The sequence below is a fragment of the Streptomyces sp. NPDC051219 genome, assembly GCF_040682335.1.
In the GTDB taxonomy this organism is placed as follows: Bacteria; Actinomycetota; Actinomycetes; order Streptomycetales; family Streptomycetaceae; genus Streptomyces.
In genome coordinates this window covers 1-57,671 of record NZ_JBFBAS010000030.1, presented here as the reverse complement: position 1 = coordinate 57,671, position 57,671 = coordinate 1, and the positions used below count along the sequence as shown (strand labels likewise).

The following is a 57,671-nucleotide window of genomic DNA, read 5'->3' as shown; positions in this document are numbered from 1 at the left end:
ACGGTGATCAGGTCGCGACGGCCGCCCACGGCGCGGGAGATCGCGGCAACCTCGTGGAGTGCGCTGCCCAGTTCGGCGTCACTGACTGAGCCGGACGTGTCGATGATGACGCAGACCCGAGGCGGCCTGCGCCTCAGGCTCGGCAGAATGGCGCCGGGCACCCCGGCCGAGCGCCGAGACGGGCGGCCGTAGGTGTAGTCCTCGCCCGCGCCGGGGCCGGAGGTTGCCGAACGGACCGCCGCTCCCAGCAACTCCCGCCACGGCTGCGGCGGGTGGAACGCCTCCTCCGCCCACCGCTGCCACCCTTTCGGGGCGCTGCCCGGGCGGCCGGTGATGCCCTGCGCCACCCGGAAGCGAACCGCGTCCCGTTCCTGCGCGCTGAGGCCGTGCGCGCCGTCCGGTCCCAGGTCCCAGTCCCTTTCCAATCCGTCGGCGCCGCTGCCGCAGTCCAGCCAGGCCAGGTTCTGGGTACGCGGCCCGAGCCGGAACTGACGCAGGTAGTCCTCCATGAGCTCCCCCTCGGAGAGCCCCAAAGTCCCCGGTTCGACCGCTCCTTCGGGCCGGACCAATCCGTCACCGAACGCGTCGTCGTTGATCTCGCAATCCGCGGCGATGTTCATCCGCAGCCGTTCCCCGGGGCCGGTCAGCCCGCGCTCCCGCGCGACCCGGTCACTGCGCCCGTGATGGTCGCGCAGCAGGTGCGACACCTCGTGCACCCATACCCCGGCCAGTTCCTCCACCGGAGTCCGGTCCACGAACGCCGGCGAGACGTAGCACCGCCAGTGGCGGTCGACGGCCATCGTCGGTACCCGCCGCGACTCAACGACGTGCAGGGCGAACAGCGCCGTCGCCAAGTAGGGCCGGACCCGGGCGGCGTGCAGCCGGGCGGCGAAGAGCTTGTCGAGGTCCAGTGTCCCCGGTGCGTCCGGGATCATCGGCCGGCCTTCGTGGCGAGCGCGGACCGGGCCGCCGCCCGGTCCGCTCGCCGGGACAGGGACACCGCTCCGGCGAGCCGCTCGATCGACGCCGGAACGTCCCAGTCCTCCTGACGCAACGTGGCGAGCGTGGTCGCGGGGACGACCACCAGGTCCGGGGCTCCGGTCTCAAGCGCCCGGACCAGGAGCGCCCACGCCGCGTCCCAGCGGGACTTCTCCGGACGCTGACGGACCGCGTCCACCACGCCGTCCAGCACGGCCTGGCGCAGGTCCCCCCGCTCGGGCAGGGCGGCACCCGCCGGGTCGGCGAGGAGCACCTCGGGGTCCGGGAGGTCCATCCGGTCCAGGCCGGCCAGCAGCTCCAGGCCCGGACCGTCCCCCACTGTGCCCCTGACCAGCAAGGAAAGAACTTCCCGGGAGGATCTTGCGGCAGTCGTGAAGGCGATCAGGCGCAGGGTCATCTCCCAGCTTCGAGGTGACGGCCAGGGGCCGCCCCGGCGCGTTTCATTGCTGGGCAGCCGGTGCACGAGCCCAGGGCGGGCGGAGAGGAGCCCGCACACCGCGCGGCGGGCGAAGTCCACGGCCTCAGGCAACTTCTCCGGGTCGAGCTGGGGCAGTGTTGCCCGGGGCCACGTCCCGCCGAGGCCGCGTACCACGACCTCGTGGTCGTGGGTCCACTGAAGATGAACGAACCGGTTGGCCAGAGGCGGGCTGAGCTCCCAGCCGTCGGCCGCCGAGGATCGCGGATTGGCGGCAGCCACGATCCTGACCTCCGGCGGGAGTCGCAGGGCGCCGATCCGCCGCTCGAGCACGAGGCGGAGCAGGGCGGCCTGAACGGCCGGTGGCGCGGTGGACAGTTCGTCCAGGAACAGCAGTCCTCGGCCGGCCCGTACCAGTCGCACTGCCCAGTCCGGCGGGGCCATGGGTACACCCTGTTCCGCGGGATCGTCTCCGACGATGGGCAGGCCGGAGAAATCGGACGGCTCGTGCACGCTGGCGATCACTGTGGTCAGCGGAAGGTCGAGGGCCGCGCCAAGCTGGGTCAGGGCCGCCGTCTTGCCGATCCCCGGCTCGCCCCACAGGAGTACGGGCAGGTCGGCGGCGACGGCCAGGGTCAGGGCCTCCAGTTGTATGTCGGGGCGCGGTTCAGTGGTGGTGTCGCACAGCAGGGCCAGCAACTCGCCGGCGACATCGAGTTGGCAGGCCGGGGCTGGTCCGGAGGGGGTGTCGGTTGCGGAGAACGTGGTGTATGTGGGCATGTTTGATCACCTATGGGTTCGTGGTGAGGCGAGTGGGTGAACCGGGCGCGGGTGCAGGGGACGGAGGTCCCCCGGTCAGCGGGAGGTCGCGTGGCGCGGGTGCGAGCGGCGGTCACGGGGACGGCGATGATCCGGGTGGATGCGGCCAGGTCCGGTTCCGACCAGGCCTGCCCTGAACAATCCGTAGGTGATCCGCCGCTGCGCGGCCGCCTCGAGTTCGTCCCGCAGAGCGCCGCTGCGCAGCAGTGCGTCAGGGCCCAGCAGGGCCTCGACGACGGCCAGCGCACCGGCGATGTCGCCGTGGTGCAGGCGTTCGCGGACGCCTGCGAGGCAGTCCGGATGACGGTGCGCCTCGTCGATTGCCTGCAGGCAGGGAAGCGGAGTCCCGGTCAGTTCGGCCAGGAGTTCCTCCCGGCGGATCTCGGCGGGGTCGTGGTCCAGCGGGGCCAGTACCCCGTTGACGAGGCCGATCCGGTGCTGAGCTCCCCGGCACTCCACGAGGCGCGGTTGCCCTGCCCTGTCCGGAATCGGGGGTGAACCGGTCGGCGAACTTTCCGGTACCAGTGCCGAGGCGACCAGTGGGTGCAGTCGATCGGCCCCCATCCAACCGGTGCGGATCAGTGCCAGGTCGGGCAGCACCCAGGTCGCCGCGTCGGGCAGGACCGGCAGCGCGGAGGCGCGGCCGTCCGTGGACGCCGCCGCGATCGACAATACGGGCGGCCCGAGGCCGTCCTTGTCAGCGACCAGGTCCAGGAGCAGCCGATGTCGGGCGCCGAACCGCACGGTGACGGTGCCGGTGGGCCGCCCCTCGGCGTGGAGCAGTATCCCTGCCTCGGCCGCCCACCGGTCAACGGCACAGCGACGACCCTGTGGCACCATCCCCAGCACATCCGGGTTCACAGGACGGCCATCGGCGGGCTGCCGAGCGGCCCCGGACCGGATCCGCAGCTCATCGGTCCTGCGCGCGTCCCACAGGTGGCGGTGCAGGTCGAGGCGGAACCGCCGGTTCGGAGGGGGGTGCGGATGACGGCGGGCGGCGGCATCGCAGTGGGATCCGTCCCACAGCGCGAGGCTGATCCGCTGACCGGCATCCGCCCAGGCCGGCGCAGTCCGGGCCACCAGGTGCACCGGGTATGAGCCGTCACGCCCCGCAACGTCGTATCGGGCCAGAGTGATCGTCAGACCTGGGCGCAGCATCCCGTGCGGAGCGATCCTCGGCATGTGCCAGCGCAACAGGTCAGGAGCCAGATGACGGAGATCGGCCCGGACTTGGGCTGCGAGTTCCTGACCACGGGTACGCGCCACGGACCGCAGATTGAGATCGACATCGACGCCTGCGGCGGCGCACGCCCCTGCCCAGTCCCCGGCACAACGGCGGGCGGTCGCAGTCTCGATCATGGACGGCGGCACGGCGAACTCTCGCACGCGCAGCCAGAAGGAAAGGCGGGAATCCTCATTCGCGGTCTGAGTGAGCATCAGCACTCACCTTGCGCGGACGGGGCCCCCAATCTGTCAACAGAATGAGTGATCATCGCGGGGAGCATATCGCTCCTCACTCCGAGCTGCCAGGTGTTTCCGGTCGGAGCGCCACCCGGGCCCTGACCGCGGACGCGGCGGTGTGACCGGCGCGAGCCGGTCCTGGTGTGCGGTGGCTTCCGGTGCGGGGGTGAGCACCGGAAGCCACCCGGCTGGCGGAACGTCAGGATTCCGCCGCTGCTCCCAGGGCGGTGAGCAGCGCGAGGGGGGTCGCGGCTGCCCAGGCCTGGGGGGAGCAGGAATGGGGGTAGGGAACGGGTCCCTCGCTGTGGAGTCGTGGGTAGCCGGCGATGACTTCGGGGAGTCGGTGGTGGTGCCGGGCGGCGGCATCGGCCAGTGCCCGGGCGAGCGCGGCGGTTTCGCGGTGGAGGCCGTAGCGGGCGAGGCCGAGTGCGATGACGGCGTTGTCGTGGGGCCAGATGCTGCCGCGGTGGTAGGAGAGCGGGTGGTAGGGGCGCTGCCCTGAGGCGAGTGTCCTGATGCCCCAGCCGGAGAAGAAGTCCCGTTCCAGGAGGCGTCGGCCGGTGGCCCGGCCCTGCTCGGCGTCGAGGATGCCGGACCACAGCAGGTGTCCCGCGTCGGAGGCGAGGGCGTCGACCTGCCGCTTGTCGCCGTCCAGGGCGAGGGCGGGAAACTCCCGTCCGGGCATCCAGAACTGTGCGGTGAAGCGCTCGCGCAGTTTCTGCGCCGATGCCTCGAGGTCGACGGCCCATGCGGGGTCGTTCCATGCGTCGCGGGCCAGGGCCGCGGTGCGGCGCAGGGCGTCGTAGGCATAGCCCTGGGCTTCGGCGACGGCGATGTCGCCCGTTGCCTGGGTGCCGTCGGCGAAGCAGACGGCCCCTTCGGAGTCCTTCCAGTTCTGGTTGAGCAGTCCGTGTTCGTCGGCCCGGTAGGTGAGGTATCCGTGCTCGTCCAGACCGCCGTGCTGGAACATCCAGGCGACGGCTGCCCGCGCCTGGGGTTGGAGGTGCTGGGCGAGGGAGTGGTCGGCCGTCTGCTCGGCGTGGGCGTGCAGGAGGACGAGGAAGAGGGGCGTGCTGTCGACGGAGCCGTAGTAGCGGCCGTAGGGCACTTGCCGGAAGTGGGAGAGTTCGCCGTGCCGGATCTCGTGGACGATCTTGCCGGGCTCGGCGACGCGCGCGGGTTCATGTGTGGCGGCCTGGGTGGCGGCGAGGGCCCGCAGGGTGGCCTCGGCCAGTTCGGGGCGGTACGGCAGGGCGAAGTACGAGGTGAGCAGGGAGTCCCGGCCGAAGAGGGTGAGGAACCAGGGGACCCCGGCTGCCGGGACGGCTACCGTCTCGCCGTCCGGGCCGGACGCGGGGATGCGCAGTCCGGCGAGGTCGGCGAGTCCCTGGCGGCAGGCGCGGCCGAGTGCCTCGTGGCCGGCGGGTACCGGCAGGGGGACGTCGGCGAACGCGCTGTACTGGCCTTGAGTGTGTTCCGCGATCGCTGCGGGGCCGCCCGGTGGTGGCGGCGCGGCGGGGGCGCCGTGCGGCTCGGCCGAGACGCGCAGGGTGAGGTCGGCGCTGCCGTGAGCGGGCAGTTCCACGTTCCAGGTCAGGGTGGTGCGGGTGAGGTCCGGGGCGGAGGTGACGCGCGGGGCCGGGTCCGCCGTGACGGTGGTGCGCGCGTGCCAGTCGTCGCGGTGATAGTGGAACGCGACGCCGTCGGGCAGCGCTTCGACGGTGCGGTGTGCGCCTGCTTTCTCGTAACGCCGGTGGTCGCTGCGCAGTTCGAACTGGTCGGCGAAGTCGGCGTCGGCGTCCAGCCGGACGGTCAGGACGGCGTCGTGGCCGGTGTTGGCTGTGATACGGATGTGTTCGACGAGCCGGCCGTGGAAGAGGGCCTGGCGGCGGAACATGGTCCAGGCGGACGGCTCGTCGCGGGTGCCGGCGGCGGTGAGTACCGCGGCGCTGTCTCCCTCCTCCCGCGCGGGGACCAGCACGGTGGGCGCCTGTCCGTCCACCGTGAGGGTCCAGGCGCTGAGATGGCGGGTGTCCCTGGTGAACAGGCCGTCCGGGGAGGTTCCGCGGGTGCCGGTGATGTCGCCGCCGGTGCTGGTGGCGGCGAAGGTTCCTGCGTGCAGCAGGAGTTGACGCCCGCTCATCGGCTCTCCTCCCGTTCCCCGGACCGGGCGAGGAGGTCGATCGTGACGGCCGCGGTCCAGCTGAAACTTGTCGCGCCCCGGCCCTCGCCGGTGTACGGGTCGACGTACTCGGCGAAGTGTGAGGCTCCGGCCGCCTCGAGCACGGCTCGCCTCAGCGCGTCGGCCTGGGAGTCGGCGCCGTGGAGGCGCAGTCCGCGTTCGAGGATCCAGTTGATGTTGAACCAGGCGGGGCCGCGCCAGTAGCGGGCGGGGTCGAACGCGCTGCCCAGCAGGTCGTAGCTGGGCGTGAGCACGGTGGTCGACCCGAGTCCGAAGTGGTCGCCGGATGCCGTGCGCAGCAGAGTATCGGCGATGTGCTGGGGCAGCGACGGGACGACGAGCGGCAGCAGCCCCGTGACGCTCTTGTCCTCGATGACGGCGTCGGCACGCACGTCGCGGCAGAGGAACATGCCGGCGTGCGGCTGCCAGAGGTGGCGCACCAGCGAGTCGGTCAGCGCCTCGGCCCGGTCGTGGTGCGGCCGCGGATCGTGGCCCAGTGCCTGGGCGATGCGGGCCAGGGCGTGTTCGGAGGCGATGAGGAGGGCGTTGAAACCGGGGTCCTCGACGGCGAAGGCGTGCGGGGAGCGCGCGTCGCGGTAGCCGTGGTCACGGTAGTCGGCGGCGAGGCGTACGTAGCGTCCGTAGTCCAGGTCGGTGGGCCGGTCGGCGGCGTCTCCGTGGGTGAGGTCCACGCGGCGGAAGGACGCGGCCGGAGCGGGGGTGATCCTCTGCAGGGGGCCGTCCCAGCATGGGCTGTTGTCCATGCCCGGCTCCCAGGGGTGGACGACGGAGGCCAGCCCGTGGCCGGTGAAGTCGCGGTCGCGCAGGAGGTAGTCGTGCCAGGCGACCAGGCGCGGATAGATCCGGCTCAGGAAGCCGCGGCGCCGGGAGGTCTCGGGGTCACGCTCGTGGACGAGGGCGGCGGCCAGCGCGTGGACGGGCGGCTGGACGATCCCGGACGTCTCGGTGCTCGAGGGCGCGCCTGCCGCACGGCCGGCGGTGCTGGACCGCCAGAAGTCAGGGCTGGGGAAGTACGCGTCGAGCGGCACGCCGGGGTTGAAGACGATGTGCGGGATGCGCCCGTCGGCCCACTGGGCGCCGAGGAGCGATTCCAGTTCGCGCTGCGCGCGGCGTGGGGAGAGATGGCGCAGGCCGATCGCGATGAACGCGGAGTCCCAGCTCCACTGGTGCGGGTAGAGCGTGTGGGAGGGAACGGTCGCGGTGCCGGTCCAGTTGGTCAGCAGGACCCGGGCGGCGTCCTGCCGCAGCCGGTCCTGGGTGTGGGCCGGGCGGTCGGTGAGGGTCCTGGTCATGCTCCCGACCTGCGCAGGAAGCCGGGGATGGAGCGGACGGCGGCGACGGGGTCTGCGGTGAGGCGGCATTCGGCGGCGAGGTAGCCGTCGTAGCCGATGGTGTGCAGGGCGGCGAGCCAGGCCGGCCAGTCGAGGTGGCCGGCGCCGGGCTGGAAGCGGTTGGAGTCGCTGACCTGGGCGTGTCCGATGTACGGGGCGGCATCGAGGATGGCGGCCGCGGGGTCGGCTTCCTCGATGTTCATGTGGTAGCTGTCGATGCCGATCTTCACCGAGTCGAGGCCGACGGTGCGGATGAGGTCCACGGCCTGCTCGAGCCGGTTGACCATGTGGTCCTCGTACCGGTTGAGGGGCTCGAGGTAGAGGTGGACCCCTTCCTTGCGTGCGTGTTCGCCCAGGTCGGTCAGCCCTTCGAGCAGGACGGCGCGCTCCTCCTCCTCGCCGCGCGGGGGCTCGAACGGAGGGAGGCGGCGGGAGAACATCCCGTAGGAGGCGGGGGTCTGGGCGCCGCGGCCGCCGAGTTCGGCGATCACGGACAGCTGGGACTTCATCTGGGCGATGGCGTCGCGGCGCTGGTCGGCGTCGAAGGCGCCGAAGAAGTGGAGCATGTCGACGCAGACCGTCGGCATGATCACGCCGTCCTTGAGGGCGGCGCGCAGTTCGGGGAGCCGTTGCTGGAAGTGGTGGTCTCCCTTGGCGCGCAGTTCGATGGCGTCGTAGCCGGCGTGCTGGGCGAAGTCCCACTTCTCCTGGAGGGTGTCCCCGGGCAGGAGTTGCTCCTGGCAGGCGGTCTTGAGCATCATGGGGCCTTTCAGAATTCCAGGACGACCTGGAGGGCGTCGGCGGGGCGTTCGTCCAGGAGCGTGTAGGCGTCGGCCGCCTCTTCGGCGCGGACGGTATGACTGACGAGGGACTTCACGTCGACGAATCCGTCGGCGATCAGAGCGAGGAAGGTCTGCTGGAGCCGCTCGACGCTCCAGCGTCCCGCGAGCTGCGGCGGTACGCCCCCGATCTGCGAGCAGATCAGCTGCACCCGGTTGTGGTGGAACTCGTCGCCGAGCCGCAGTCCCGCCCCGTCGCCCTGGTAGAAGCCGGAGGCGACGACGCGGCCGCCGACGGTGACGGAGCGCAGGGCCTCGTGCAAAGCGGGGTAGACGCCGCTGATTTCGATGGCGACGTCGGCTCCACGGCCGTCGGTGGCTTCCCTGATGCGTTCGGCCACGGCGTCGGTACGGGCATTGAGGGTGGTGGCGGCTCCGTATGCGCGGGCGGTCGTCAGCCGGCTGTCGAGGGCATCGACGGCGGTCACCCGGGCGCCGTTGAGCTGGGCGAGGCGCGTGGTGAGCAGGCCGATGACGCCCTGGCCGAAGACGGCGACGTCCTCTCCGACGTGGATGTCGGAGGCGAGGACGGCGTTGTAGGCGATGGCGCCGACCCTGGCAAAGGCGCCGGCGAGGGGTTCGAGGCCGGCGGGCAGGACGTGGCCGATCATGCGCTCGGCCGGGACGATGCCCTCGCTGCGGTGGCCCCAGATCCCCCAGACCATGTCGCCGGGCGCGGGCAGGCCCGCAGTGCCGGCGAGTTCGGGTGAGACCTCGGTGACCTCTCCGACCTCGGAGTAGCCCCAGCCGGCCACGGGGTACTCGATGCCGGCGGCGCCCTCGCGGAAGAGCCGGGCCTCGGGGTCCCAGGTACGGGTCAGGTAGGGGTTGGTGCCGCGGTAGGCGGTGAGTTCCGTGCCGGCGGAGATGCCGGAGTAGCGGGTGCGTACGCGCAGATGCCCGGGCGGCAGAGGCGCTCTTTCATGCTCGGCGACTTCTACCTGCCGAGGACCGGTGAACTGGACGACGCGTTCCACGTGGGGCTCCGAGGGTTGTTCTCACGACTTAGGTCGAAGATATCCGAGACTTATGTCTTGTCAAGAAGCAAAAGTAATGCTGAGATGCCTCACAACCCAACGTAAGCACTGTGAGGACAAGCGATGCGCAAGTGGATCCGGCGGTCGAAGTCGCCCGCTGCGGCCCTGGTGGCACTGGCGGGCACACTCGTGCTCACCGGCTGCTCCACCAGCGAGGGCCCTGCCGCACCGGACAACAAGATCACGGTCTGGTCACAGGAGAACCTTCCACCGCGGATGGCGGCGACCAACAAGATCATCGACCGTTTCGAGAAGGACACGGGCATCGAGGTCGAGCTCGTCGGCGTCGACGAGGGCCAGCTCCCCCAGCTGATCATGTCCGCGGCCGCGGCGGGCAGGCTGCCCGACGTCATCGGCGCCGTCCCCATGGGCCAGGTGTGGCAGATGTACGGCAACGGCCTGCTCAACACCCGCATCAGCAAGGAGATCGTCGACAGTCTGGGCGGGGCGACCTTCGACGCCAACGCCCTGCGGCTGACCGCCGACGCGGGAACCCAGCTCGCCGTCCCCTCCGACGCATGGCTCCAGCTGCTGGTGTACCGCAAGGACCAGCTCCAGCAGGCGGGCCTGCCCGTCCCCGACACCTACGACAAGCTCCTCACAGCCGCGGCCGCCCTCGACCGCAAGGGCCGCGACGGCATCTCCGTGGCCACCGACCCCGGCGACGTCTTCACCCAGCAGAGCTTCGAGAACCTCGCGCTCGCCAACGGCTGCCGTCTCGTCGACGACAGCGGGGACGTCCAGCTCGACTCGCCCGCGTGCCGCACGGCCTTCACGACGTACGACAAGCTCGGCCGCACCTACGGCGCTGCGGGCACCCAGTCCGTCGACTCCACCCGCGCCACCTACTTCTCCGGCACGTCGTCGATGATCGTGTGGTCCTCCTTCCTCCTCGACGAACTCGCCGGGCTCCGCAACGACGCGCTTCCCAGCTGCGCAGAGTGCAAGGCCGATAAGGAGTTCCTCGCCCGCAACAGCGGCATCGTCACCGCGCTGTCCGGACCGGAGGGTCCGGGGCCGGCCCAGTTCGGCGAGGTGACCTCGTGGGCGGTGACCAAGACCGCCGAAACCGCAGCCTCCAGGAAGTTCATCGAGTACATGATGGAAGGCGGCTACGAGGACTGGTTCGGCATGGCCCCCGAGGGCAAGATCCCCGTCCGTACCGGAACCGCCGACGACCCGCAGCGCTACCAGCGCGCCTGGCGCGCCAGCGAAGCCGGCGTGGACACCCGCAAGCCCATGAACAAGGTCTACCCCAACGCCCTGCTGGACCAGCTCGCCGACGGCGTCAGCAACATGAAGCGCTGGGGCATCACCGAAGGCCAGGGCGCACTGGTCGGTGCCACCAACGGCGAACTCCCGGTACCGAAGGCGATCGGCGCCATGACCAGCGGCCAGATCTCACCCGGCCAGGCCGCACGTGAGGCGGACGAAGAAGTCACCGCCCTGCAGAAGTCCCTCCAGTAGCGCCCGCCCCGTCGAGGAAGTCACATGAGCACTGCATCCGGCGGCGCGAAGAAGCGCCGCACTCTCACCACCGGCCAACGCGAGAACCGCGCCGGACTGGCCTTCGTTTCCCCCACCTTCCTGGTGGTGCTGATCGTCGTCATCATTCCGATCCTGTGGACCGTCCTGCTGGCGTTCCAGCACGCCCGGCTGGTCGACATCCAGGGCATGGGCCTGTTCGGCAACTGGTCGACGGACAACTTCGTCAAGGTCTTCGCCTCCACCGGCTTCTGGTCCAGCCTGGGCACCACGCTCGTCTACACCGTCGGATCCACCGCCGGATCGGTGGCCCTCGGCCTGATAGCGGCCCTCGCCCTGCGCAGGCCCTTCCGCGGACGCGGTCTGCTGCGCGGCTCGATGCTCCTGCCGTACGTGGCGCCCGTCGTCTCCGTCGCCTTCGCGTGGGAAGTGGCCCTCAGTCCGCAGTACGGCATCATCAACGAATGGGGCGCCAAGGCCCTGGGCTGGGACGACCCCATCGCGTTCCTCTCCACCCGCTCCTACGAAGTCGACCTGCTGGGCGTGCACTTCGGCGTACCGCTGGCCCTGCTGACCGTCATCGTCTTCGAGATATGGCGGTACTTCCCCTTCGCCTTCCTCTTCCTGCTCGCACGGCTGCAGGCGGTGCCGGACGGACTGGAGGAAGCCGCCCGGGTCGACGGAGCCACCCTCACCCAGCGCTTCCGCCACATCCTGCTTCCCCAGCTCATGCCTGTCATCGCGCTGTTGTGCGTGCTGCGCTTCATCATGACGTTCAACAAGTTCGACGACGTCTATCTGCTCACCGGCGGCGGCTCCGGCACCGAGGTCGTGGCCGTCCGGGTGTACGACTTCCTCACCGCCCGGTACGACATCGGCGCGGCCGCCGCCCAGGCTCTGGTGCTGGCCGCGGTCCTGACCGTGCTGCTCGGCATCTACTTCAAGTTCTTCGCCAAGAAGGTTCAGGAGGAGGCGTGATGATGACCCGCACCCAGTTCGAGGACCGCCTCTTCGCAGTGCTGCGATGGATCACGATCGCCTTCCTGGCCGTCATCACCATCGCGCCCTTCTACTACATGCTGCTGCTGTCGGTGAAGCCGATCGACGCCCTGCTGCTCGATCCGGGATCGCTGTGGGTGTCCGCCAAGGACTTCACCCTCGACACCTACCGCAGCGTCCTCAAACCGGCCTCCGAAGGCGGCCAGGGCTTCCTCGGGATGCTCCTGAACTCCGCGGCCGTCGCCCTCGGCACGGTCGTGCTGACACTGCTCGCCGCGGTCCCCGGCGCCTACGCCATCAGCCGGCTGAAGTTCTTCGGCGGGCGTCAGGTCGGCGCCCTGTTTCTGGCGGTGTACCTCTTCCCCGCGACCCTGCTCGCCGTCCCGCTGTTCGTCATGTTCGCCAAGATCGGCCTGTCGGGAAACCTCGTCGGCCTGGCCATCGTCTACATCGCACAGACCGTGCCCGTGTCCATCTACATGATGAAGAACTACTTCGTCACCATCCCCTACAGCATCGAGGAAGCAGCCGCCCTCGACGGCTGCACCCGGCTCCAGGCGATGCGCAAAGTCATCCTGCCCCTCGCACTTCCCTCCCTCATGGCCACCGGGCTGTACGTCTTCATGATCGCGTGGAACGAGTTCCTCTTCGCGCTCCTCTTCCTCGCCGCAGACCCCGACGCCTGGACCGTCTCTCTCGGTCTGCAGCAGCTCGCCAACGGCATCGAGGTGCCCAAGACTGTCCTCATGGCAGGCTCGGTGGTCCTGACCATCCCCGTGGTACTGCTGTTCTTCGCCGCAGAACGCCTGCTGACCGAGGGCCTCACCAGCGGCGCCGACAAGAGCTAGGAGCACCAACACGCCATGCCGACGAACCAGGCGAGCGCAGGCCATCTGCTGAAACTGATCCGCAGCGGGCAGGCCACCACCCGCAGTGAGCTCCAGGCCGCCACCGGGCTCTCGCGCTCCACCGTCGGCCACCGTCTCGACCAGCTGTTCCACGCCGGATGGCTGAGCAACACCGTCGGCACCTCCACCGGCGGACGTCCCTCCGTGCGGCTGGAGTTCGACGCCCGCCACGCGGTGGTGCTGGCGGTCGACCTGGAGACCACCCACGCACGGGCCGCCGTCACCGACCTCTCCGGTACGGTCCTGGCCGAGCACGCCCAGCCGCTGCTCATCGCCGACGGCCCCGACAAGGTGCTCGACGCGGTCGCCTCGTGGTTCCCCGCTCTCCTGGACGCCGCGGGAGCGGACCCCTCGAAGGTGTGCGGCATAGGACTGTCGGTGCCGGGGCCGGTGGACTGGGAGACCGGCCAGATCGTTCAGCCGCCCATCATGCCCGGCTGGGACGGCTGTCCGGTCCAGTCCGCGATGCAGTCGGCCTGGACCCGGCACGTGGGTCCCGACCCGGCGCCGCCGCACGTCCTCCTCGACAACGACGCCAACCTGATGGCCTATGGCGAACAGCGCCACCACTACCCCCACTGTTCGGCGTTCGTCCTCGTGAAGGTGTCCACCGGCATCGGCGCCGGCGTCGTCGTGGACGGCGAGCCGTACCGGGGCATCGACGGCGGCGCCGGCGACATCGGCCACATCCGCCTGCACGACCGGACCGACGCCCTGTGCATGTGCGGCTCCTACGGCTGTCTCGCCGCGGTCGCCAGCGGCCGCGCGATCGCGCAGCAGCTGTCGGCCGCCGGGATCCCCACCGCCTCGGCCACCGAGGTCCGCGAGCACCTCGCCGCCGGCCTGCCCGACGCGGTCAGGCTCACCCGCGAGGCGGGGCAGCGCGTCGGCGAAGTCCTGGTCACCGTGGTGACGTTGCTCAACCCGGGGGTCCTCGTGATCGCCGGCGACCTGGCCTGCACCCCGTTCGTCACCGGTGTCCGTGAGCTGCTCTACCAGCGCGCCATGCCCCGCACCACCGCCCACCTCACGGTGGCGACCTCCCAACTCGGCGACCGGGCGGCCCTGGCCGGCGCGGCCGCCATGGTCGTGGAGTACCTCTACGCGCCGGAGATCGCCGACGCCAGACTGGCCGCCGCCGGCGCCGCCTGACCTGTCCCTCCCACCTGTCCCGCCCCGCCCTCTTCTGTCCCGGAGCACGCAGTGACGCATGATGCCCCCATCCACCCCCCGCACGCGGTCCATGACCCCGACTCCCGGCCGGTGCGTGTCGGGCTGGTGGGCGCCGGGCCCTGGGCGAGAGCGATGCACGCCCGCATGCTGGCCACCGGTCCCGAGACCGAACTCACCGCGGTATGGGCGCGCCGGACCGAAGCGGCCATGGAGGTGGCGGCCCCCTACCGGGCCCGGGTGGCAAGGTCGTTCGAAGAACTGCTCGACCTCTGCGAGGCCGTCGCCTTCGCCGTGCCGCCCGCGGTTCAGGCCGAGCTGGCCGTACACGCGGCGAAAGCAGGAAAGCCGATGCTGCTGGAGAAGCCACTCGGCCCGGACCTGACCTCGGCCCGCAGAGTCGCCGACGCGGTCGCCGAGCACAACGTCCTCACCCAGCTCGTCCTGACCAAGCGCTACCACCCGGCGACACGAGAGTTCCTCCGCCGCGCGCAGCAGGCCACCGTGGTCGGCGCACGCTCCTGCTACCTTCACGGCGCCTTCCTCGGCGGCGACTTCGCCACACCCTGGCGACTGGAGCAAGGAGCACTCCTCGACCTCGGCCCCCACCTGATCGACCTGCTGGACACGGCGGTCGGACCCATCGCCACCCTGCGCGCCGCGGGAGATCCCCGCCGCTGGATCGAGTTGACCTGCGAGCACACCAACGGCGCAATCAGCCAGGCCTCACTGTCCGGTGCGGTGGATCTCGCCCGTGCCCGTACTCGCATCGAGCTGTTCGGACCGGGCGAGGAACTCGTCTACGACACCGCGGAACTGGACCACGAAGAGTGCTGGCCCGTACTGCGGCGGGAATTCGCCGAAGCCGTCCGCTCGGGGCAGAGCAACGGCATCGACGCACAGCGCGGCCTGCGTCTCCAGGAACTGCTGACCATGGCCACCGGCTGAACCCCGCCCGCGCCGCCGCGGCATGCGCCGGAGCAGGACCGGCCGGCGACGCCGAAGGGATGCGAGGGCAGCCGGGACGGCACGATCGCTCCAGCCGGCCGCACCGCACCGGACCCGCCACCTTCAGACCGCCGAGAACGAAATACCGCGCGAGGAAGCCCGGATGACCCACATCGCCGGCACCAGCACGCAACGGGACCGCACGGGCCGAGGCACCATCAGCGACGCCGGCCGTGGGTCACCGTCGCCGTTGCCCGGCAGGCAGCGCGCTGGGGGGCTGATCGGAGCGCTGGTGTGCTCCTGGGCCGGCGCGCGAATGCTGCTGCATTCTTCGGTACCACCGCGACTTCCGCGCCCTTGAATCTCATGCCCTGCTTCTCCTGTGAGTACGTGAACGTGTGGGTATCGATTCCGGCTCGAAGCCCCGCGGGGGTCCGCCGGATGCCACCACCGTGGAAGTGGCCGGCACGGTGCGGCGCCGGCGTCGTCGTCGGGTGAGGATCCGCGCAGCGACGAGGACGGCCACGGCCGCGGAGGCGAGCGCGGCAGCGCCGATCAGGCCGGCCGAGTGCAACAGGTCGGTGGCGGCCGCGCCGGCGAAGTATTCGGGTGTGAGTAGTTGAGGTACAGAAAGTGCCGCTGAGATTGATCTTGGTCGGCTAGCACACCGTCCGGTGGCACTGCTGGGGATCGGAGATACCCGCCGGGCGGGCATCTCAGGTGACTACGGTCCTGGCCGTGCCGGTGGAGTTTCTGACTGATGAGCAGGCCGAGGCGTACGGGACGTTCACCGCGGTGCCCACGCGTCCGGAGCTGGAGCGGTTCTTCTTCCTCGACGATGACGACCGCGATCTGATCGCGCTGAGGCGTACGGACACGCATCGGCTCGGGATGGCGGTGCAGATCTGCACGGTCCGCTACATCGGTCGGTTCCTGGCTGATGATCCGCTGGCGGTGCCGTGGGAGGTCGTGGAGTACCTGGCCGGGCAGCTCGGCATCGAGGACGTCTCGTGCGTGAAGCGGTATCCGGAGCGCCGCAGAACGCCGTACGAGCACGCGGAGGAGATCCAGGATCGGTTCAGGTACCGCGACTTCACCGATCCGAGATGGGGTCGGGAGTTCCGCGGCTTTCTGTACGGGCGGGCGTGGACGCACGCCGAGGGGCCGGTGGCCCTCTTCAACCACGCGGTGACGTGGCTGCGGAAGAACCGGGTACTGCTGCCGGGCGTCTCGGTGCTGGCCCGACAGGTTTCGGAGGCGCGTACGGCGGCCGAGCGGCGCCTGTACGAGGCGGTGACGCGGGCGACGCACCGGGCTGATCGCGCGCTCGCGCCGGCGCTGGCGGAGTTGCTGGTGGTGCCGGAGGGCAAGCGGGTCTCGGAGTTGGAGCGGCTGCGTACGCCGCCGGTGAAGACGACGGGCACGGCGATGGTGCGGGCCATGGAGCGGGTGGAGGAGATCTCCGCGTTCGCGTTGGGGCGGGTGAATCTGTCGAGGGTGCCGGTGAATCGGCTGTCCGCGCTGGCCCGGTACGGGCAGCTGAGCAAGGCGCAGACGATCGAGCGGGCGCCGGAGCCGCGGCGTACCGCGCTGTTGACGGCGGTGGTGCGCCAGTTGGAGGCGCAGGCGGTCGACGATGCCCTGGACTTGTTCGCGTTGCTGATGGCGAACCGGCTGATCAGCCCGGCCCGGTGGGCATCGGAGCGGGATCGCCTCGCGATGCTGCCGCAGCTGGAGAAGGCGGCCCGCATTTTGGCGAAGGCGTCGAAGATTCTCACCGAGGAACTGGACCTGGTCGCCGAGCACGAGGCGGACCTGGACGTCGCGGCGCTGTGGGCGGCGGTCGAGGAAGCAGTGCCGCGTACGGCGGTGGCCGGGGCGGTCGCGACCGTCGAGGCCCTGGTGCCGGAGGACGACGGGTCGGCCGAGGCGGCGATGCGCGAGAAGCTGGCCCTGCGCTACAACACCGTGCGCCCGTTCCTTTCGCTGCTGGGCGAGTCGGACGCGCTGGGCGCCGCCCCGGCCGGTCGGCGCATCCTGAAGGCGGTGCGCCGCCTGCCCGCGCTCTCGCGCCGGAGGGTCAAGGACCGGCCTCTGCTGCCCCGCGAGGTCGACGCCGAGCTGGTACCGGCGATGTGGAAGCGGGCGGTGTTCTCCAACGCCAAGCTGCCGCAGGGCGCGGTCGACCGGGATGCGTACGTGGTGTGCGTGCTGGAGCAGCTGCATCGCGCATTGAACCGGCGCGACGTGTTCGCCTCCCCGTCGAACCGGTGGGCGGACCCGCGCGCGAGGCTGCTGGACGGTCCGCGGTGGGAGGCGATGCGCGAGGACGTGCTCGCGGGCCTGTCCCTGACCGAGGACGCCGAGGAGCACCTGGCCCAGCTCACCCGGGGGCTGGACGCGGCGTGGCGGCAGATGGCCGACCGCCTGGAGGAGGCCGGCGCCGACGCGAAGGTGGAGATCGTCGTCCCCGAGGGCGGCGGACGCACCCGCCTGTCGGTGGACAAGCTCGGCGCGGTGGGCGAGCCGGAGTCGCTGACCTGGCTGAAGGCCACCACGGAGGCGATGCTCCCCCGGATCGACCTGCCGGACCTGCTGTTCGAGGTCCACTCCTGGACTTCGTTCCTCGACGCCTTCGGCCACGTCTCCGAGCGGCGCACCCGCATGGAGGGCCTGCTCGTCTCCCTGGTCGCGCTGCTGGTGGCGGAGAGCTGCAACATCGGCCTGACCCCGGTCATCGCCCCGGAGAACAAGGCGCTGACCCGCTCGCGGCTGTCCCACGTCGACCAGAACTACCTGCGTGCCGACACCATCGCCGCGGCGAACGCCGCCCTCATCACCGCCCAGTCCCGGATCGAGCTTGCTCAGATGTGGGGCGGCGGGCTGCTCGCCTCCGTCGACGGCCTGCGGTTCGTCGTCCCCGTCAAGAGCATCAACACCAGCCCCTCACCAAAATATTTTGGCTACAAAAGGGGTCTAACTTGGCTAAATGCAGTCAATGATCAGGTCGCGGGGATCGGCGCGATGGTCGTACGGGGCACCCCGCGCGACAGCCTCTACACGCTGGACACGCTGCTGAACCTGGACGGCGGGGTGAAGCCGGAGATGGTCGCGACCGACAACGCCTCGTACTCGGACATGGCCTTCGGCCTGTACAAGATGCTCGGCTTCCGCTTCGCCCCGCGCTTCCGTGACCTGGCCGACCAGCGGTTCTGGCGGGCCGACCTGCCCGACGGTGAGGGCCCGGCTGCCGGGTACGGGCCGCTGGAGGCCGTGGCCTGCAACAAGGTGAACCTGGGGCGGATCGAAACGCACTGGCCGGACATGCTCCGCGTCGCGGGGTCGCTCATCACGAACCAGGTCCGGGCCTACGACCTGTTGCGGATGTTCGGCCGCGAGGGCCACCCCACCCCGCTGGGCGCCGCGTTCGCCGAGTACGGACGGATCGACAAGACCATGCACCTGCTCGCGGTGGTCGACCCGGTCGACGACACCTACCGGCGGCTGATGAACCGGCAGCTCACCGTGCAGGAGTCCCGCCACCGGCTCGCCCGCGCGATCTGCCACGGCGGCCGGGGCCACATCCGCCAGGCGTACCGAGAGGGCCAGGAGGACCAGCTCGCAGCCCTCGGCCTGGTCCTCAACGCCGTGGTGCTGTGGAACACCCGCTACCTGGACGCCGCCGTCGTCCAGCTCCGCGCCGACGGCCACGACATTAAGGACGAGGACGTCGCACGGCTCTCCCCGCTCAAGGACCGGCACATTAACTTCCTGGGCCGCTACCTGTTCAACATCAAGGCCAGCGGCCCCGGCCAGGGCTTGCGTCCCTTCCGGGACCCGGACGCACCTGAAGACACCGATGACGGGGACTGACGGGCCGCACCGGCCGGGCCGCTTTCGGGCAGTCCCGGGCGTGTGACGCAGGGACCGCAGCACTCAGTGCAGCCTAGTCGTCGAGCATGTCGGTGTTGTACTGGTCGTGCCTGATCCGGAAGGCTTTCAACTCTTCGCGGCTGCGCTGTGAGTACTCCTCCAGCTTCTCGAAGTACTCCTCCCTGGAAGCTCCCGGTGTGAAGAGCAACAGAAACGACACCTGGTCGTCGCTGTCGTTCTGGAAGGCGTGGAGCCCGCCGGGCGGTACGTAGAGGAAGTCCCCCTCGCCTCCTGTGACCCAGCGTTCGCCGTTGTAGAGCCGGAGCTCGCCGGACAGGACGTAGAAGGACTCGGAGATCGTACGGTGGAAGTGTTCCGTGGCGCCCATGGCCGTCGGCTCCATGTCGATCTTGTACAGGCCGAATTCGCCATTGGTGTTCTCCTGCTGGGCCACGTAGCTGATGTTGGTGCCGCCCGAGCCGGTGTCGGGCTGCGGGGGTGCAGGTCGGAACAGTGCGCTGACCTGGCCCCTTTCGCCGAGGTAGCGGGGCTCTGGGTAGGACATGGCGACTTCCTAATTCGTGAGTAGGTGGTTCCAGGCCAGCCCTTTGAAGGACTGGTGGACTGACTGGTCTGGGTAGGTTTCACAGCGGCGGGCGCTCGGCGAAGTGCGTGTCCTTCGCGTCGGGCGCGAACGGCGCGAGCTTCGGCACTCCTCGTGGAACTCGTAGTCGGTGGCGAGGATCGCGGACAGCGGCGCTATGGCTGCCTTTGCCTTGTTGCCTCGGCTATGTGTGCGCCGGCAGACGCTCGCGCGCCTCGGGCCTACGAACCAGGACGATGCGCAGCGGGGACTGGTTGAAGGCGGTTCGGCCGTACTTGACCAGGTCATAGATGGCCCGCATCTGCTCGTCCATGACTGGATCGTCGCTGAATGTGTCCGCGGTATGGGCTTCGCGGAAGAGGAGGTCCAGGGCAGCACGATGCTCCCCAACCGCAAGAAGCTTGGTTCACGCGGCGGGTCGACCGCCGAAGTTCGACCGCGTGGGCTAAAGAGACAGATTGGACCCACGCTTCTGGCCACTGCTGCGGCCAGAAGCGGCACGAGAGGTACGGCAGCCCGACAGATGAATGAGAGAGCCAGGCCGACTCCGACCTATGGCTTCACGTCGAGACGCACGAGCGCGCCGATCTCCACCAACTGGTCCGGTAGTGCCAGGTCAGAGACACCCATGACCGTGCTGATGGGCCGGTGCTCCCCGAAGTACTCGGCGTGAAGGCGTGCCGTCGTGTCGAAGTTCTCCCGCAGGTTCCTCACCAGCACCGCGCTCTCCACGATTTGGCTGCGCTCGGCCCCGAAGTGCTTCAGCACCAGGTCCAGATTGGCCAGCGTGGTTTTGACCTGGAGCTCAAAGTCGCCGGCACCCACGAAGTTGCCGTCACGGTCATGGGACACCTGCCCAGCCACGTACACCGTGTCACCGACCTGGATTGCCTGGCTGTATCCGTAGAGCGACTCCCACGGCATACCAAAACCGAATCTCTTCGCCTGAACAGGCATGACTCACTCCCTGGTGAGACGACGCATGGCGCTGCCAGTTACGGACAGTCCTCTTTCGAGGAAGAAGTTATGCCGTTGCGCACTGAGGAAGGCCTGGGACATGCCGCACACCAGGGCCGGGGCTTTGAGGCAGGCGTCATGCAGCACCCCACTGAGCCGACCCCGATCGAATCGACCACGCACCGGACCGCGGAGCCGGTCCGCCGGAGGCTGCACGCCCCTTCAGTAAACCTTCGTTTTCTGAAGATCCCTCCCGACGGGTCGTTCGGACCCCTCAGGGCCTTCAAAAACCCATTCAGAAACCTGGCGCATTCAACAACCTCGGACCACCGATTTCTGACATGATCCGAGGCCATGACGACCACTCAGGAGCCGACGAACGGCGCGGACGTACTCGTCGCCGAGCCGCTCGTCCGCACCGAGATCAAAATCGGGTACGCCCGCGTGTCGACCGGCGGGCAAAGACTGGAGCGACAGCTCGACGCGCTCACCGCCGCCGGGTGCCGGAAGATCTTCGCGGACAAGAAGTCCGGCAAGGACGCACTCCGCCCTGAGCTCAAGGCGTGTCACGCCTTCCTCGACCCCGGTGACACGCTCGTCGTCCCCTCGCTCGACCGCTACGGCCGCAGCCTCCAGGACCTCATCAACATGGTCGCCGAGCTGCGCGAGCGCGGCATCGGCTTCACCTCGCTGCATGAGTCCCTCGACACGACCACCCCCGGCGGACGGCTCGTCTTCCACGTCTTCGCCGCACTCGCCGAGTTCATCCGCGAGTTGATCGTCATCGGCACCAAGGAGGGCCTCGCGGCCGCCCGCGCCCGCGGCCGCGTCGGCGGACGCCCCACCGTCGCCACCGAGGAGATCATCCGCGCCGCCCGCGACCTGTTGCCCGACCCAGGCCGCTCCATCACCTCGATCGCGAAGCTGCTCGGCATCTCCCCAGGCACCCTGTACAACCACATCCCGGACCTGCGCGAGCTACGCGCCGGCGCCGTCCCCCGTCAGCTCGAAGCGCCGACGAAGTAGGCCAGCTCCAGCAAGATCAATCTCAGCGGCACTTTCTGTACCTCAACTACTCACACCCGGTATTCAGGTGTGCGAGGGGGAAGGGGTGGAACCGCCGGACGGCCGGGCCGCTCCGCGGCGGTCGCGGGCGACGGGCAGCAGCCGCGGGCAGAGCACCCCGACTCGGCTCCCGCGCCGCATCCGGCAGTTCACGGGGGCGAAATGGCGGCACCCGCCGGAGCCGACGCGATGCCGGGCCAGGTCGCCGGTGGGGCGGCAGCCGTTGCATATCACCCGGTCACGCACCAATGACCGATGGATGCCGCCCCACGGCGGTCCGGCCTGAGCCGTACCGCACGGACATGAGCCGCCCCTCCAGGGCGGTCATGTCCGCTCGTTCGCCGCCCGTGCCGTCCCCTGCCCGGCGGCGTCCTGCAACCTGGCCGCTCATGATCAGGTCGCAGGCGTTTGCGGGCACAGCGACTCCCGGAGAGGCTCACGTCCGAGCCCGGGTCCAGAACCGTGAGGCGCTGCCCCAGGGAGCCGTATGCGCCTGTGTGTTGCCGACGCCGGGCGGACATGAAGACCGTTCACGCCGGCCAAGTCGCGGTGCTCGGAAACGGCTGGCCCGTGGGCCCGTGGGCTTTCGATCGCCGCCGTCAGCCCATCAGCTGCCGGTCGAGCGAACCAACCTGACGCGAGAGTCGCACGGGTGCCTGGATCGGCACGCGGGGCGAGTGCGGCCGGCCGTGACGCTTGACGAGCCGCTCATCGTGTCGTCAGTGTGCGGGCTTCGGTGCGGCGATGCCGGCCCTCCCCGGGCAGGTCCATGGCGGGAGGCCGCTCGAATGCCGGTTGTCCACGGTGTCGGCCGGCACCAAGTCCGGTGGCCGGCCAAGTGCGCCGAAACACATTGATGAGCCGGCTTGATTGCTGCATGGTGTTCTCCGAATGGGGCGTTCGCGAGCAGTTTCGGATGCCGCGGTCACGGGGACAGCGCGGTCTGCTCGCCTCTGGACAGGCTGCATGGATGGGGCGTCCGAGCCGATGTGACGCCGCCTCGCACCGGCCTCGTAACGAGCCGGTTCGGTCGGGGCGGGGAAGCCCGCTCAGATGCTGCGACGGCTCTCGGCGGCGTCGCTGTACCAGAGCTGGTCGAAGTACCAGCGGTCGAAGCCGTATGCGCGCTCGTCCGCGGAGGTGACGGCGGCCCACCGTCCGTCGGTCCAGTGGTGGACACGGTGGCCGTCGTAGCGCAGCTGGCGACCCTCGTCGCTGGAGTGCCAGTACATGTAACCCCGGTGGTCCCGCTCGCTGCGCCAGTCACGATGCCCGTCCCATAGCGAACGCCCCTCGCCGGCTTCGCCGCGCTGCTCGAAGCGGGAGTCACTGGTGCGCGACAGGCCCTGGTCGCCGCGCTCTGCCGCGACGCTGACGACAGCGCCGGAGTGAGCCTGACCGGCGGGGAGGGCCGCCGAAGCGGGGCTCCCCACGGCGACAAGGGCGCCGCCGGCAACCGTGACAGTGGCGGCTGCGGTCGCGAATCGGTGCATGAGCTGCTTCATGGTCGTGCTTCCTTTGCTCCGCCCGCTGATCGAGCGGGCGTCGAACGATTGACGCCCTCGGTGGGCCAGTGGCCGATACGACTGATCGACGTCATGCGTTGACGCTATCAGATCGTTGATGAGCATCAACGATATTCGAGGTGTGACTGTCGACTCATTGAAATAATGTGGTCCGGGTCCCGGCATGATGGCCCCCGAACCCCACCAGGGGTTCAGCTCGTTGGGCGGGGCCCTGTTCGTCAGTGAAGTCGATGTCCGCGAGGACCGGCAGCACCGTCACTGCCCCGCAGTCCCGGCTCGGAACACCAAGGGCGCAGCCCGAGGGGCAGCGAACAGGAGGGCGGCGAGCCCGGAGCCGCCGGTCCGGCGGCACAGCGCCGATCCGCTCGCGCCGCGGCGCCGGGCGCCCCCCAAGGCGTTCAGTCCCCAACGCATGGGGACTGTGACGGTCGATGTCCGCGAGCGACTCGTCCCAGGCGACGCCGTGCTCGGACCCGGCCGGAGCGGCCCCGGACTCGTGACGAACCTGCAGGTTGATCATCGCGTCATCGCTCGGAGGACCTACGGCCCACTCAATTCGGCCTCCCGCGGCGGCACATGTCCCTCCAGTCAACGCACTGGTGTCACAAAACCAGCGCCGGACCCGATGAATGCGCTCGGGGTGGCGGGTGGCCGGGGACGTGGGTGGTCCGCGGAGTGATGGCGGCAGCGTGCAGGTTCGTGTGGGATGCCGACGAGGTGCGTGAGCGGATCCGGGTGATGGCTCAGGCCGACCCGGAATGCGGGACTTCATTGCGCGCAGGCACCGGTGGTACTGACTCCGCCGGTCCCGCAGGCCGTCGTGGCCCGCTTCGAGCGGGTGCACCGCTTCGAGTTTCCTGCTTCATACCGCTCGTTCCTTACCACCCTGAGCGACGGGGGTGCCGGGCCGGCCCACGGCCTGCACACGTTCGGCAGCCAGTCCCGGTTTGACTGACAGGAGGACCTGGACCTGTGTCCGTCCCCTTCCCTCACACGGGGCCGTTTCGGCCCTCGCCCGAGGCGGTCTGTCTGCGCTGAGCACGCCCCGGGCGAGGAGGGCTTCTCGCCGTGCTGGTTCACCGGCTCGCTCGTCATCGTCGAGATCGGCTGCGGCTCCCTTTACCGCCTTGTGGTCACCGGCCCTGGCCATGGCCGCGGCGGCTGACGGGGCCGGTGTGCAAGTTCGGTGCACGTGACGGGGCACGTGCACCTGTACACGGACACGGCGCCGGGGACCGGCTGACGTGGCGACTGTGGGACCGCCTGTCGCCTCGGGGTGGCGGGTGGATCAGTGCTCGGTGCAGGGGTGGTCGCTCTTGGAGGTCCTGACCCGGGTCAGGAGGTTCCCCAGTGTCTTGAGCTCCTCGGGAGTGAAATCCGCGAACAGCTCCTGCTCCACCTCGGCGATGCCCTCCTGAGCCTCGGCCAGGACGCGGCTGCCCGCGTCGGTGATCGTGACGATGTGACGGCGCCGGTCGGCCGGGTCGCGACGGCGTTCGACGAATTGCGCGGACTCCAGGTCGTTGAGGATCCCGCACAGAACGCTCGGATCCACCTCGAGGGCCCCCGCCACGCCTCGCTGGCTCATGTTCCCCGACTTGCCGAGCAGCATCAGCGTCACAGCCTGGCGAGGCGTCAGCCCGCAGAGCGAGAAGGCGTGCTCCATACGACTGTTGGCGATGGCGCCGTGCTGGGCCAGCAGAAAGCCGAGCCGGTCGAGGGGGTCGGTTTCCAGGGTGTCGGCCACGTTCGCGTTGATGATCACACCACCCACCATATCAAAGCGGCAACTGTTATCTGTCAGGAAGCGTTGAATGCTTGAAATGATTCTACAGCAACGATGGAAGTCTGGAGGGGCAGCGCTCCAGGAGGCCGTCCGGCCTGCCGCAGTGTTGCCTGTGGCCGGCTGAGCTGCCGTCGCCTCCCCGCCGGGCAGCGCGTGCCCCTCGCTCGGTCGCCGCAGCGTCGAGCTGCACCTGTGGATGCGGGGACTGCGGCGCCCCGGCCGTCGGGGCTGCCGGCCGGCGGCTTTGCCGCACCCACCGCCCGGGTCACCGCGATCTCGACGGCCCCCCGCCCGCGCCCGGAGTACGGGAGGCCTGCAGCGCCGTTCGCCATCGGCCAGGAAGGGCCACTTGATGACGGCGCCGCCTTTGAGGCGCGTATCAGAGGCATCCCTCCACCGGGCCGACTGCGATGACGGTGACCGGGCCGGCGGCGCGCAGCGCGCACCCTCCTGCCATCGGCGGCGTCCCTGTGCCGGCGCCCGGCACGCGAGACCCGCGGCCGCGGGTCCGCCAGAGGGACGTCCGCAGTTTCCCGCGGCCCGCCACGATGACCTCTGCAGGGCGCCGCCGAAGGTGGTCAGGATCTCGTCGACCTGGAGGGGCAGCGGGGGCTCGGCCACGTGCGGGGGCGCAGTCGGCTCGGAAGCCGACAAGCCTCAAGGGGAGGGGCGTCTGCAGGCGCCAGGCGTCACCCATGGTGACCGCCTCCTCCCCGGCGATGTCGACCCACTGGCTGAAATTGCCGGCGAAGAGCTCCTCGACCAACGCGAGCCGCGTGACCGTCGACAGGCGTGCGGCGGGCTGGAGCCGTGGGCTGCCGTGCCATGGTTCCCAGCGCCACCTGAGCCCCCGTCATTCTGCGCACCCGCGGCTGCACGGGGCACTCGGCCTCCACGTGACGGCCCGGTCCCGGTGAGGGGCGTCACGCCCGGGGCTTGAGCTGCACGTTGGGCAGTTCGGGAGCCGGCAGGACGGTGGCCCACCGCTCGGGGAAGCGTCCGAACGGCCCTGCCTCCGAGTGATCGGCGGTTGCCTGCTGCTGCCACTGCGACCGGAACGTGACGATCTCCTCGTGACTGCGGCCGACGAAGTTCCACCACATGACGATGCGCTCGTTGAGCGGCTCCCCGCCCAGCAGCACCGCACGTACCGGCCGGTCCGCCGTCTCGATGGTCAGGCAGTCCTCCCCGGTGGGCAGGTACAGCAGCTGTGCGTCGGTAGCGGCGACCCCGCCGACGGTGATGTCGCCGGTGTCGAGGAGGATTCCGTACTCAAAGGCCGGGTCCACCTCCAGCCGCACCGTCGCGTTCGGGGCGATCTCAAGTTCCGCGCCCAGGAGCGGCGTGCTCGTGCGGACGGGTGAGGCCGAGCCGGCCAGGGAACCGAGGAAGACCCGTATCCGGGCCTGTCCGGCGGTGACGGGCTCGGGTGCGTAGGACTCGAAGCGGGGTGCGGTGTAACGGTCGCGCTCCGGCAGGGCGATCCACAGCTGCACGCCGTGCAGGGTGGTGGTGTCCGCAGTGGTGTGCTCGGCGTGCGCGATACCCCGGCCGGCGGTCATGAGATTCATCTCGCCGGCCCGGATCAGGGCGTGCGAGCCGATGGTGTCCCGGTGCTCGAGGGTGCCGGTGAACAGCCAGGACACCGTCTGCAGACCGGTGTGCGGGTGGCCGGGCAGGTCCATGGCCCTGGAGGCGTCAATCGTGGTGGGGCCGTAGTGGTCGGCGAAGCACCACGCTCCGATCAGCGACCGGTGGCGCTGCGGCAGCGTCCGCCGGACCGGATGGGCGCGCGGGCCCCCGAGCGGCACCATCCGTGGATGCAGCACCTCCGCCACTGCCGGTGGTGATGCAGGCGTGTCGTCCACGGCCTGCGGCCGCGTTTCCCTGGTGCTCACTGCGAGGTCCTCACGATCGTCGGTCGGCGCGCCAATGGTTCGCTCCCGGGGCCGCTCCCGCGGGGCTTACCCAACTTTCCTGCGCGGCAGTTGTTCTTCTTCCGCGGCAGTTGATCTTCTTTTGAGCAACCGGACCTGCACGTGCTCACCGCCCGTCGCGGGGTGCGGTCCGACAGCCCCGAGCCCCGCCTCAGGTCCAGGCGGCGGGCGGCGCAGCCGTGCGGGTCCCGCCGAGCGTGAGCGGGTGCCCACCTGCACGGGAAGGAGCTCGGTTGGTCATTGGCAGCCTTCTCATGTCCGGGTGACGGGCGACGTCGGATGCGCGGGCCGGGCCCCGCACCGGCGTGGCTGCGCCGGTGCGGGGCCCGGACGAGCGCCGCCCGGTGGCTTTTCGCGTCAGCTGGCGCGCAGCGGCGCGAGAGCCTTGCTCCAGGCGACGACCTGGTCCAGCGTGCCGGCGAGGGCGTCGGCCTGGACGTCGAGGGGCTTGAAGACGCTGAAGTTCTCGAAGTCGCTGAACAGCGAGAGCGCCACCTGGGAGCGGACGTCCGCCATCTGCAGCTCACCGGCGATCAGGCGCAGGTGCTCCACCGCGCGGGTGCCGCCGGTGGAGCCGTAGCTGACGAAGCCGACGGACTTGTTGGCCCACTCCGCGGCCAGGAAGTCGATGGCGTTCTTCAGCGCACCGGGCACCGAGTGGTTGTACTCGGGCGTCACGATCACGAAGCCGTCGAACGAGGCGATCTTCGCGGCCCACTCGTGGGTGTGCGGCTGGCTGTACTCACCCATCGCCGCCGGGTACGGCTCGTCCAGCAGCGGCAGCTTGTAGTCCACCAGATCGACGAGCTCGTACTCCGCGTCCGTACGGCGCGCGGCCAGCTCGTGCACCCAGCGGGCCACCGCCTCACCGTTACGTCCCGGACGCGTGCTGCCGAGGATGATGCCTATCTTCGTCATGTCTTTACGCCTTTGCGAGGTGTATACTTGCAGAGTCAAGTAAATGTCGATGCATCTACTTGCTGCGTCAAGTAGATGGGGTATCGCTTGACTTGTCAAGAAGATAGGGTGTGAGGCATGTCCCCCCAACAGCAGCCGCTGCGACCCATGGACCCAACCGAAGAGGCGTTCCTGCGGGTGCTGGGCCAGGTCATGACGGGCCTGCCACGTGCGATCGACGCGGACATGATCCGCGACGGAGGACTGCGCCTTTCCGAGTACACCCCCCTCATGCTCCTGTCCGAGGCCCCCCAACGCCGCATGCGGATGAACGAACTCTCCGACGCCTGCAACCTCACCCTCAGCGGCATGACCCGCGTCGTCAGCCGCCTCGAAAAACAAGGATTCGTCCAGCGGGTCCAGTGCACCGAAGACCTCCGCGGCTGGCACGCCGTCCTCACCGACGACGGCCTCGCCCGCCTGCAGGAAGCCTGGCCCGCCCACCTGGCCAGCGTGCGACGGCACGTGCTCGACAACCTCGCCGACCACGACCTCACCCAGCTCACGGCCGGACTCCGGCGCATCGCCAGGACGCATTGAGGCCGCAGGCGCCCCGTGGCCCGGAGTCCGCGAGCACCGAAGCGGCCCCCCGCCCTGCGGCGGCCACAACGGGCGACCGTCCCCACGCAGCGCGCCAGCGTGCCCGGCCGCGCGTGCGCGGCCGGGCAGCCCGGTACAGCTGAACGGCCTTCCGATGAGCCGGAGTCGGGTGTCGGCGACAGGCGGGACCAGGCCGGCATCGAGGCCGGCAGGCTCGCACCCGGCGCCCGGGGCAGCACCAGGCCGTCCGCTCTCCTACCGCGATCCCGCCGACCAGGCCGTCGTGGGACTCGCAGCGCACGCGTTAATGAGGAAGAACCCACAGGACGCCGTACGTCAGCCGTCGTCCGGCGGCGTCACCGAGGGTTTCGGTGACCCCGACGGGTCGACCGGCAGCGCGGCGACGGTGCGACCGGACGCCGCACGCCCGTCGCGCCATCGCTTGCCCGTCCGCGCGTTGCTGCCCACGATCCGGACCGCTGCCGCGTACCCCACCCCTTGATCCACGAGCTGAAGGTAGACCCGGCGTTCTTCCGTGAGGGCATGGATCCCCCGGTTGACCGATCGGTCACGGACCTTGAAATCCATCGCATCCCCTGAGCTGGGGTGTTGCGACGATCACTCGAACTCAAGACGTCTATGGGGCCGGCACGGACATTGACGACTGGAACAACGAGGGCATCCTGCAGAGAGATGTTCACGCGTCGTCCAACGCCACATGCTCTGGCCGACCGTCGGCTCGCCGCCGGCGGTCTGCAGCCACAGGGCTCCGGCCTCCACCATGAGGTGAAGTCCGCTACAGCAAGCGGGTGAGGGCCCTACAGGTCGAGCACGGCGCGGAGGGCCTGGCCGACACGCTCCATCGCCGCCGCGTCCACGGCGCCGAGCAGTTTTGCTCCATCGAAACGCGCAGTCCTCAACTGCTGGACGTTGACCGCGACCGCAGTGCACGGCAACGGATCATCGAGCACCACAGACATCGCGGTGTCCGGGAAGCGTCCGGAGGGGTGCAGCACGATCGCGAGGACCGCGCCGTAAGCCTGCTCCAGGCCGTCGAGCGAGACGAGTAGAACGTTCCGGCCGTCGTCCAGCGTCCAGACTTCCCCGCGCCTCACAGAGCATCGCCCTCGCCGCACAGATCGTCGCCGAGGCCGAGCTCGGCGAGGCGCTGAGCAGCGTCGAGGACGGCCTGCCGGCGCGCGGCACGCACGATGTACGCGTTGAGGGACAGGCCCGCCGCCTCCGCACCCGCGCGAATCGACGGGTCGAGATCATCGGGGATGCGGAGCGTCATCACAGCCATGCAACCAATCTAGCAACCATAAAGTGGTTGCACTTACTGGTGGCAGACTTCGATCCCCTGAGGCCTCGCTTCCCCGGCTCCGGCCGGCGCAGCGGCGCCGTGGCCGGCCTCCGCACAGCAGGCGAGCGCGGGGGACGAGATGGCAACCAACCTCCTGGGCGCTGGCGAAGCGCCAACCTCCCTGCGGGGCTGGCGCTTCGCCACGCGTCACTGGCTGTCGTACTCGTCGTGGCGGCGCCACCAGAAGCCGGTCTCGTTGCGACCGAGTGGCGCGCGGTCGAGCCACTGGTACATGCCCCACAGGACATCCAGCCCGCGCTCGTACGCCGAGTAGGTGTGGTACACGACGCCGTCTTCGAGGGCGAACGCGCTCACGCCGGGCCCTTCTCGCCTGTACGTCGGCCAGTCCGTCCCAACCTTCGCTGCGATCTCGGCGAGCATGGGACTCTCCTCGCCGGTCTCCGGCGGCCGTACGTCCATCGCGCGGAAGTTGTAGTCGACGACTCCCGACTCCCACTCCTCCTTGGTGTGTGCCACCCCGAAGTCGTGGTTGAAGTCGCTGTCGAACGCGGACGCCCAGGGGAAACTCCAGCCCATCCGCCGCTTGTACGCCTGCAGTTTCGCCAGCGGAGCCCGTGACACCGCGCAGAGCGTGACGTCGTGATTCGCGAGGTGGACGACGGAGCCGTCGAAGCCGTCCGCGATCGCCGAGCAGGAGGGGCACCCCGCCTTGTACTCCGGCCCGAACATGAAGTGATAGATGAGCAGTTGCGAGCGCCCTTCGAAGAGATCGGCCAGGGACGCTGTGCCCTTGTCGGTCTCGAAGCGGTACTCCTCGTCGATTCGAACCCAGGGCAGCTCCTGCCGCTGTCGCGCCACTGCGTCGCTACGCCGGGTCAGCTCCTTCTCGGCCTCGAGCAACTCCAGCCGAGCCGCCAGCCACTCTTCACGTGTCCCAGCCTTGGGGACGGTCATTGTCTTTCTCCTTCCTGTCTTCCTTTGGTGACAACACCTCGGCATGCCCGGCGCCACGGTGACATCTCGCCGCCATCATCGACGCCCACAGGGGGACAAAGAACGCGAACGAACCGAGCCCCGTCGCAACCCCCATGTCCATGCCGTTCATCTGCCAGGCCGCGACGACCCAGGAGGGGGCGGCGAGCCCGAGCGTCGCGGTCAGCGCGGTGTGCCGAAGTTGCATCGCGTCCTCCCTCTGCTCGGCTTGGCGGGCTGTGCTTCGGCTAGCTCGAATCCCGTTCCGCTGCCTCAGCGACGCGCTTGATGTCCGCCAGGCGCCGATCCCAGTCGGCCGCGAGCGAGGCCATCCACCGCGCCGTCGCGTCCAGCGCCGCGGGCCGCACCGCGTACCGCACCTCGCGCCCTACCCGGCTGCCGGAAACCAGCCCGGCGGCGTCCAGGACGGCGAGGTGCTTGACCACCGCCTGCCGCGAGACGGGAAGCCGTTCGGCGAGCGTCGTCGCCGTGGCCTCGCCCTGTGCGGCGAGCAGATCGAGCAGCTGTCGTCGTGTCGGGTCGGCCAGCGCGGCCAGCACGCTGTCGACCGCCGCGACGGCGCCTCGACAGTCGTCCGTCACACGGACGACTGTTCTTCGGCGCGCTTCTTGAGCGCGTCGAGCTCGAGGGGCCAACCACCGGTGTTGTCCTTCACCGCCTTGCTGCGCAGTTCCTCGGACCCGGCCAGCGCCGCGAACCCGCTCTCGACGACACGGAGCCGCGTCCCGTCACCCTCCGGGGTCAACGTGAACTCCACGAGGGTGCTGTTGTCCTCGCGCAGCTCCTCTCCGGGGAACGCACTGGCCCAGCGGTACGCCAGGTACGTCGGCGGCTCGACCTTCTCCACACGCACCGGGAAATCGCCGTACTCGGGGTTCCTCGCCACCATCGACTCGCCTTCCTCGGCCACGGTGCCGGGCAGGCTCGCCTTGTCGGCCACCCAAAACCCGGGCTGGGCAACCAGTGACCAGACCCTCTCCAGGGGTGCCTCGATCAGGGTTTCGCGTTCGATCCGGTCATCGCTCATGAGAGGACTCCTTCGCTTCCGCCATCGGATGTTGATGCGCAACTCCACAGTTGCACGCCGATCCTCCACGCGCAACCCAAGGGTTGCACTGGCCCAGGCAGGAGGGGAGCTCCGTCGGCGTTGGTCTCCGGGGGCGTATCGGCTCCATGTCCGCCGGGACTCCGCGCCTCACCAGCGGGCAACCGCCCAGGCGAGTGCATAGCCCGCGCTGTTGAGGGCGCAGTGCAGCGCGACGGGCGGGATGAGGCTGCCGGAGCGGCGGCGGAGTTCGCAGAAAAACACACCGGCGACGGCGGTGCCAAGGACCGCCAGCGTCACGGACAGGGCGACGCCGGTACGGCTGGTGCCGAAAACCGCCTCGGCGGCCGCGTTGGCGCGCGTCAGCCCGCGCGCGGGCTGCACGTGCCAGAGCCCGAAGAGCACCGAGGAGGAGGCGGTGGCCCAGGTGGTTCCCCACCGCCGCTCGACCATGGCCCACAGCACTCCCCGGAACGCGATCTCCTCGAGCAGCACGGTGCCCAGCGGTACGCGGACCAGCACGCGGAACACCAGCTGTTCCGGGGTCAGCCCCGCGGCACGTTCGTCCAGGAAGGCCTCCCGGGTGAACGGCATGGCCAGACCCAGCAGATAGACCACCAGAACGGCTCCGACCAGGACCACTCCCCAGCGCAGTCCGCGACGGGCAAAGGCGGCGCCGAGTCCCAGGTCCGCCCAGGTGAGGCCATCCCACCGAGCGATCAGCAGGAGAACGGCGGCAGTGGCGGCGCATAGGGGGACGTACCAGTCGGCCGCGAGCCGGTTGCCCCACACCTGCACAGCAGCGAGAACCGCGATGACCAGAATGATCCGCATCGTCGTACCAGGATCGCCGAAAACCGGTGGCCGTTCCTCGCACAACGCGCCGGGCAGCGGTCACAGTGCCGGACTCCGGTCAGTCTGCCTGAGTCGGAGCGCGCGGTGTGTTGTCCATCCTGGCACCGCTCCCTGCGTCGCCCACGAGGTCCACCCTCAGGGGTCGCGCCCGCCGCAGCACCGGACATCAGGAAGACCGCCGCGACGGGCAGCAGGAAGAGACGGGCAGCAGGAAGAACAGCACCAGCGGCACACCGAAGCCCCGGGCAAGCGTCCGACGGTGGAGGAGAACGAGCCGCACTGCGAGGCCGTCTTCGCCCGGCCGTAGACGTGGCAGATCAGCCGCTCCGGCGAGCACGGGGCGTCCGACCGAAGCCACGGCGAGACGTCCACCGCCAGCACCAGGTGCACGTCCGGGAACCGTGGTGGGAAACCGTGCCGCCGCGGGTCGAGTACACCCTCACCGAGCCGGGCCAAGCCCTGCGGGAGACGGTCCAGAGAATGTGCGGCTGGACCCACCAGTACCTCGGGCCCATCGAGGCCTTCCGCCTCCGCTTCGACGCCTGACGGGTCGAGCACTCGCACGCGAAGCCATCGGCCGGGCGTCAACCACTGCTGTCAGACCACGCTGAAGCCCCGCGCCGGCACGAACACCGTACGCGCCCCCGCGCGGTCTCCTCCGGGACCTCCGCACCCGGCTGCACCACGCGACGACGACACGTACTCGCCCCTGAACACGACGACGGCCTGCACAACCCCAACGGAGTCGTACAGGCCGTCGTCACGAAGACCCTCGCGGCACCAACAGCGTCCGGATCCCCGGCCGGGGCCCCCTCCCCTCAGCGCCTCCGTGAATCAGCCTATGGCCTGCTTGTTCTTCCAGCCTATGCCGTCGCTGTTGGCGACGATCTGCGTTCCCGAGCCGCTCATCACGGACCTGGACCCGGCGTAGAAGCGCACCGCGCCGTCCGCCCGCAGGGTCCAGATGTCCGGGATGTTGTCGCCGTTGACATCGGGCGTGCCCAGGAACAGCCGGATGTTGCTTCGCTGCCAGCCGCTTGCGCCGTACGTGATGTCGACGCCGTCGGGAGAGGCGGACGCGGCGGCCGAGGCAAGCGAGTCGAGGTCCACGCCACCGGCGGGGTCGGCCTTGCCGACTCGCAGGTAGAGCTTGCCCACGGTGTCGTTCCGGTAGATCAGGTCGGTGACCCCGTCTCCCGTGATGTCCATGACCGACACGATGTCCCGGTCACCCCACACGGTCGCCGCCAGCCTGACGGCCTTGTCGACGGTCGCGCCGTTGTACCCGATCAGCGCCCAGAATTCCGTGCCATTGGTCACGAAGAAGTCGGGCTTGCCATCTCCCGTGGCATCCCCGGCGGCGACGATCTGACGGTAGGTGGCCGGGTCGGGGGCACCCGCCGGCAGCAGGATCTCCTGCCGCTTGTCGATGTTGACCGCGCCGTAGCCGTCGCCCGGGTACACCCACAGCTTGCCGCCGACCCGCGCGACGAGGTCCTGGAGGCCGTCACCGCCGTACACGTCACCCAGGTGAGTGATCAGTGCGCCGTTCCAGTAGCCCGAGGGAGCGCCGACGTAAATCGGCAGATTGTCAGTGCCGTTCGGGTCCCTGGCCGGATTGCCCCGGTAGGCGCCGGACATGGAGGCCGCGATGTCGCCAGTGCCCTTCGTCAGGTCGGTGAGCTGGGCCTCCGCCGGGTACATGCGGAGCTTGCCGTTGCCGTCGACGATGAACATGTCGGGCAGGTCGTCACCGGTGAAGTCGCCCGGCTCGTCGGCCTTGTCGCGCGGCGTGACGTAGAACAGGTACTTCGCGGGATCCGACCGGTGCTCGGCTCCGTCCACCGCCCATACGTAGAGCACGTTGGGGCCCGCCAGCGGCGGCTTGACGTTGCTGAGGGTGGTCTCGGTCGAGACCGGGGCGCCGGCCGTACGGGCTACTGAGCCCTGTACCGCGCCCTGGTTGAAGCCGTATTCGAACCTCACGACGTCCGTCTGGGCCGCCTTGAAGGTGAAGGATCCGGCGGTGCCGAACTTCACCGTGCTCCAGTTGGAGTCCTCAGGGTCGTTCCAGAAGCCGTTGTCCGCCACGTCGCCGTCCGGGAACTGCGTGGACTTCACCGTCGGGGCCGTGGGCCGCGAGTTGTCGAACTTGAACCGGCACGGCACCTTGGTATGCGAATAGCCCGAGCTGGAGCCGAACTTGTCGACGGACTTGGCCCGCCAGGAGTACGTCTCGCCGTTGACCAGCTTGAGGCCGGTGCTGGTGCTGCCCGTGCTGAACGGACCTGCGTACACGCGGGCGGAACTGGTGCTGCTGCCCACGGACTTCTTGCCACCGCTGCCGAGCAGGTTCGGGCCGGTGGCTCCGAGCTTGCTGAGCCAGAGCTCGAAGTTGACCGTGGAGAGGTTGCCGTCCTTGTCCTTCGCGCTGCCCCAGAGGGTGATGGAGGACGCGCCGACGCTGATATACGGGGCTGTGGTGTCGCAGCTCAGATCCGGGTCGAGGTCCAGACTGGTGGGAGCGTCGGGCGGCCGGTTGTAGTGCAGGTCGATGTACGGGTCGTTCCCGCCGTTGGCCTGGAACTTCTTCCAGGAGTACTGGGAGCCCTCGTCGGTGGCCCGGAAGCCGAGCGTGATCGACGACCAGCCGCGGTCCATGGCCTTCTGTGCCGTGGACTTCACGTCGAAGGCGACGTAGTCGTCTCGGCAACCGGTCTTGTAGCCGTGCGCGAAGCTGTCACGGCCGATCTTGTTGCCGTCGTTCATCGACGGCGCGTTCTTCCAATTGGTCTTGGAGCTGATGGTGCCCGTGAGATGCACCGACATGCTGCGCTTGTTGCACGACCAGGAGTACGTGTTCAGCGCCCGCAGAACGGCCTTCGTGACCTTCGCACCCTTGAGGTCCGGGTCCCAGTCGATGGTGAAGAAGGAACGCGAAGTGCCCCAGGTGTCAGACTCGAAGCCGACGCGGGCCTCGGACGTGCCGCCCTTGTTGAAGTTCTTGCCGTTGTAGAAGTTCGCGTTCGGGTGCCGGCTGTACGCCGTCGTCCAGTCGTTCGTGTGCTTGCTGACCGACGGGTCGATGAAGACGGGGTAGTCCGTGCTCGGGTCGGCGAGGAACTCCTGGTCCGGGATGAGGACCCAGTTGCCGCCGTCGAGATGCGTCTCGACGAGCGTGCCGTGGGAGTCGGGCTGCGGACCGTTGAGCGAGGGCAGAGACAGCGTCGCGGCCGCTCCGGTCTGCGTGGGCTCGGGGGTCGGCTCGGCGGGCACGGGCGGGGCCGTCGACCCGGTCTCGGTCGCCGATGGGTCCGGCGCCTCGTCGGAGGCGCTGGGAAGGGCCTCCTTGAACGGATCATCGGCGTCGTCGTCGGTCATGGAGTCCGAGGGCTCGGGGGCCGCCGTTTCCGTCTCCTCCGGCTCGTCCGGGGTGGTCCCCACGGACTCGGAGGGCAGCGCCTCGGCCGGGACGGTGGCATCGCTGCCCGCCTGCCCGTCGGTCTGCGCGGGAACACCGGCGCTGTCCCACATCAGCGGGGTCGGCGACTCTGCGATGTCCTCTCCGCCCTCGTTCTGGGCGGAGACGATGCCGGTCACCGGGTCCAGCTCGAAGCTGAGGGTGGTGGAGGACAGGCCGTACGCGAGGCGGGCCACGCGCGGATCGGCGGCGGCCGCCTTGGTCTTGACCACCAACAGCTGGGCGAACCCGTTGTCGCTGGCGGTCAGTACCAGGTCGGCACCCGGAAGTATCTCCGGGTACAGAGCGCGGGACCCGTCGATGATCGGCGTCGGAATGGCTTCGGGCCAGGTCAGGACGATGCTGTGACCGGACACGTCGATGGTGGCGAGAGTGTTCCCGGTGCCCGGGGTGATGCCTTTGCCGGGCAAGAGCGAGACCCGCCGTACCGAGCGGGAGGCCCGCTTCCCCTCACCCTTCTTCGCGCCGTCCGAGAACACCATGGCGGTATTGGTGGCCTTGGGGGACCACCCGTTGGCGACTTTCTCCAGGTCGGTGTCGATGGCCTGCCAGACGCCGTCGACTTTGGCCCGTACGGGGCTGGAGTGGATACGCCGCATGAGCGAGCCGTCCGGCTTCGCCCATGTCGTGGAGTACGCGGTCCGCACTCCTGCTGCCTCAACCGGCGCCTTGGTTCTGGCTGCCTGGAGGGCAGCCTGGGATTCGGTCAGCGGAATCCGCTGCCCGGCCTCCGGTGCCTTGGCCGAATCTGGTGCATCGCTTTGTCCGCTAAGCCCGACGTACGTCAGCCCCGAGGCCAGTACGACGGCAGTCGCAACGGCCGCGAGCGACCGGCGTCCGGGCATGCGGCGCCATCTGCTCGTCATGAACTAGGTTCCCTTCCCCCCACGGCCTGGCGCGCATACGGCGATGGCCAGACCCCTTCCCAGTGCGAGCAGATCATGGCTCACCGGACGGATCCCGTCACGTGTCGGTGATGGCCGACGGTGAGTGGCTGGTTGCTCAGGCGGCAAGCGGATGGCGGGTCCCGGTGCGGTTCGCCGCCGAGTGCCGCAGCTTTCGAGGCTTTGAGAAAGAGGCTTATCCTCGGCCAAATCCGCCTGAAGCGGCGCGAGTTTGACTGCCGATCCGCATGAATTTGACTGGTTCGCCGCGCTGGGGAGGAGATGTCGCCGGCCGTCAGATAAACCGGATTTACGGCGGGTTACACGTCGCCGAAGACTTTTATGGCGTTACATACCGTGATGGTTGTCACTTGATCCTTCTTATGCTGGTTTTACGTCAGTGAGGCTGCGCACAATCTCGCTGTTTCTGTCTGGGTCACCTGCGCCCTGCGCCAGGGCCCATTTTCAGTAGTCCGGGGGGACTCACCGTGCCACCTCTGCCATCCGTACGCCGACGCCTGCGCACATTCTTGGTGCCGACAGGTGCCGTACTGCTCGCCCTGGTCCTCCCGGCCACGGCGCTGGCCCAGCCACCCAACCCGGCCAAGGAGGAGATTCCGCGAGACGAACTCGTCCTGGAGGGCCTGCCCACCGGGCAGTTCGTTCCGGACAAGGGCGGCAACACCGGCCTGGCACGGATCGGCAGCGCGCCTCCAGTGACCCAGACCGCGCCCCCAGCCGGCACCACCACGCCGCCCGCGACAGGCACCGGCACCGTGGACTTCAACGACCCCGTCCAGCCTGCGTCGTTCAGCAACAGCGGTAACGCGACGGCGTACGCCACCGCCACTCCGGCTTCCCTGGAGCCTGCCGGCACCCTGCCGGTAAAGCTCGGTCCGGCCGCCGGAGCACCGGCCCCCACCGGCACCTGGCAGGTGACGGTCAAGGACCGCACCGACCCACTCGCCGCGGGCGTCGACGGCGCCCTGCTCACCGTGGACGCGCCGGCGTCCGGTTCGGTCCCTGTCTCCGTACAGCTTGACTACAAGGCGTACCAGAACTTCTACGGCGCCGACTGGGCCTCCCGGCTCCGCTTCGTCCAGTACCCCGAGTGCTTCCTGACCACGCCCACGGTCGAAGCGTGCCGAGCGTACGAGGAACTGGAGACGGTCAACGACACCAAGACCAAGGCGATCACGGCGACGGTCGACACGGCTGCGGACGGCACGGTCACTCCGGTGTCCGCGCCGAACGTGTCGCCGTCCGCGGCGACGGGCATCGTCCAGGCCGCCTTCGTCAAGCCCGCCGCGACGACCGCCGCCACCGGCGGCGACCGGGCGGTCATCGGCGCGGTCGACTCCGGCGCGGGTGAGGGCGGCTCCTTCAAGGCCACCCCGCTGATCTCCAACGGTCAGTGGGCCGCGGGCAGCTCCTCGGGCGGCTTCAGCTGGTCGTACCCGATCAATGTTCCACCGACCCCGGCCGGCCCGGCGCCGAAGATCGCGCTCGGCTATAACTCCCAGGCGGTAGACGGCAAGACCGCCACCTCCGCGCCGCAGGCCTCCTGGGTCGGTGAGGGCTGGGACTACGACCCCGGCCACATCCAGCGCCGTTACCGCAGCTGCAAGGACGACACCAAGGCCGTCGACGGGAAGACGCCCAACAACACGACCAAGAAGGACGAGACCTCCGACCTGTGCTGGATCTCGTACAACGCCGTGATGTCGCTCGGCGGCAAGACGGTCGAACTCGTCCAGGAGAGCCCGGGCTCGGACACCTACCGTCCGCAGGACGACGACGGCACCCGCGTCAGGCTCAAAACGGGCGGGAGCAATCTCGACAACAACGGCGAGCACTGGGAGGTGACCACCACCGACGGCACCAAGTACCTCTACGGCCTGAACACGATCGGCGGTGGCCACGCCGACACCGACTCGGTCTTCACCGTCCCAGTGTTCGGCAACCACCCCGGCGAGCCCTGCTACGCGTCGACGTTCGCCGCCTCCCGCTGCAACAACGACACCAACAAACAGCAGGCCTGGCACTGGGGTCTGGACAAGGTCATCGACGTCCACGGAAACGTCATGATCGTCAACTGGCACCGGTCGACGAACTACTACGCCGTCAATGAGAAGACCGAGACCCCCGAGAAGTACACCCGCGGCGGCCTGCCCGACTCCATCGAGTACGGCCTGCGCGAGGAGAACCTGGGCGGCACCCCGGTCGCCAAGATCGACTTCTACCTCTCCCAGCGCTGCCTCGACGGCGGTACGGTCTGCGACTCGGCCAACTTCGACAAGACCGACGACCCGGCCGCGTACCGCCCTTGGTGGGACAGCCCCGGCAACCTCAACTGCAAGTCGGACAGCAAGCGCTGCCCGAGGTTCCCGTCCTTCTGGAACCGGCTGCGCCTCGGCAAGATCGACACGTACGGCCACCGCCCTGGCACCAGCGGCCTGCAGAAGGTGGACTCGTACGTCCTCAACCACTCCTTCCCGCGCGACTGGTACGACACCTCCCCCGGCCTGTGGCTGAACTCGATCACCCGCTACGGCTACGCCCCTGGCGCCACCGGCGGCACGCTGCTCACCAAGTCCGGTGTCAGCTTCAAGGAGTACGTGGTCGACGCGAACGACCCGCTCCGTCACCTCAAGGACCAGCAGCTCCCCAACCTCGTCCCGCGTGATGCCAATGACGCGCGCCCCGGCTTCAAGCGGCCCCGCATCGGGGTGGTCTCCACCGAACACGGCGGTGACATCGAGGTCATCTACACCGGTGGCTGCAAGGTCCAACCGAGTGCGACCCCCGAGGACAATCACGGCACCTGCTACCCCGTGCGCTGGTCCCCGGACGGCGAGGAGAAACTGCCCAAGCTCGCCTGGTTCAACAAGTACGTCGTCGCCAAAGTCATCGAGACCGACCGGATCACCGGTGTCTCGAAGCAGGTGACCACCCAGTACAAGTACTCCAACGCCGCCTGGGGCAAGAGTGACGACGAGTTCACCAAGCCGGACCTGCGCACCCACAGCGAGTGGCGCGGCTACCAGCAGGTGACCACGATCAAGGGTGCGGAGAACAAGAGCGCCAAGAGCACCGACCCCGAGACCCAGTCGTACGGAGTCACCCGCTACTTCCGCGGCGCGGGCGGCACAGTCAAGGACTCCGCAGGCAAGGTCACCCTCGTCGCCGACGACCAGGACCAGTACGCCGGCATGGTCGCCGAGAAGATCACGTACAGCGGTTCCGGCGGACGGATCCTGAACCGCACCCTCACCAAGCCCTGGTCGGTCCAGACTGCGTCGCGCGCTCGTGACGGCGGCGCGGGAGCGCTGCTCGCGCACCGCTCCGGTACCAAGCAGATCGACACGATCCAGACGGTCGGCAGCAGCTGGCAGTCGGTGCGCACGGAGACCGAGGTCGACTCGGCCTACGGCCTCCCCATCCAGACGCAGACCGCCGTGGTCAAGCCGAACGGCACCGGCGAGACGCTCAGCGACTACAACTGCACCAAGACCGAGTACGCGCACAACCCCGCGGCCGGGCTCATCGGCCTGACCGAGGCCGTGCGCACCGTGGCCACGTCGTGCGCCAACTACGCCTCGGCCGACCCCGCGACTCAGTTGATCAGCGCCACCCGTAACTCGTACGACGGCCTGGCGTACGGTGCCACCCCCGTGAAGGGCCTGGCGACCGCCACCTACGACACCAACGGCGAGGGCACCTCGCACGCCGTCGTCACCACCATGCAGTACGACACCCTGGGCCGGATCCGCAAGGTCACCAAGCCGCTGGTCGGCACGACCGAGACCCAGTACACCCCGGGTGACACCGGTGGTCCGGTCACCTCGATCAAGACGATCAACCCTAAGGGCCACTCGAACACGACCACGTTCGACCCGGCGCGTGGCCTTCCGGTCACGGTGACCGACCCCAACGGGCGTGTGGCGCGCAACGAGTACGACGCCTTCGGCCGCCTGGTCAAGGGATGGTCTCCTGCCCGCTCCTCCGGTACGCAGACGGCGGACGTGGTGATCACGTACCAGATGGCCAACGCGTCCTCGACCGTCAACAAGCCCTCGGCCGTCACCACGCAGACCATCAAGGACGACGGGACCTACGCCAAGCAGGTCACGATCTACGACGGCCTGATGCGGCCGGTGCAGACACAGTCCGAGGCCCACGGCGCTGGCCGGATCGTGGCCGACACCAAGTACAACGACCACGGCAAGGCGTGGGAGCAGACCAGCGGCTACCTGGCCAAGGGCGACCCCACGACCACGCTCTTCAAGCGCAAGTCGGACAGCCTTGTACCCATGCTGAGCAGGACGTTCTTCGACGGCCTGGAACGTCCGGTGCGCGTTGCGACTTACCACGGCATGACGTTCCTGAACAACGCCACGACGGCGTACGGCGATACGACGACGTACGTCCGGCCGGCGGGTGTCAGCGACCCTGCCACCAAGACGTACACCGACGCGCTCGGCCGGATCTCGAAGATCCTGCACTACACGGACACAAGCTCGACGAAGTACCGCACGACGTCGTACGAGTACGACGAGCGCGGCAACCGCAAGAAGGTGACCGATCCGGCGGGCAACGTCTGGTCGACCACCTACGACGCCCGGCGCCGGGTCGTCTCGAGCGTCGACCCCGACACCGGTACCACGTCGACGACCTACGACGCCGCAGACCGGCCCGTCACCGTCACCGACACCCGCAGCACCGTCTTCACCTCGTACGACGAGTTGAGTCGCGTCACCGCCGTCCGTGAGGGCTCCGCCACGGCGGCCCCCACCAAGTCGTACACGTACGACACTCTGCCGGGAGCGCTGGGCCTGGCCGTCTCCTCGACCCGGCACGACGCAAGCGGCGACTACATCAACCGCATCACCGGCTATGACATCGGCTACCGGCCGACCGGCAACACGACGGTCATCCCGGCGAACAGCATGACGGCAGGGGTCTCGGGTACGTACGCGTACTCGTACACGTACACGCCCACCGGCAAGCCGCTGACGGCCACCCTCCCCGCGAAGGGCGGACTTGCGGCGGAGAAAGTCGTCAGCCGCTACAACGAGGACGGTCTGCCCGAGTCCACCTCGGGTGCCACCTGGTACACGGCCGACGTCACCTACTCGCCGTACAGCGAGCCGATGCGTACGGTCAGCGGCCCGCAGCCTTACCGGGTGTGGACCACCAACTTCCTGCACAACAACACCGGTCAGCTGCAGCGCACGGTCGTTGACCGGGAGACCGCGAGCTCCCACCGTGTCAGCGACGCCCGCTACTCCTACGACTACGCGGGCAAGATCACCTCGATCGGCCACAAGCTGACCGACGGTGCCACGGCCACCAACGACAACCAGTGCTTCACCTATGACGCGATGGGCCAGCTCGTCCACGCGTGGACGTCGAACCTCGCGAACTCGTCGGGCGGCGCTTCCTGCCAGGCCCCCGGCGGCTGGTCGTGGGGCTACCGCTCCGACGGGAAGGCCGCGCGTGGCCCGGTTGCCGAGGCGGCGGACACGGTGAGTGACACGACCACCCCGGACACCGTGTACAGCGACTCGCTGAAGAATGCGGGCCCGGTGGCCGGTACGGTCTCCGGCGGCACGACCGGCTACTGGGACAGCTACTCCTACGACGTCATCGGCAACCGCACCGGGCTGACCATCCACAGTCCGGCGGACCCGACGAAGGACGAGACGCGCACGTACGGCTACGGCATCCCGAGCCCGGGCCCCCAGCCGCCGGTCGAGACCAAGCCGCACGCGATGGCGTACGTGAGTTCCACCGTGAGCGCCAACGGCAGCACGTACAAGTACGACGCCGCGGGCAACACGAATGTCCGTGACCTGCCGAACACCACGCAGTCGCTGACCTGGACGCGGGAGAACAAGCTCGCCACGATGACCGCCGACGGCGTCACGACGAAGTACGTCTACGACGCCGCGGGCAACCGCCTGCTGGAGAACTCGCCCTCGGGCAGCACTCTCTACCTGGGTGAGACCGAGCTGACGACGTCGGCGACGGGCACAATCACCAAGGCCACGCGCTCGTACTCGCACACGGGCGCACCGACTGTGCTGCGCACCGCGACGAATGGTGCGACCACCGGCCACAAGCTCGACGTCATGGTCAGCGACCACCTCGGCACGGCGAACACCGTGATCGGCTTGGCCGCAGGCCAGCCGATCGCCCGCCGCGCCTTCAAGCCCTACGGCGAGATCCGCGGCACCAAGACGGCCTGGCCGAACAAGCGCACCTACCTCGGCGTCGGCATCGACGACGCTTCGGGCTTGACTCACATCGGAGCCCGCGAGTACGACCAGGCGGCAGGCCGCTTCACCTCTGTGGACCCGGTGATCGACTTCGCCAGCCCCCTCCAGATGAACGGCTACACGTACAGCAACAACAGTCCGATCAGCTCGTCAGACCCGTCCGGCCTGTTCTGTGACGGCTGCAGCGCGGGTGGGGCCGACACGGTCTGGACCGCGGACCACGGCCCGGGCTGCACGACGGAGGGCTGCTACGACCAGGACGGGGACTACCTGTACGACGTCTACACCCCGCCGCCGCCGAAGGAACAGAAGCCTGCCAAGAACATCAACATCACCAAGGACGGCGACGGCGTCGTGTGGATCCAGGGGATGAGAGTCCCCACGTCCGCTGAACTCATGGCGCGCTTCCCCTCTCTGAAGACGGAGGAGGAACGCATGCGGCAGTGGGCCCAGCAGAAGTGCTACGACACCGACGCCCAGGCCGGCTCGTTCTGCCAGGCCGCCGAGGGCATGGGCCTCGTCTCCTACGAACAGTCCGCGTCCCAGAAGTTCGTCACCGCGATCATCGTCGGCGTCGTCAGCCCGGATGTAGAGGCATGGAAGGGCTGCTTCAGCGGCGGAGAGGCGGCAGCGTGCGGTTCGGCTGCGCTCGACCTGCCGTTCGGCAAAATCGCCAAGGGCTTCAAGGTCACGTTCAATGTGGTCAAGAAGTTCGACAACCTCAAGGGCAGTAAGGGTGCCGACGAGGGCCTCGAGGCGTTGATCAGTTGCTCGACGCACAGCTTCCTTCCGGGCACGCTGGTCCTGATGGGCGACGGCACCTCCAAGCCGATCGAGGAGATCAAGGCCGGGGACGAGGTGCTGTCCACCGACCCCGAAACCGGCAAGAGCACGGTGGAGACCGTCAAGGCGCCGCTCGTCGACCGCGACGAGAAGCACCTCGTACGGGTCACCATCGACTCGGACGGCACATCCGGTACTGAAACCGCACAGATCACTGCCACCGACGGTCACCCGTTCTGGGTGCCTTCGCTCGGTGAGTGGCTCGACGCCACGAACCTGATCGCCGGGCAGAGTCTGTCCAACGGCACGGGCACGGTGCGGATCGTCGCCGTGAACCGCTACACCGAGCGCGCCACCGTGCACAACCTGACGGTGACCGGCCCGCACACCTACTATGTGGTCGCCGACGGCACGGCGGTGCTGGTCCACAACAGCAACCCGTGCAGGTATCTGTCCCGGCCGAACGCCATCGCGCAGGCGATGGGGTATTCCGCCAAGGAGATCAAGGAAGCCATCCACCAGGTGAAGGCGCAGGGCGGCTGGCGCGGTATCGGCGGGAACCGGAATCCCGACATGCTCGTCAACCCGGAGAGCGGGGACGTCATGCCGCAGATGCCGAACGGCGAGCCGGGCGACGTGATCGGCAACCTCTTCGACTACCTTAAGGAAAAGGACTGATGGAGGAGCTGGAGGACCGCTGGATCCTCGGTCTGCGGGGGATCGCCGTGGCTGCCGTCTCCCGGGGCGCTGAGCGTCCTGAGCTGGTGGTGAGCTTGGCCGATGGCACGGAGATCAGGGTCCTCGGCTCCTGGTTGCTCACGCAGGGGGCGACTTCCGCCCCGGGCGCAACTCCGCTCCCCTTCGAGGAACTTGAGAACGTGGTCGGTTCCGCCGTCGCGTCGGCGGTGCTCTTCAAGACAGGAAACGTGCGGGTAGTCTTCCGGACGGGACTCCACCTGACCGTTCGACCGCAGGGGCCCGGGAACGAGGCACACGTCCGAAAGGCCGGGACCTTCGAGTGGTCCTCGCGTGACGGAGTCTGCGTCATGAAGGTTCTTGGCTCCAGCGCTCCATAGAAACGGCGGCGCCCTCTCCTAGAAAACTTGGCGCTGTCGGTAAATCCGCGAGGGTCTTCGTGACGACGGCCTGTACGACTCCGTTGGGGTTGTGCAGGCCGTCGTGGCATCATCGGGCGGTGTGCACTGTCCGATGGGTGACCGCGGCTGGCCGCCCTTCGTCTGGGTCAGGGACAGGCCCTGCTCCACCGCGTCAACACTGGAGAACCACCCCACCCACCAGCGCTACAGATGGAAAGGCTCCATGTGCCCAGGTGCTGGTGGTCGATGCCACCGCTTATCAGGACGAGTTGCTCGAGATCGGCGAGAAGCTTCCGGCGGCCGAGTCGCTGCCTCCGTTCCGAGAGCAGGTCCGCGTGCGGCGAGCGACTCGGCGTATGCATTCTGGTGACGCTTTTCACGCAGCCACTGGGCATGATGGCCCAAGGCCCTTAATGAGTGCTGCGGGAGGCCCGGAGGCTCGTCACAGCGTCCCACCGATTTCACACGCCCGGCACGGGGGGCGGCCGCAGGTGCACTGCATAATCGCGTTGAGAACTTTGCGATCGTGGTAGAGACACTCGTCCTTGCAGGTGTGGCGTGGGATGAATCCTGCCGGGATCTCGCCGGGCCACGGCTCGTGGCCATCGCGGCAGCGGGCGAAGCGCTCCGGGTCGGTGGAGTGCAGTTCGTGCATGTTCGACCGCGCCTCCTCCTCCAGCTCCCGCACTCGCTCCACCAGAGCCTTGAGCTCGGCGGCGATGCCGGAGTACCGGTCGGCGCCCGTCCGCACGTGCGCAGCCCGCAGTGCCATTGTGGCGTTGCCCAGAAATCTTCCGGCATCCTGAAGGTCGGTCACGTGATGCATCTGGATGCCGGTCACGCCCCGGACCCACACGGCGTCCATGCTCACTGATCCGCCTTCCCGGCGTTCGCCTTGGTTTCTTGCGAGGGATCGCGCCTTTTCGGCGCGGGTATCTCCTCATAGTGAAGAGTCATTCTGATTGCGAACGACGCTAAGGCTCTTGGTCGCGTTCGTCCAGCACAATTCTGAGTGAGCCGACTCACATCAGACATACCGGTGCCTTGGACCGGGGCCATTGCTCATGTGGTGGATCTTCTAGTGGGCTTCTTATCCGTGGGCTGTTATCCGTTATCAGGCGACGGTGTAGGAGCGTGCTCCTGTCCCGGCCAGCCCGCCGGCGTCGACGATCAGGTACTCGGGGCGGATGGGGTGTCCGTCGAGCCAGGACTCGAGGATTTCCCGGGCACCGGCCGCGTAGCGGGCCTGCGCGGAGAGGGTCGATCCGGACACGTGCGGCGTCATCGCCTCGTAGGGCATGGTGCGCCAGGGATGGTCGGGCGGTGGCGGCTGCGGATACCAGACGTCGCCGGCGTAGCCGGCCAGTTGGCCGCTGTTCAGGGCCCGGACCACGGCGTCCCGGTTGACGATGAGCGCGCGTGCGGTGTTGACGATGTACGAACCGCGCTTCATGAGGCCGATAAGTTCGTCGTCGAACAGGTTCTGCGTCTGCGGGTGCAGGGGTGCGTGGATCGACAGCACATCGACCGAGGAGGCAAGAGAGCGGGCGTCGGGGTGATAGGTCACCTCCAGCTCCTCCTCGACCTGTGAAGGCAGCCGGTGCGGGTCGCAGTAGTGCAGGGTGACGTCGAAGGGCTTGAGGCGGCGCAGCACGGCTTGGCCGATGCGGCCGGAGCCGAGGATGCCGACGTGCATGCCCTCCAGGTCGTAGGCGCGCGAAACGCTGTCGGCGATGTTCCAGCCCTGCTTGGCGGTCACCCAGTCGTGGGCGGACATGTAGTTGTGCACCAGGGTGAGGATCTGCATGACGGCATGTTCTGACACGCTGATGCTGTTGCTGTAGGTCACCTCGGCCACGGTGATGCTGTGGGAGATGGCGCTGGGCAGGTCGACATGGTCCGACCCGATTCCCGCTGTGATCGCCAGCTTGAGGTGGGGAGCTGCGGCGATCCGCTCGGCGGTCAGGTAAGCGGGCCAGAAGGGCTGCGAGATCACCACGTCGGCGTCGGGCAGCTCCCGGTCCAGGGCGGAGTCCGGTCCCTCCTTGTCGCTGGTGACGACATAGGTGTGACCCCGGTCCTCCAGGAACCGGCGCAGCCCGAGTTCCCCCGAGACGCTGCCGAGCAGCTCCCCCGGGGTGAAGTCGATGGCTTCCGGGGTCGGCGCGGTCTGTCCCCCCGGGTAGCCGGTAATGGTGGGAATCTCGTCGCGGGCGTAGGCGGGAGGGTAGCCGCCCACGGGATCGGGATAGAGCACCGCAAGGATCTTTGCCATGGCTGTCCTCCATCGGCGGGGCAACTGCTCCGGTAGACCGGCCGGGCCTTTCCGTCGAGACGCGAGGCACTGGATTTCTGGCTCGCGAGAGCGGGGCGCTGCCGGCAATCAAACTGACCCTCGCCAACAATCCTAAATTTAGTCGAGCATGCGTCGGCGCTGCAATCCCCTGGGAACAATGGGTGATGTATGCCGGCAGCTAAGATGCGGCTACTTTGTTGAGGCCTGCGGCAGTGATTCGAGCGATCAGAGTGTACGGAGACATCTGATGCGGGCGGACGAACCCGGGCCGGAGAGGGAATGCCGAGCGCCCGCACACATTGTAGGTGCCGAGCGCCTGCCGATCGCCCCGGACGCAGACCAGAGAGTGCGGGCGGGTTCAGCCGTCCCCACGGCGGCCGGTGAGCGGTTCTGCTCGCGCCTGCACAAGGGCGTCCTGGCGGCGATCGCGCTCGGTGGCTTCCTGGGCGGGATGGCCCGTTACGCACTGGGGCTGGCCTTTCCCACACCTGAGGCCACGTTTCCGTTGACGACCTTCGTCGTCAACGTGTCCGGGTCGTTCCTGCTGGCGCTGCTGCTGGTGTACGTGCTGGAGGTCTGGCCGCCGACCCGGTACGTGCAGCCGGTCGCCGCCATCGGGTTTCTCGGCTCCTTCACCACCTTCTCGACCTGGATGGTCGACACCGATCGCCTTCTGGGCGACGGCCACTACCCTGCGGCGGCATGCAACGTGTTCGGCAGTCTGCTCGCGGGTCTGGCCGCCACCGGTCTGGGCCTGGCAGTCGCCGGATTGCGCTGGCCAGACGGGCACGGCTCGCCGCGGGGCGCGGTCACGCCCGCCGGTACGGCTGGTGGGGACGGTGATCACCGTGCTCGCGGTCGGCCTGGCGGCCGCGGTCGGGGCAGTGGCGCGCTACGTACTCAACCAGTATGTGCAGCACCAGAGCCCAGGGGCGTTCCCGCGCGGGACATGGCTGATCAACATCACCGGTTCGTTCGTGCTGGGACTCCTGGTGAGCCTCGGCGCACGGCACGGGCTACCGGAGGAGGTCGTGACGGTCGTCGGCGTCGGTTTTTGCGGCGCCTATACGACGTTCTCCACATTCAGTTACGAGTCGGTCCGCCTGTGCGAGGAACGAGGGGTCGGACAGTCCCTGCTGTACGGCGTGTCAAGTCTCGCGGCGGGTCTGCTCGCAGCTGCGGCCGGGCTCGGCATCGGGTCGCTCTGAGAGCGGAGGTAACCGTCCCGATGGTGCCGCGCGCAAAAGGGGCTGCCGAATCGTCTGTGATTTGACACGTTGATTTACCGGACGTCTCCTTGAAAGGGAGAAACGATGTGGCGTGTGCTCATCAGGGCCCGCCTCAGACGTTCAGCTCGGCTGGCGTCCACCGGCATCCGGAGGCTGCTGATGGCAACCTATGAATACCTATGCAGCCGCTGTGGTCCTTTCGACGTGAAGTTGGCGATCGGAACGGCGCCCAAAGTTAACGACTGCCCAGTTTGCGCAGGCGCTGCGAGACGTGTGTACTCCTCGCCCAGCTTTGCGCTGACCTCGAGCACGGTCGCCGCCCTCCATGACCGGGAGGAGCAGGCCCGTGAGACCCCGGCAGTTGTCTCCGAAGTGCCGCCACGTAAATCGGTACCACAGCACCCGCACCCCGCGCTCTCGCGGTTGCCGCGTCCTTGAGGGAAGTGGTCGACAAGGCAAAACATCTCAGGCGGGTTTCGACGTCGGAACACGAACGTTGTACTTGACTCGGTGCGCGGAATGCAAAATTGCGTGATTCTCGGCTCATCGGGGGCCCCGGCGCGACGGCATTCCGCCCCCACGCGGACTGAGGAGGTGCGTCCCCGTGGGAAACGTGGGATTGCTCTTCGTAGGTGCGGTGCTCTTCATCAATGGGTTGCTGCTTCTCGGCAAGGTCGATGCCCGGTCGGGTGCGGTGTTCAACCTGTTCGTAGGGGCGCTGCAGGTGCTGACGCCGACCTACCTCATCTTCACGGCCGACGGTGACCCCAACAAGATCCTGGCGGCATCCGGCATCTACCTGTTCGGCTTCACCTACCTGTATGTAGGTATCGGCCTGCTTGCCGGTCTCGACAGTACCGGCGTCGGCTATTACTCGCTGTTTGTGGCAATTGCGGCCATAGGATACTCGTTCGTCAATTTCCGGCTCTTCAAGGATTACCCCTTCGGAGTCATCTGGCTCTACTGGGCATTCCTGTGGCTCCTGTTCTTCCTGCTGCTGGGTCTCAAGATGACCAGCCTCACCACCTACGTGGGCTGGGTCACCGCGATCCAGGGCTGGGTCACCGGCGTGATTCCCGCAGGGCTGCTGCTCTCCGGCTACTGGAAGCACACCACCGAAATCGCCATAGCACTGGGAGTCTTTGCCCTGGTGTTCGTCGTGCTGTGGCCGCTCACCCGGAAATCACGGCAGGCCACCCGCGCCGCATCGGCGGCCGAAAGCGCGGGCAGCGCGGCATCCTGACCGGATCAGAAAAAAGGAACTGTCATGCCCGAAATTCTCTTCACTGTGGACCACAGTAAGTCGATGCGTGACCAGGATGTTCCGGGACACAACCGGTGGCACCCGGACGTCCCCACCGTCGCCATGGTGCGGCCAGGAGCGGAGTTCCGCGTGGAGTGCCGCGACTGGACGGACTGCCAGATCGGCAACAACGACTCCGCAAACGACGTGCGCGACATCGACCTGACCATTCCGCACATGCTCAGTGGCCCGATAGGCGTGGAGGGCGCCGAACCCGGCGACCTGCTCGTCGTGGACATCCTCGACCTCGGCCCCGTTCCGCAGCAGACCGGGAGCGCGGCGGGTCAGGGCTGGGGCTATACCGGAATCTTCGCCAAGGCCAACGGCGGCGGCTTCCTGACCGACTACTTCCCGGACTCCTACAAGGCGATCTGGGACTTCCACGGCCAGCGGGCGGTCTCCCGGCACCTTCCCGGGATCAGCTTCACCGGAATCACTCACCCCGGGCTGTTCGGGACCGCTCCGTCCGCCGAGATGCTCGCCCGCTGGAACGCCCGCGAGCAGGCGCTGATCGACACCGACCCGAACCGGGTCCCGCCGCTGGCCGTACCGCCGGACAGCACCAACGCGCTCGCCGGCACGGCCACCGGAGACCTCGCGCGGCGCATCGGCGAGGAAGGCGCCCGCACAGTGCCGGCCCGCGAGAACGGCGGCAACCACGACATCAAGAACTTCACCCGGGGCTCGAGGGTCTTCTACCCCGTACACGTCAAGGACGCCAAGCTCTCCGGAGGAGACCTGCACTTCAGCCAGGGCGACGGAGAGATCACCTTCTGCGGCGCCATCGAGATGGGCGGCTTCATCGACTTCCACGTCGACCTGATCAAAGGCGGCATGGAGACATACGGCATCTCCACCAACCCCGTATTCATTCCGGGCAACGTCGAGCCGAGGTACACCGAGTTCCTCACCTTCATCGGGATCTCCGTCGACCACGACACGGACACGAACTTCTACCTGGACGCGACACTGGCCTACCGCCGCGCCTGCCTCAACGCCGTCGAATACTTCAAGAAATTCGGCTACAGCGGAGAACAGGCCTACCTCCTGCTCGGCTCCTCACCCATAGAAGGACGCATCAGCGGCATCGTCGACATCCCCAACGCCTGCTGCTCGCTGTACGTACCCACCGCCATGTTCGACTTCGACGTCCGGCCCACCCCCGCCGGACCGACGAAGGCCGACCGCGGTCAGTGCGCGTTGTCCACCGCCTGACAGCATCCCGACTCCGGCTGACCAAGGACATCCGCAGCTTCGGTGCCCTTGATCAGCCGGACTGGTCGCGGTGCGCGACCGACTCGGTCAGTGTGCGGGCGGCAGAAGGGACTGCTGACCGGACCAAAGCCGACCGACCGCGCAAGAAGGGATCGAAGACACCTCACGTTGCTATGCCGTCAAGTTCGCGGAGTGAGTCTCCGAACACTGCGCGGTCGTAGAGCCGCTGGTGCCTGTCGTTGGCGTCCGGTCCGGGCTGGGTCAGCACCGGGGTCGGGTCGGTCGCCACGTAGAACGCGAATCCGGCGGAGGCGATCAGCGTCAGAACGAGCCGCAACGGCGTGACCTTCCACACCGGACGGCTCTCGGGCACGTCGTACACGGAGGTGCGGGAACTTCGCAACCGTGCGATTGAGCACCGCCCACCACGACCTTTTGCGCATCTCAGTGGGCCCATTCGGCGCATCGCGCTCCCCCTGCGGATCCGGCCCCGCGCCGCCGCCGGGCCCGTCATTCGTCCCATGGCCAGCGCCCCGGCGCAGACCCTCTTGCTGCTGATCATCCCGATTGCGCTGCCACACCGGTGCCTTGCCGTACGGGTAACCGCAAACTCCGCGCCGTGCAGTAGCGGATTGGGTGCCATTGGGGTGTTTTCACCCCGGTCTGCCGGTTAAGGGCATCAGTAGCCACCGAGGAAGCAGGAGCGCAGAGATGATCACCCGAGAGCAGATCCCCACCGTGCTGGACCACCCCGTCCACGACGCCGAGGGACACAAGATCGGCGACGCCAGGCATGTCTTCCTCGACGACGTCACCGGCCAGCCGGAATGGGTCAGCGTCGAGACCGGCCTGTTCGGCGCCAGTGAGTCCTTCGTCCCCACACGTGAAGCCACCGTGGTCGAGGACCACCTCGAGGTCCCCTATACCAAGGACACGGTCAAGGACGCTCCCAACGCCGACGTCGACGCCGGCGGCCAACTGTCCGAGGAGGAGGAGCACCGCCTGTACGAGCACTACGGCATCGCCTGGGACGAAGCCTGGCAGCAGGCCAACCAGCCCGGCCAGGGCGGATGGGCCCACACCGGCCCCCGGCCCTCCACCGACACCGCCACTACCGACACCGCGCTCGACTACGACGACACGACCGCCTCGGGCATCGCCCGGAGCGGCAAAGAGCACGTCGACACCACCGCCCCGCAAAGCGACAGCGACTACGACGACACCACCGCTTCGGGCATCGCCCGAAGCGGCAAAGAGCGCGCCGACACCATCTCTGCCGGCTCCGACAGCTCCGGGGACGATGAGGCAATGACGCGCCCGGAGGAGCAGATACGCGTCGGCACCGAACGCCGTGAAGCAGGACGGGCACGGCTGCGCAAGTACGTGGTCACCGACGAGCAGCAGACCCTCTCCGTGCGCCGCGAAGATCCCAGGTCATAGCAACCGTCTGAGCCATGGCTTCGCGTCGTCGCCGCCGGTCCGACCCTGCTCTGGAACGCCGGCTCGCGGGATCTGTCGCCGGGCCGACTCGCGTTCAGCCCCGCAGCCCCGGAGGCAGCGTTCCACCGCTCCGCCTTACCCACCACCGCCGGCCCGTCGGGGACACCCGACCACGCGGATACCCCGTATGGGTCAGGAAGGCCTCGATGACCTTCTGCGCGGGCCGGTGCGGCCGCACCGCCATCAGTACCGCGTCCTTTCCGTCCGGCAGCGGTGGTGCCACCAGGGCGACTTCGTCCCCGGACCGTAGACGCAGCACCAGTCCCCGCAGCCGGTGCTCGTCCCCGGGCACGGTACGCAGGCGCGCGTGCATTTGGTCCTGCGCCGGAGAGTGCAGGCGCACGTGGGCCAGCAGTGCCCCGCGTTTGAACTCCACCCAGCGACCAAGCCCAAGGCTGCGGAACGGCGGCTCCTGCCATGGCCGCAGCGCGTCCAGACGTTCCAGCAGACGCCGCAGGAAGTCCCGGATCGACGGCTCGTCATGCGGCTGCCAGGACAGGTCCTTCTCCCAGGCGTCCACGGCGAGTGCCGCCTCGATCCCTGAGTACTGCTCTTCCGTGGTGAGGTCGTAGAACGACTGCTCCAGGATCATGCGACTGATGCGCTCGACTTCCTGATCGCCCAGTTCCCGGCTGAACTGCAGGCAGTAAAGGATCGCTTCAAACACCCCGGAATACATGCACGCAGTATGACGACCCCGCTCTCCGCCCACGTGCCGGTCTGAACCGGCGCCCGCGCCGCCGTGACGGTCAGGGCCTGCTCGGGGCCCCAGGCCTTGGCCAGGCTCGAGCGACCTTCCACGGCCCCGCGACGGCCTTAGCCGGCCGGGCCCCCTTTCGTGGTGATGTACCCCCGACGCCAGACGGTGGACGTTCCTGTTCCAGGCCGGACTCCCCGCAAGATCGGCGAGCAGGGCTTTGATCTCAGGCGGGCCTCGGCGGTTTGATCCAGCCCAGCGACCGCTCTACGGCTCGCTGCCAGTTCTCGTACTCCGACTCCCGTCGCCCGGGGTCCATGTCCGGCAGCCATTGGGCAGCCCGGTGCCAGTTGCGGCGCAGGACCTCCAGGTCCGGCCAGTATCCGGCGGCGAGCCCGGCAGCATAGGCGGCGCCCAACGAGACCGTCTCGGCGACCATGGGGCGCACCACGGGCACGTCGAGCACGTCGGCCAGAAATTGCATGAGCAGGTTGTTGGCGGTCATGCCGCCGTCCACCTTCAGCTGCTTCAGGGCGAGCGAGGAATCGGCGTTCATGGCGTCGACGACCTCTCGCGTCTGCCAGCCGGTGGCCTCCAGGACGGCTCGGGCCAGGTGTCCCTTGGTGATATACGAAGTGAGGCCGACGATGACACCGCGTGCGTCGCTGCGCCAGTGGGGTGCGAACAGACCGGAGAAGGCAGGGACGATGTAGCAGCCGCCGTTGTCCTCGACGGTGCGCGCGAGGGTCTCGATCTCCGGTGCGCTGCTGATCAGTCCCAGACGGTCGCGGAACCACTGGACCAGCGAGCCGGTGACGGCTATCGAACCTTCAAGGGCGTAGACCGCAGGCTGGTCCCCGATCTTGTACGCGACGGTCGTGAGAAGTCCGTGCCGGGACCGCACGATATCGGTGCCGGTGTTGAGCAGCAGGAAGCTGCCCGTTCCGTAGGTGCACTTCGCATCGCCCGGGGAGAAGCAGGTCTGGCCGAACAGGGCCGCCTGCTGGTCGCCGAGGGCGGCAGTGATGTGGACGCCTGGGAGGACGGAGCCGGCCTCGCCGTACCTCTCGGCCGAAGACCGGATCTCCGGCAGCATCGAGCGGGGAATCCCGAAGAACGCCAGAAGCTCCTCGTCCCAGGTGAGCGTGCGGATGTTCATCAGCATGGTGCGGCTGGCGTTGGTGGCGTCCGTGAGGTGCAGGCCGCCGACCGTGCCACCGGTGAGGTTCCAGATCAGCCAGCTCTCCATGGTGCCGAACAGCACCTCGCCCTCCTTGGCACGCTGCTCCAGCCCCTCGACGTGGTCGAACAGCCAGCGGATGCGCGGAGCCGAGAAGTAGGTCGAGGGGGGCAGGCCGCAGCGCTCGAGGAAGAATTCGTCTCCCGGCTGGTTTCTCAGGGCCTCGACGAGCGGTGCGGTGCGGGTGTCCTGCCAGACGATCGCCCTGCCCAGCGGGGTGCCCGACCGCCGGTCCCAGAGCACCGTCGTCTCCCGCTGGTTGGTGATGCCCATGGCGGCGACCTCTCCGGCGCCGACGCCGGCCCCGGACAGGGCCTCGGGCACGACGCGCTGCAGATTTCGCCAGATCTCGACGGCATCGTGCTCGACCCAGCCAGGCCTGGGGAAGTGCTGCTGGTGCTCCCGCTGGGCGACCGAGGCCAGCCGCCCGTGGTGGTCGAAGAGAATGCATCGGGTGGAGTTCGTGCCCTGATCGATGGACATCACATACCGTTCAACCATGATCGGGTCTGCCTTCCGATGTATGGAGGAGGCGGTGGCGGGCTTACCAGCGAGCTGCGCCCAAGTCTCTGGAGATCGCCCGAGCGGCCTCGCGAAGCAGGGTGATCAGGGTCGGCCGGGGACGACCCTGGCTGTCACAGATCCGCTCGACCGGGCCGGACACCCCGATGGCGCCCACCGCGAGGCCGCCCTGCCCCCGGATCGGCGCGGCGACACCGGCGTCTCCCATGCTCATTTCCTGCACCTCGCCGGCCCATCCGAGTTCCTGGATCTCGGCGAGCGCCCGGGTGAGCTCCTCCGGGACGACCAGGGTGTGCCGGGTGTACGCCTCCAGCCCGGCTTCCAGTGCCGGCTCGATGGGCGTGGTACCGAAGGCCAGCAGAATCTTGCCGAGCGAGGAGGCGTGCAGAGGGAGAAGCGAGCCCACATCCAGGGTCTGAAGGGTGTCGTCCGGCCGGAAGACGTGGTGGACAACGAGGACCTTGCCCTCCAGGGGCGTACCCAGGCGGACCGCTTCGCCACTACGGGCGGCCAGGGCATCGGCCCAGTTGATGGAGCGCGACCGCAGCTCGTTGACGTCGAGGTAGCTGGTGCCGAGGTGAAGCAACGCCGCCCCGAGCTGGTACTTTCCGGTCGCCGGGTCCTGTTCCACGAAATCCACGTGCTGGAGAGTGCGCAGAAGGCCGTGGGCGGTGCCCTTGGCCAGCCCGAGCGACGCCGCCACCTCACCGAGTCCGAGTCGCCGGGGACCACCGGCGAGCAAACGCAAGATCGCCGCCGCCCGTTCGATCGACTGGACTGGGCCGGCCATGAAGCGATCATATTCCCGCCATGCAGGTCCGGTCTTTCGCACCGACGTCGGACGCGTTCGGTAATGCCGACCGCCATTCATTGACCGGCCTCGCTCTGCCTCCATAACGTCGGCTCATGCCAGGTCCGGCGGGATGATCACTGGAGGAAGCACATGGCGGCACAACTCAACACGATGCTTCCGGAGCGGGCCGAGTACGTCCATTCACTGCCGCCCGTTCCTGGGGCCGTCTCGGCCATGCGCCGACGTGCGCGCGCTGTCCTCGCCGACTGGAATTTGTCCTCGGACGTCGCCGAGGACGCGATCCTGGTGATCTCGGAGCTGCTCACCAATGCGATCGTTCATGCCCTGCCCCCGGCGGAGCTGCGGCTGTCGTGGGTCCAGGTGGACGGGCTCAGCGCCCTGCGCGTCGAAGTCACCGATGCGGGACCTGCGCTTGCGGCCGGGCAGTCGCTCGTGCGGGTCGACCCGGACGAGCAGGGGCGTGGCCAGGGCATCGTCCACGCTCTGGCGGCTCGACACGGAGTACGCGTCGAGTCCTACGGCATCATCCGGTGGGCGGATCTGACCGTGGCGTGAGAATCGCGCCTGCCTCACCGGCCGCGCATTCCCCGACAGCCGGCGCCGGGCGCGGCAAGCGACGCCCCGTCGTACGTACGCCTCTGGCCCGTCCCCCCTGCCGGACCCCGGCGGCCAGGCGCCGGCAAAAGCGGCAGCCGCTGTCCGGCGCTCATCCCGGAGCGCCCCCAGTTCACGGCCCCGGCTGGTTGCAGCGGGAGATGCTACGGACGCAAGCCGCTGGGCACCCTTGAACAGCTTCATGGGCGGCGCGGATGCTCCCGCTGGTCCGCTCGACATGTGCGCGCCGCGCCCCTGCCACATGCTGTAGGCATGCTCAACGATGCTCAAGAGGCGGTCCACCCCGCCCCCATCGTCGTCCTCCCTGTCGTGCCGGACGACCCGCCGTACCGCGTGGTGGAGATCAAGGGGGAGGTGGCCGGGACGGCCCACGACATGCTGGACGTGATCAGACTGGCGCGCCAGGCGGAGCTGACCCATATCGACCTCGACGATCCCGCGGTCGTGAGATGGATCGGCGGGGACCAGTACAAGTGGGTCCCCTGAGTGGGGAGTTTGCCTCAGAGTCAGAGGCAGTCAGGGCATCTGATCTAGGTGACTCCTCCCCGCCCTGAAGGACGGGGGTTCTCGCTATGCCGGGTTGGCGTCGCGACGGACCAGCCCGGCCCGTAGAACGTTGAGAGCGCCCACCGTGTCAGCGTGCGCGTGGTGGCCGCACGGGACGCAGTGGAACTTCTCCTGTGTGGGCCGGTTCTCCTTCGCGGTGTGCCCGCATTCGGGGCACTCGCGGGAGGTGTTGCGGGGGTCCACGGCGATGACTTCCCGTCCGGCGCTTTCAGCCTTGGCGTGCAGGATCGTCAGGAACACCCCCCATCCGGCATCGTTGACCGACCTGTTGAGCCCGGCTTTGGCGGCGGCCCCGTTGGGCAGGAAGGTGCCCGGCCGGCCGGGGTCGGGCTTCGGTGCGGGGGCCTTGCTCATGTTGCGGATCTTGAGGTCTTCGTGCGCGATGAAGTCGTGTGCGCGGACCAGGTCGAGCGCGGTCTTGTGTGCGTGGTCGAGCCGCTGGCGACGCACCTTGCCGTGAAGCTGGGCAACCTTCTCCACCGCGCGCTGGTGGCCCGCGGTGCGGTCCTTCGCCTTGCGGCGCGGGAACCGGGACAGGGCCTGCTGCGCTGCCTCAAGTTTCGCGGCAGCCGTCCGGCCATGGCGCGGGTTGGGCACGAACTCGCCGCCTGAGTCGGCGAGGAAGTTCGCGATGCCCAGGTCGATGCCGACCACGGAGCCGGTCGCGGGCAGCGGTTCGGGCTGGTCCTGCTCGGCGGTGAGCACGACGAACCACTTACCGCCCTCGCGCTTGACCGACACGGTCTTGACCCTGCCGACCACGGCGCGGTGCTGGTTGACCTTGACGTGGCCGACGCCCTGGAAGCGGACGCGGGTGACAGGGCCGTGCGGGGTGGAGTTCCACCGGCAGCCGTCGCCGTCCTTCGGGAACTCGACCGTGTCGAACCAGTTCGCCCCACGCAATCGCGGGTATCCCGGCGTCTGTCCGGCCTTGACGCGGCGGAAGAACGCCTGCATCGCCTTGTCCAGGCGGCGGAGCGTGGCCTGCTGCGAGGAGAACGACCAGCGCCCCTGGCGTTCCGGGTCGAACGCCCGGATGTCCTTGAGCTGCGCCGACTGGTTGCCGTAGCG

The 57,671-nt window shown here is 68.7% G+C and carries 46 protein-coding genes and 3 pseudogenes (1 of these 49 running past the window's edge); 19 read left to right on the top strand and 30 right to left on the bottom strand.

The features are described from left to right. From AB0M62_RS27265 to AB0M62_RS27235, 7 genes are all read right to left on the bottom strand, one after another. Positions 1–935, bottom strand: the 5' portion of a protein-coding gene (locus tag AB0M62_RS27265) for a VWA-like domain-containing protein (protein WP_366076942.1). 325 nt of this gene lie to the left of the window's left edge; 935 of the gene's 1,260 nt are visible here — the first part of the coding sequence; the start codon lies at positions 933–935; the stop codon falls past the left edge of the window. After that, positions 932–2,194 carry a MoxR family ATPase gene (locus tag AB0M62_RS27260; protein WP_366076941.1) on the bottom strand — a complete coding sequence of 421 codons (1,263 nt, stop codon included), beginning with the start codon at positions 2,192–2,194 and terminating at the stop codon, positions 932–934. Before AB0M62_RS27260 ends, AB0M62_RS27265 begins: the two co-directional genes overlap by 4 nt. A 75-nt stretch (positions 2,195–2,269) precedes the next feature. Then, a complete protein-coding gene (locus AB0M62_RS27255; protein WP_366076940.1) occupies positions 2,270–3,670 on the bottom strand; it encodes a hypothetical protein in 1,401 nt (466 codons plus the stop codon). A 223-nt stretch (positions 3,671–3,893) separates the two neighbouring features. Then, positions 3,894–5,837, bottom strand: a complete 1,944-nt coding sequence (locus tag AB0M62_RS27250; protein ID WP_366076939.1) for a glycogen debranching N-terminal domain-containing protein — start codon at positions 5,835–5,837, stop codon at positions 3,894–3,896. Beyond that, complete coding sequence (locus AB0M62_RS27245) at positions 5,834–7,189, bottom strand: trehalase family glycosidase (RefSeq protein WP_366076937.1); 1,356 nt, start codon at positions 7,187–7,189, stop codon at positions 5,834–5,836. The genes AB0M62_RS27250 and AB0M62_RS27245 overlap by 4 nt, the downstream gene beginning before the upstream one ends. Then, a complete protein-coding gene (locus tag AB0M62_RS27240; RefSeq protein ID WP_366076965.1) occupies positions 7,186–7,986 on the bottom strand; it encodes a sugar phosphate isomerase/epimerase family protein in 801 nt (266 codons plus the stop codon). Before AB0M62_RS27240 ends, AB0M62_RS27245 begins: the two co-directional genes overlap by 4 nt. Before the next feature lie 11 nt (positions 7,987–7,997). After that, positions 7,998–9,044 carry a zinc-binding alcohol dehydrogenase gene (locus AB0M62_RS27235; RefSeq protein WP_366076936.1) on the bottom strand — a complete coding sequence of 349 codons (1,047 nt, stop codon included), beginning with the start codon at positions 9,042–9,044 and terminating at the stop codon, positions 7,998–8,000. Between the two features lie 123 nt (positions 9,045–9,167). Here AB0M62_RS27235 and AB0M62_RS27230 point away from each other — a divergent pair, with 123 nt between their 5' ends. The 6 genes from AB0M62_RS27230 (at position 9,168) to AB0M62_RS27205 (ending at position 18,487) form a co-directional block, all read left to right on the top strand. Next, positions 9,168–10,571: an extracellular solute-binding protein gene (locus tag AB0M62_RS27230; protein ID WP_366076935.1), complete on the top strand. Its 1,404-nt coding sequence runs from the start codon at positions 9,168–9,170 to the stop codon at positions 10,569–10,571. A gap of 24 nt (positions 10,572–10,595) precedes the next feature. Next, on the top strand, positions 10,596–11,567 hold the full coding sequence (locus AB0M62_RS27225) for a sugar ABC transporter permease (RefSeq protein WP_366076934.1): 972 nt from the start codon (positions 10,596–10,598) through the stop codon (positions 11,565–11,567). Positions 11,568–11,569: 2 nt separating this feature from the next. After that, positions 11,570–12,436: a carbohydrate ABC transporter permease gene (locus tag AB0M62_RS27220; RefSeq protein ID WP_366076964.1), complete on the top strand. Its 867-nt coding sequence runs from the start codon at positions 11,570–11,572 to the stop codon at positions 12,434–12,436. Positions 12,437–12,451: 15 nt separating this feature from the next. Next, positions 12,452–13,648: an ROK family transcriptional regulator gene (locus tag AB0M62_RS27215; RefSeq protein WP_366076932.1), complete on the top strand. Its 1,197-nt coding sequence runs from the start codon at positions 12,452–12,454 to the stop codon at positions 13,646–13,648. Positions 13,649–13,699: 51 nt separating this feature from the next. After that, positions 13,700–14,614: a Gfo/Idh/MocA family oxidoreductase gene (locus AB0M62_RS27210; RefSeq protein ID WP_366076931.1), complete on the top strand. Its 915-nt coding sequence runs from the start codon at positions 13,700–13,702 to the stop codon at positions 14,612–14,614. 738 nt (positions 14,615–15,352) lie between these two features. Beyond that, positions 15,353–18,487 carry a Tn3 family transposase gene (locus AB0M62_RS27205; protein ID WP_366076930.1) on the top strand — a complete coding sequence of 1,045 codons (3,135 nt, stop codon included), beginning with the start codon at positions 15,353–15,355 and terminating at the stop codon, positions 18,485–18,487. 73 nt (positions 18,488–18,560) lie between these two features. Here the strand turns inward: AB0M62_RS27205 and AB0M62_RS27200 are convergent, their stop codons facing one another. The 3 genes and pseudogenes from AB0M62_RS27200 to AB0M62_RS27190 form a co-directional block, all read right to left on the bottom strand. Continuing rightward, positions 18,561–19,052: a cupin domain-containing protein gene (locus AB0M62_RS27200; RefSeq protein WP_366076929.1), complete on the bottom strand. Its 492-nt coding sequence runs from the start codon at positions 19,050–19,052 to the stop codon at positions 18,561–18,563. Positions 19,053–19,140: 88 nt separating this feature from the next. Continuing rightward, positions 19,141–19,461 (bottom strand): annotated as a pseudogene (locus tag AB0M62_RS27195) (nitroreductase family protein); the annotation flags it as partial. 182 nt (positions 19,462–19,643) lie between these two features. Then, entirely contained in the window at positions 19,644–20,048 is a 405-nt protein-coding gene (locus AB0M62_RS27190; RefSeq protein ID WP_366076928.1) for a Rid family hydrolase, read from the bottom strand. A gap of 354 nt (positions 20,049–20,402) precedes the next feature. Between AB0M62_RS27190 and AB0M62_RS27185 the strand changes: the two genes are divergently transcribed. Further along, complete coding sequence (locus AB0M62_RS27185; RefSeq protein ID WP_366076927.1) at positions 20,403–21,074, top strand: recombinase family protein; 672 nt, start codon at positions 20,403–20,405, stop codon at positions 21,072–21,074. Between the two features lie 1,088 nt (positions 21,075–22,162). On the opposite strand, the gene AB0M62_RS27180 is transcribed toward AB0M62_RS27185, so the two are convergent. From AB0M62_RS27180 to AB0M62_RS27165, 4 genes are all read right to left on the bottom strand, one after another. Continuing rightward, positions 22,163–22,618, bottom strand: a complete 456-nt coding sequence (locus tag AB0M62_RS27180; RefSeq protein WP_366076926.1) for a hypothetical protein — start codon at positions 22,616–22,618, stop codon at positions 22,163–22,165. 1,309 nt (positions 22,619–23,927) lie between these two features. Next, positions 23,928–24,404, bottom strand: coding sequence for a MarR family winged helix-turn-helix transcriptional regulator (locus AB0M62_RS27175; RefSeq protein WP_366076925.1), 477 nt, complete (start codon positions 24,402–24,404; stop codon positions 23,928–23,930). A gap of 944 nt (positions 24,405–25,348) precedes the next feature. After that, complete coding sequence (locus tag AB0M62_RS27170) at positions 25,349–26,323, bottom strand: pirin family protein (RefSeq protein WP_366076924.1); 975 nt, start codon at positions 26,321–26,323, stop codon at positions 25,349–25,351. A gap of 396 nt (positions 26,324–26,719) precedes the next feature. Further along, on the bottom strand, positions 26,720–27,280 hold the full coding sequence (locus AB0M62_RS27165) for an NAD(P)H-dependent oxidoreductase (RefSeq protein ID WP_366076923.1): 561 nt from the start codon (positions 27,278–27,280) through the stop codon (positions 26,720–26,722). Between the two features lie 117 nt (positions 27,281–27,397). Between AB0M62_RS27165 and AB0M62_RS27160 the strand changes: the two genes are divergently transcribed. Beyond that, positions 27,398–27,859, top strand: a complete 462-nt coding sequence (locus AB0M62_RS27160; protein WP_366076922.1) for a MarR family transcriptional regulator — start codon at positions 27,398–27,400, stop codon at positions 27,857–27,859. A gap of 336 nt (positions 27,860–28,195) precedes the next feature. Here the strand turns inward: AB0M62_RS27160 and AB0M62_RS27155 are convergent, their stop codons facing one another. From AB0M62_RS27155 to AB0M62_RS27120, 8 genes are all read right to left on the bottom strand, one after another. After that, positions 28,196–28,447: a hypothetical protein gene (locus tag AB0M62_RS27155; RefSeq protein ID WP_366076921.1), complete on the bottom strand. Its 252-nt coding sequence runs from the start codon at positions 28,445–28,447 to the stop codon at positions 28,196–28,198. 230 nt (positions 28,448–28,677) lie between these two features. Then, positions 28,678–28,974, bottom strand: coding sequence for a hypothetical protein (locus AB0M62_RS27150; RefSeq protein WP_366076920.1), 297 nt, complete (start codon positions 28,972–28,974; stop codon positions 28,678–28,680). Further along, positions 28,971–29,162, bottom strand: coding sequence for a toxin-antitoxin system HicB family antitoxin (locus AB0M62_RS27145; RefSeq protein WP_366076919.1), 192 nt, complete (start codon positions 29,160–29,162; stop codon positions 28,971–28,973). The genes AB0M62_RS27150 and AB0M62_RS27145 overlap by 4 nt, the downstream gene beginning before the upstream one ends. Positions 29,163–29,369: 207 nt before the next feature. Then, positions 29,370–30,137: a thioredoxin family protein gene (locus tag AB0M62_RS27140; RefSeq protein WP_366076918.1), complete on the bottom strand. Its 768-nt coding sequence runs from the start codon at positions 30,135–30,137 to the stop codon at positions 29,370–29,372. Further along, entirely contained in the window at positions 30,109–30,363 is a 255-nt protein-coding gene (locus AB0M62_RS27135; protein ID WP_366076917.1) for a hypothetical protein, read from the bottom strand. Before AB0M62_RS27135 ends, AB0M62_RS27140 begins: the two co-directional genes overlap by 29 nt. 40 nt (positions 30,364–30,403) lie before the next feature. Beyond that, positions 30,404–30,757, bottom strand: a complete 354-nt coding sequence (locus AB0M62_RS27130; protein ID WP_366076916.1) for a metalloregulator ArsR/SmtB family transcription factor — start codon at positions 30,755–30,757, stop codon at positions 30,404–30,406. After that, the gene (locus tag AB0M62_RS27125; protein ID WP_366076915.1) at positions 30,754–31,203 is read right to left on the bottom strand and encodes an SRPBCC domain-containing protein; all 450 of its coding nucleotides are present in this window, start codon (positions 31,201–31,203) and stop codon (positions 30,754–30,756) included. Before AB0M62_RS27125 ends, AB0M62_RS27130 begins: the two co-directional genes overlap by 4 nt. Before the next feature lie 168 nt (positions 31,204–31,371). Beyond that, the gene (locus AB0M62_RS27120) at positions 31,372–32,055 is read right to left on the bottom strand and encodes a CPBP family intramembrane glutamic endopeptidase (RefSeq protein ID WP_366076914.1); all 684 of its coding nucleotides are present in this window, start codon (positions 32,053–32,055) and stop codon (positions 31,372–31,374) included. Between the two features lie 432 nt (positions 32,056–32,487). Between AB0M62_RS27120 and AB0M62_RS27115 the strand changes: the two are divergent. Then, positions 32,488–32,622, top strand: a pseudogene (locus AB0M62_RS27115) (winged helix-turn-helix transcriptional regulator); the annotation flags it as partial. 288 nt (positions 32,623–32,910) lie between these two features. On the opposite strand, the gene AB0M62_RS27110 reads toward AB0M62_RS27115, so the two are convergent. Then, positions 32,911–36,423 (bottom strand): DNRLRE domain-containing protein, encoded by a 3,513-nt coding sequence (locus AB0M62_RS27110; RefSeq protein WP_366076913.1) that lies wholly within the window; start codon positions 36,421–36,423, stop codon positions 32,911–32,913. A 506-nt stretch (positions 36,424–36,929) separates the two neighbouring features. Between AB0M62_RS27110 and AB0M62_RS27105 the strand changes: the two genes are divergently transcribed. Both AB0M62_RS27105 and AB0M62_RS27100 read left to right on the top strand, forming a co-directional pair. Then, complete coding sequence (locus AB0M62_RS27105) at positions 36,930–44,183, top strand: polymorphic toxin-type HINT domain-containing protein (protein ID WP_366076912.1); 7,254 nt, start codon at positions 36,930–36,932, stop codon at positions 44,181–44,183. After that, entirely contained in the window at positions 44,183–44,581 is a 399-nt protein-coding gene (locus AB0M62_RS27100) for a DUF6188 family protein (RefSeq protein WP_366076911.1), read from the top strand. The genes AB0M62_RS27105 and AB0M62_RS27100 overlap by 1 nt, the downstream gene beginning before the upstream one ends. 463 nt (positions 44,582–45,044) lie before the next feature. On the opposite strand, the gene AB0M62_RS27095 is transcribed toward AB0M62_RS27100, so the two are convergent. Together AB0M62_RS27095 and AB0M62_RS27090 are read right to left on the bottom strand one after the other, a co-directional pair. Continuing rightward, positions 45,045–45,467, bottom strand: a complete 423-nt coding sequence (locus AB0M62_RS27095) for a hypothetical protein (RefSeq protein WP_366076963.1) — start codon at positions 45,465–45,467, stop codon at positions 45,045–45,047. 249 nt (positions 45,468–45,716) lie between these two features. Beyond that, a complete protein-coding gene (locus AB0M62_RS27090) occupies positions 45,717–46,877 on the bottom strand; it encodes an NAD-dependent formate dehydrogenase (RefSeq protein WP_366076910.1) in 1,161 nt (386 codons plus the stop codon). A gap of 148 nt (positions 46,878–47,025) precedes the next feature. On the opposite strand from AB0M62_RS27090, the pseudogene AB0M62_RS27085 reads away from it, so the two are divergent. The 5 genes and pseudogenes from AB0M62_RS27085 to fmdA form a co-directional block, all read left to right on the top strand. Then, a pseudogene (locus AB0M62_RS27085) lies at positions 47,026–47,595 on the top strand (CrcB family protein); the annotation flags it as partial. Positions 47,596–47,728: 133 nt separating this feature from the next. After that, positions 47,729–48,106, top strand: a complete 378-nt coding sequence (crcB, locus tag AB0M62_RS27080; protein WP_366076909.1) for a fluoride efflux transporter CrcB — start codon at positions 47,729–47,731, stop codon at positions 48,104–48,106. Positions 48,107–48,211: 105 nt separating this feature from the next. Further along, on the top strand, positions 48,212–48,565 hold the full coding sequence (locus tag AB0M62_RS27075; RefSeq protein ID WP_366076908.1) for a zinc ribbon domain-containing protein: 354 nt from the start codon (positions 48,212–48,214) through the stop codon (positions 48,563–48,565). A gap of 166 nt (positions 48,566–48,731) precedes the next feature. Beyond that, positions 48,732–49,370: an AmiS/UreI family transporter gene (locus tag AB0M62_RS27070; protein WP_366076907.1), complete on the top strand. Its 639-nt coding sequence runs from the start codon at positions 48,732–48,734 to the stop codon at positions 49,368–49,370. Positions 49,371–49,394: 24 nt separating this feature from the next. Then, the gene (fmdA, locus tag AB0M62_RS27065; RefSeq protein WP_366076906.1) at positions 49,395–50,645 is read left to right on the top strand and encodes a formamidase; all 1,251 of its coding nucleotides are present in this window, start codon (positions 49,395–49,397) and stop codon (positions 50,643–50,645) included. A 163-nt stretch (positions 50,646–50,808) separates the two neighbouring features. Here fmdA and AB0M62_RS27060 read toward each other — a convergent pair whose 3' ends face one another. Beyond that, on the bottom strand, positions 50,809–51,018 hold the full coding sequence (locus tag AB0M62_RS27060; protein WP_366076905.1) for a hypothetical protein: 210 nt from the start codon (positions 51,016–51,018) through the stop codon (positions 50,809–50,811). 338 nt (positions 51,019–51,356) lie between these two features. Here AB0M62_RS27060 and AB0M62_RS27055 point away from each other — a divergent pair, with 338 nt between their 5' ends. Continuing rightward, the gene (locus AB0M62_RS27055) at positions 51,357–52,085 is read left to right on the top strand and encodes a DUF2382 domain-containing protein (RefSeq protein ID WP_366076904.1); all 729 of its coding nucleotides are present in this window, start codon (positions 51,357–51,359) and stop codon (positions 52,083–52,085) included. 94 nt (positions 52,086–52,179) lie between these two features. On the opposite strand, the gene AB0M62_RS27050 is transcribed toward AB0M62_RS27055, so the two are convergent. The 3 genes from AB0M62_RS27050 to AB0M62_RS27040 all read right to left on the bottom strand — a co-directional run bounded on the left by AB0M62_RS27050 (position 52,180) and on the right by AB0M62_RS27040 (position 55,394). Next, positions 52,180–52,824 carry a hypothetical protein gene (locus AB0M62_RS27050; protein WP_366076903.1) on the bottom strand — a complete coding sequence of 215 codons (645 nt, stop codon included), beginning with the start codon at positions 52,822–52,824 and terminating at the stop codon, positions 52,180–52,182. Positions 52,825–53,068: 244 nt separating this feature from the next. Next, entirely contained in the window at positions 53,069–54,583 is a 1,515-nt protein-coding gene (gene glpK, locus AB0M62_RS27045; RefSeq protein WP_366076902.1) for a glycerol kinase GlpK, read from the bottom strand. Between the two features lie 43 nt (positions 54,584–54,626). Next, positions 54,627–55,394, bottom strand: a complete 768-nt coding sequence (locus AB0M62_RS27040) for an IclR family transcriptional regulator (protein WP_366076901.1) — start codon at positions 55,392–55,394, stop codon at positions 54,627–54,629. A gap of 153 nt (positions 55,395–55,547) precedes the next feature. Here AB0M62_RS27040 and AB0M62_RS27035 point away from each other — a divergent pair, with 153 nt between their 5' ends. Next, positions 55,548–55,973, top strand: a complete 426-nt coding sequence (locus AB0M62_RS27035) for an ATP-binding protein (protein ID WP_366076900.1) — start codon at positions 55,548–55,550, stop codon at positions 55,971–55,973. A gap of 312 nt (positions 55,974–56,285) precedes the next feature. Further along, positions 56,286–56,519: a hypothetical protein gene (locus AB0M62_RS27030; protein WP_366076899.1), complete on the top strand. Its 234-nt coding sequence runs from the start codon at positions 56,286–56,288 to the stop codon at positions 56,517–56,519. Positions 56,520–56,603: 84 nt separating this feature from the next. On the opposite strand, the gene AB0M62_RS27025 is transcribed toward AB0M62_RS27030, so the two are convergent. Next, on the bottom strand, positions 56,604–57,671 hold a 1,068-nt coding region (locus AB0M62_RS27025; protein WP_366076898.1), incomplete at its 5' end, for a transposase.

What these genes read in the sequence shown, in the direction of transcription:
- AB0M62_RS27260 (WP_366076941.1), bottom strand. Translation starts at nt 2,194, where the DNA reads ATGCCCACATACACCACGTTCTCCGCAACCGACACCCCCTCCGGACCA.
- AB0M62_RS27255 (WP_366076940.1), bottom strand. Translation starts at nt 3,670, where the DNA reads ATGCTCACTCAGACCGCGAATGAGGATTCCCGCCTTTCCTTCTGGCTG.
- AB0M62_RS27250 (WP_366076939.1), bottom strand. Translation starts at nt 5,837, where the DNA reads ATGAGCGGGCGTCAACTCCTGCTGCACGCAGGAACCTTCGCCGCCACC.
- AB0M62_RS27245 (WP_366076937.1), bottom strand. Translation starts at nt 7,189, where the DNA reads ATGACCAGGACCCTCACCGACCGCCCGGCCCACACCCAGGACCGGCTG.
- AB0M62_RS27240 (WP_366076965.1), bottom strand. Translation starts at nt 7,986, where the DNA reads ATGCTCAAGACCGCCTGCCAGGAGCAACTCCTGCCCGGGGACACCCTC.
- AB0M62_RS27230 (WP_366076935.1), top strand. Translation starts at nt 9,168, where the DNA reads ATGCGCAAGTGGATCCGGCGGTCGAAGTCGCCCGCTGCGGCCCTGGTG.
- AB0M62_RS27225 (WP_366076934.1), top strand. Translation starts at nt 10,596, where the DNA reads ATGAGCACTGCATCCGGCGGCGCGAAGAAGCGCCGCACTCTCACCACC.
- AB0M62_RS27220 (WP_366076964.1), top strand. Translation starts at nt 11,570, where the DNA reads ATGACCCGCACCCAGTTCGAGGACCGCCTCTTCGCAGTGCTGCGATGG.
- AB0M62_RS27215 (WP_366076932.1), top strand. Translation starts at nt 12,452, where the DNA reads ATGCCGACGAACCAGGCGAGCGCAGGCCATCTGCTGAAACTGATCCGC.
- AB0M62_RS27200 (WP_366076929.1), bottom strand. Translation starts at nt 19,052, where the DNA reads ATGTCCTACCCAGAGCCCCGCTACCTCGGCGAAAGGGGCCAGGTCAGC.
- AB0M62_RS27190 (WP_366076928.1), bottom strand. Translation starts at nt 20,048, where the DNA reads ATGCCTGTTCAGGCGAAGAGATTCGGTTTTGGTATGCCGTGGGAGTCG.
- AB0M62_RS27185 (WP_366076927.1), top strand. Translation starts at nt 20,403, where the DNA reads ATGACGACCACTCAGGAGCCGACGAACGGCGCGGACGTACTCGTCGCC.
- AB0M62_RS27180 (WP_366076926.1), bottom strand. Translation starts at nt 22,618, where the DNA reads ATGAAGCAGCTCATGCACCGATTCGCGACCGCAGCCGCCACTGTCACG.
- AB0M62_RS27165 (WP_366076923.1), bottom strand. Translation starts at nt 27,280, where the DNA reads ATGACGAAGATAGGCATCATCCTCGGCAGCACGCGTCCGGGACGTAAC.
- AB0M62_RS27160 (WP_366076922.1), top strand. Translation starts at nt 27,398, where the DNA reads ATGTCCCCCCAACAGCAGCCGCTGCGACCCATGGACCCAACCGAAGAG.
- AB0M62_RS27155 (WP_366076921.1), bottom strand. Translation starts at nt 28,447, where the DNA reads ATGGATTTCAAGGTCCGTGACCGATCGGTCAACCGGGGGATCCATGCC.
- AB0M62_RS27145 (WP_366076919.1), bottom strand. Translation starts at nt 29,162, where the DNA reads ATGGCTGTGATGACGCTCCGCATCCCCGATGATCTCGACCCGTCGATT.
- AB0M62_RS27140 (WP_366076918.1), bottom strand. Translation starts at nt 30,137, where the DNA reads ATGACCGTCCCCAAGGCTGGGACACGTGAAGAGTGGCTGGCGGCTCGG.
- AB0M62_RS27135 (WP_366076917.1), bottom strand. Translation starts at nt 30,363, where the DNA reads ATGCAACTTCGGCACACCGCGCTGACCGCGACGCTCGGGCTCGCCGCC.
- AB0M62_RS27125 (WP_366076915.1), bottom strand. Translation starts at nt 31,203, where the DNA reads ATGAGCGATGACCGGATCGAACGCGAAACCCTGATCGAGGCACCCCTG.
- AB0M62_RS27120 (WP_366076914.1), bottom strand. Translation starts at nt 32,055, where the DNA reads ATGCGGATCATTCTGGTCATCGCGGTTCTCGCTGCTGTGCAGGTGTGG.
- AB0M62_RS27110 (WP_366076913.1), bottom strand. Translation starts at nt 36,423, where the DNA reads ATGACGAGCAGATGGCGCCGCATGCCCGGACGCCGGTCGCTCGCGGCC.
- AB0M62_RS27100 (WP_366076911.1), top strand. Translation starts at nt 44,183, where the DNA reads ATGGAGGAGCTGGAGGACCGCTGGATCCTCGGTCTGCGGGGGATCGCC.
- AB0M62_RS27095 (WP_366076963.1), bottom strand. Translation starts at nt 45,467, where the DNA reads ATGGACGCCGTGTGGGTCCGGGGCGTGACCGGCATCCAGATGCATCAC.
- AB0M62_RS27090 (WP_366076910.1), bottom strand. Translation starts at nt 46,877, where the DNA reads ATGGCAAAGATCCTTGCGGTGCTCTATCCCGATCCCGTGGGCGGCTAC.
- AB0M62_RS27075 (WP_366076908.1), top strand. Translation starts at nt 48,212, where the DNA reads ATGTGGCGTGTGCTCATCAGGGCCCGCCTCAGACGTTCAGCTCGGCTG.
- fmdA (WP_366076906.1), top strand. Translation starts at nt 49,395, where the DNA reads ATGCCCGAAATTCTCTTCACTGTGGACCACAGTAAGTCGATGCGTGAC.
- AB0M62_RS27055 (WP_366076904.1), top strand. Translation starts at nt 51,357, where the DNA reads ATGATCACCCGAGAGCAGATCCCCACCGTGCTGGACCACCCCGTCCAC.
- AB0M62_RS27050 (WP_366076903.1), bottom strand. Translation starts at nt 52,824, where the DNA reads ATGTATTCCGGGGTGTTTGAAGCGATCCTTTACTGCCTGCAGTTCAGC.
- glpK (WP_366076902.1), bottom strand. Translation starts at nt 54,583, where the DNA reads ATGGTTGAACGGTATGTGATGTCCATCGATCAGGGCACGAACTCCACC.
- AB0M62_RS27040 (WP_366076901.1), bottom strand. Translation starts at nt 55,394, where the DNA reads ATGGCCGGCCCAGTCCAGTCGATCGAACGGGCGGCGGCGATCTTGCGT.
- AB0M62_RS27035 (WP_366076900.1), top strand. Translation starts at nt 55,548, where the DNA reads ATGGCGGCACAACTCAACACGATGCTTCCGGAGCGGGCCGAGTACGTC.
- AB0M62_RS27030 (WP_366076899.1), top strand. Translation starts at nt 56,286, where the DNA reads ATGCTCAACGATGCTCAAGAGGCGGTCCACCCCGCCCCCATCGTCGTC.